General features: G+C 64.1%; 58 protein-coding genes (1 of these 58 only partly in view). 31 read left to right on the forward strand and 27 right to left on the reverse strand.

All coding sequences use genetic code 11. From position 1 onward, the window contains the following. Positions 1 to 763, forward strand: the 3' portion of a protein-coding gene (locus LY254_RS00305; RefSeq protein ID WP_247477896.1) for a Tab2/Atab2 family RNA-binding protein. The gene continues 137 nt to the left of window position 1, outside the view; only the last 763 of its 900 coding nucleotides appear in the window; the start codon falls outside the window, past its left edge; it ends in the stop codon at positions 761 to 763. 8 nt (positions 764 to 771) lie between these two features. Beyond that, entirely contained in the window at positions 772 to 1,596 is an 825-nt protein-coding gene (pgeF, locus tag LY254_RS00310) for a peptidoglycan editing factor PgeF (protein ID WP_247477897.1), read from the forward strand. Here the strand turns inward: pgeF and LY254_RS00315 are convergent. Then, positions 1,589 to 3,268 (reverse strand): FAD-binding domain-containing protein, encoded by a 1,680-nt coding sequence (locus tag LY254_RS00315; RefSeq protein ID WP_247477898.1) that lies wholly within the window; start codon positions 3,266 to 3,268, stop codon positions 1,589 to 1,591. The genes pgeF and LY254_RS00315 overlap by 8 nt on opposite strands. A 106-nt stretch (positions 3,269 to 3,374) precedes the next feature. On the opposite strand from LY254_RS00315, the gene LY254_RS00320 reads away from it, so the two are divergent. Continuing rightward, a complete protein-coding gene (locus LY254_RS00320) occupies positions 3,375 to 3,740 on the forward strand; it encodes an AbrB family transcriptional regulator (protein ID WP_010316617.1) in 366 nt (121 codons plus the stop codon). Here the strand turns inward: LY254_RS00320 and LY254_RS00325 are convergent. Further along, entirely contained in the window at positions 3,679 to 5,373 is a 1,695-nt protein-coding gene (locus LY254_RS00325; RefSeq protein WP_247477900.1) for an NAD(P)/FAD-dependent oxidoreductase, read from the reverse strand. The genes LY254_RS00320 and LY254_RS00325 overlap by 62 nt on opposite strands. A gap of 72 nt (positions 5,374 to 5,445) precedes the next feature. Here LY254_RS00325 and LY254_RS00330 point away from each other — a divergent pair, with 72 nt between their 5' ends. Continuing rightward, a complete protein-coding gene (locus LY254_RS00330; protein ID WP_247477901.1) occupies positions 5,446 to 6,189 on the forward strand; it encodes an MBL fold metallo-hydrolase in 744 nt (247 codons plus the stop codon). A gap of 28 nt (positions 6,190 to 6,217) precedes the next feature. Further along, positions 6,218 to 6,979, forward strand: a complete 762-nt coding sequence (locus LY254_RS00335; protein ID WP_247477903.1) for a Tic22 family protein — start codon at positions 6,218 to 6,220, stop codon at positions 6,977 to 6,979. A gap of 3 nt (positions 6,980 to 6,982) precedes the next feature. Here LY254_RS00335 and LY254_RS00340 read toward each other — a convergent pair whose 3' ends face one another. Genes LY254_RS00340 through hemH form a run of 5 tightly spaced genes read right to left on the reverse strand, consistent with a single transcriptional unit; the run spans position 6,983 to position 11,151 of the window. Next, positions 6,983 to 7,195 (reverse strand): GIVxVP protein, encoded by a 213-nt coding sequence (locus tag LY254_RS00340; protein WP_247477904.1) that lies wholly within the window; start codon positions 7,193 to 7,195, stop codon positions 6,983 to 6,985. A 6-nt stretch (positions 7,196 to 7,201) separates the two neighbouring features. Further along, entirely contained in the window at positions 7,202 to 7,570 is a 369-nt protein-coding gene (locus LY254_RS00345) for a nuclease (RefSeq protein WP_247477906.1), read from the reverse strand. After that, on the reverse strand, positions 7,567 to 9,420 hold the full coding sequence (ilvB, locus tag LY254_RS00350) for a biosynthetic-type acetolactate synthase large subunit (protein ID WP_371820476.1): 1,854 nt from the start codon (positions 9,418 to 9,420) through the stop codon (positions 7,567 to 7,569). Before ilvB ends, LY254_RS00345 begins: the two co-directional genes overlap by 4 nt. Before the next feature lie 35 nt (positions 9,421 to 9,455). Continuing rightward, complete coding sequence (locus tag LY254_RS00355; RefSeq protein ID WP_247477908.1) at positions 9,456 to 10,007, reverse strand: M23 family metallopeptidase; 552 nt, start codon at positions 10,005 to 10,007, stop codon at positions 9,456 to 9,458. After that, positions 9,976 to 11,151: a ferrochelatase gene (hemH, locus tag LY254_RS00360; RefSeq protein WP_247479932.1), complete on the reverse strand. Its 1,176-nt coding sequence runs from the start codon at positions 11,149 to 11,151 to the stop codon at positions 9,976 to 9,978. The genes LY254_RS00355 and hemH overlap by 32 nt, the downstream gene beginning before the upstream one ends. Before the next feature lie 107 nt (positions 11,152 to 11,258). On the opposite strand from hemH, the gene LY254_RS00365 reads away from it, so the two are divergent. Both LY254_RS00365 and cobO read left to right on the forward strand, forming a co-directional pair. Next, the gene (locus tag LY254_RS00365; RefSeq protein WP_247479934.1) at positions 11,259 to 12,446 is read left to right on the forward strand and encodes a site-specific integrase; all 1,188 of its coding nucleotides are present in this window, start codon (positions 11,259 to 11,261) and stop codon (positions 12,444 to 12,446) included. 80 nt (positions 12,447 to 12,526) lie between these two features. Then, positions 12,527 to 13,150, forward strand: coding sequence for a cob(I)yrinic acid a,c-diamide adenosyltransferase (cobO, locus tag LY254_RS00370; RefSeq protein WP_247479937.1), 624 nt, complete (start codon positions 12,527 to 12,529; stop codon positions 13,148 to 13,150). On the opposite strand, the gene LY254_RS00375 is transcribed toward cobO, so the two are convergent. Beyond that, complete coding sequence (locus tag LY254_RS00375) at positions 13,147 to 13,353, reverse strand: hypothetical protein (protein ID WP_010316644.1); 207 nt, start codon at positions 13,351 to 13,353, stop codon at positions 13,147 to 13,149. The two genes, cobO and LY254_RS00375, sit on opposite strands and share 4 nt — an antisense overlap. 100 nt (positions 13,354 to 13,453) lie before the next feature. Here LY254_RS00375 and pyrH point away from each other — a divergent pair, with 100 nt between their 5' ends. Genes pyrH through LY254_RS00390 form a run of 3 tightly spaced genes read left to right on the forward strand, consistent with a single transcriptional unit; the run spans position 13,454 to position 15,896 of the window. Beyond that, the gene (gene pyrH, locus LY254_RS00380) at positions 13,454 to 14,167 is read left to right on the forward strand and encodes a UMP kinase (RefSeq protein WP_247477910.1); all 714 of its coding nucleotides are present in this window, start codon (positions 13,454 to 13,456) and stop codon (positions 14,165 to 14,167) included. A 44-nt stretch (positions 14,168 to 14,211) separates the two neighbouring features. Beyond that, positions 14,212 to 14,751, forward strand: coding sequence for a ribosome recycling factor (frr, locus tag LY254_RS00385; protein WP_010316649.1), 540 nt, complete (start codon positions 14,212 to 14,214; stop codon positions 14,749 to 14,751). Next, positions 14,748 to 15,896, forward strand: coding sequence for an NAD(P)/FAD-dependent oxidoreductase (locus LY254_RS00390; RefSeq protein ID WP_247477911.1), 1,149 nt, complete (start codon positions 14,748 to 14,750; stop codon positions 15,894 to 15,896). The genes frr and LY254_RS00390 overlap by 4 nt, the downstream gene beginning before the upstream one ends. Before the next feature lie 4 nt (positions 15,897 to 15,900). On the opposite strand, the gene LY254_RS00395 is transcribed toward LY254_RS00390, so the two are convergent. The 5 genes from LY254_RS00395 to LY254_RS00415 all read right to left on the reverse strand — a co-directional run bounded on the left by LY254_RS00395 (position 15,901) and on the right by LY254_RS00415 (position 21,299). Continuing rightward, on the reverse strand, positions 15,901 to 16,281 hold the full coding sequence (locus tag LY254_RS00395; protein WP_247477913.1) for a Crp/Fnr family transcriptional regulator: 381 nt from the start codon (positions 16,279 to 16,281) through the stop codon (positions 15,901 to 15,903). Positions 16,282 to 16,313: 32 nt separating this feature from the next. Continuing rightward, entirely contained in the window at positions 16,314 to 17,483 is a 1,170-nt protein-coding gene (locus LY254_RS00400; protein WP_247477915.1) for a transaldolase, read from the reverse strand. A gap of 83 nt (positions 17,484 to 17,566) precedes the next feature. Then, the gene (locus tag LY254_RS00405; protein WP_247477917.1) at positions 17,567 to 19,384 is read right to left on the reverse strand and encodes a penicillin-binding protein 2; all 1,818 of its coding nucleotides are present in this window, start codon (positions 19,382 to 19,384) and stop codon (positions 17,567 to 17,569) included. Beyond that, entirely contained in the window at positions 19,384 to 19,836 is a 453-nt protein-coding gene (locus LY254_RS00410; protein WP_010316655.1) for a hypothetical protein, read from the reverse strand. Before LY254_RS00410 ends, LY254_RS00405 begins: the two co-directional genes overlap by 1 nt. A gap of 53 nt (positions 19,837 to 19,889) precedes the next feature. Further along, the gene (locus tag LY254_RS00415; protein WP_247477919.1) at positions 19,890 to 21,299 is read right to left on the reverse strand and encodes a CPBP family intramembrane glutamic endopeptidase; all 1,410 of its coding nucleotides are present in this window, start codon (positions 21,297 to 21,299) and stop codon (positions 19,890 to 19,892) included. Between the two features lie 96 nt (positions 21,300 to 21,395). Between LY254_RS00415 and LY254_RS00420 the strand changes: the two genes are divergently transcribed. Continuing rightward, positions 21,396 to 22,757: a histidine phosphatase family protein gene (locus LY254_RS00420; RefSeq protein ID WP_247477920.1), complete on the forward strand. Its 1,362-nt coding sequence runs from the start codon at positions 21,396 to 21,398 to the stop codon at positions 22,755 to 22,757. Between the two features lie 24 nt (positions 22,758 to 22,781). Beyond that, on the forward strand, positions 22,782 to 24,065 hold the full coding sequence (locus LY254_RS00425) for a dihydroorotase (protein ID WP_371820477.1): 1,284 nt from the start codon (positions 22,782 to 22,784) through the stop codon (positions 24,063 to 24,065). Here LY254_RS00425 and lepB read toward each other — a convergent pair. After that, positions 24,034 to 24,795: a signal peptidase I gene (lepB, locus tag LY254_RS00430; RefSeq protein WP_247477921.1), complete on the reverse strand. Its 762-nt coding sequence runs from the start codon at positions 24,793 to 24,795 to the stop codon at positions 24,034 to 24,036. The genes LY254_RS00425 and lepB overlap by 32 nt on opposite strands. A gap of 62 nt (positions 24,796 to 24,857) precedes the next feature. On the opposite strand from lepB, the gene LY254_RS00435 reads away from it, so the two are divergent. Beyond that, the gene (locus LY254_RS00435; RefSeq protein WP_247477922.1) at positions 24,858 to 26,351 is read left to right on the forward strand and encodes a hypothetical protein; all 1,494 of its coding nucleotides are present in this window, start codon (positions 24,858 to 24,860) and stop codon (positions 26,349 to 26,351) included. On the opposite strand, the gene LY254_RS00440 is transcribed toward LY254_RS00435, so the two are convergent. Together LY254_RS00440 and LY254_RS00445 are read right to left on the reverse strand one after the other, a co-directional pair. Further along, on the reverse strand, positions 26,317 to 26,691 hold the full coding sequence (locus tag LY254_RS00440) for a Spx/MgsR family RNA polymerase-binding regulatory protein (RefSeq protein ID WP_247477923.1): 375 nt from the start codon (positions 26,689 to 26,691) through the stop codon (positions 26,317 to 26,319). The genes LY254_RS00435 and LY254_RS00440 overlap by 35 nt on opposite strands. Next, positions 26,688 to 27,047 (reverse strand): 2Fe-2S iron-sulfur cluster-binding protein, encoded by a 360-nt coding sequence (locus LY254_RS00445; RefSeq protein ID WP_247479943.1) that lies wholly within the window; start codon positions 27,045 to 27,047, stop codon positions 26,688 to 26,690. The genes LY254_RS00440 and LY254_RS00445 overlap by 4 nt, the downstream gene beginning before the upstream one ends. A gap of 142 nt (positions 27,048 to 27,189) precedes the next feature. On the opposite strand from LY254_RS00445, the gene LY254_RS00450 reads away from it, so the two are divergent. Next, positions 27,190 to 27,858, forward strand: a complete 669-nt coding sequence (locus LY254_RS00450) for a class I SAM-dependent methyltransferase (protein WP_247477924.1) — start codon at positions 27,190 to 27,192, stop codon at positions 27,856 to 27,858. Here the strand turns inward: LY254_RS00450 and LY254_RS00455 are convergent. After that, complete coding sequence (locus LY254_RS00455) at positions 27,855 to 28,370, reverse strand: inorganic diphosphatase (protein WP_247477932.1); 516 nt, start codon at positions 28,368 to 28,370, stop codon at positions 27,855 to 27,857. The two genes, LY254_RS00450 and LY254_RS00455, sit on opposite strands and share 4 nt — an antisense overlap. A gap of 358 nt (positions 28,371 to 28,728) precedes the next feature. Further along, positions 28,729 to 29,175 carry a hypothetical protein gene (locus LY254_RS00460; RefSeq protein ID WP_010316672.1) on the reverse strand — a complete coding sequence of 149 codons (447 nt, stop codon included), beginning with the start codon at positions 29,173 to 29,175 and terminating at the stop codon, positions 28,729 to 28,731. Positions 29,176 to 29,415: 240 nt separating this feature from the next. Between LY254_RS00460 and LY254_RS00465 the strand changes: the two genes are divergently transcribed. The 4 genes from LY254_RS00465 (at position 29,416) to LY254_RS00480 (ending at position 34,144) form a co-directional block, all read left to right on the forward strand. After that, positions 29,416 to 31,242, forward strand: coding sequence for a proline--tRNA ligase (locus LY254_RS00465; protein ID WP_247477934.1), 1,827 nt, complete (start codon positions 29,416 to 29,418; stop codon positions 31,240 to 31,242). Positions 31,243 to 31,270: 28 nt separating this feature from the next. Further along, positions 31,271 to 31,681 (forward strand): photosystem II protein Psb27, encoded by a 411-nt coding sequence (gene psb27, locus LY254_RS00470; protein WP_010316676.1) that lies wholly within the window; start codon positions 31,271 to 31,273, stop codon positions 31,679 to 31,681. 148 nt (positions 31,682 to 31,829) lie between these two features. Then, positions 31,830 to 33,143 (forward strand): adenylosuccinate synthase, encoded by a 1,314-nt coding sequence (locus LY254_RS00475; protein WP_010316677.1) that lies wholly within the window; start codon positions 31,830 to 31,832, stop codon positions 33,141 to 33,143. Positions 33,144 to 33,148: 5 nt separating this feature from the next. Beyond that, entirely contained in the window at positions 33,149 to 34,144 is a 996-nt protein-coding gene (locus tag LY254_RS00480) for an adenosine kinase (protein ID WP_247477936.1), read from the forward strand. Here LY254_RS00480 and cutA read toward each other — a convergent pair. Continuing rightward, positions 34,137 to 34,457: a divalent-cation tolerance protein CutA gene (cutA, locus tag LY254_RS00485; protein ID WP_247477938.1), complete on the reverse strand. Its 321-nt coding sequence runs from the start codon at positions 34,455 to 34,457 to the stop codon at positions 34,137 to 34,139. The genes LY254_RS00480 and cutA overlap by 8 nt on opposite strands. Then, a complete protein-coding gene (locus tag LY254_RS00490) occupies positions 34,454 to 35,275 on the reverse strand; it encodes a precorrin-6A/cobalt-precorrin-6A reductase (RefSeq protein ID WP_247477942.1) in 822 nt (273 codons plus the stop codon). The genes cutA and LY254_RS00490 overlap by 4 nt, the downstream gene beginning before the upstream one ends. 32 nt (positions 35,276 to 35,307) lie before the next feature. Here LY254_RS00490 and LY254_RS00495 point away from each other — a divergent pair, with 32 nt between their 5' ends. Next, the gene (locus LY254_RS00495; RefSeq protein ID WP_247477945.1) at positions 35,308 to 35,784 is read left to right on the forward strand and encodes a single-stranded DNA-binding protein; all 477 of its coding nucleotides are present in this window, start codon (positions 35,308 to 35,310) and stop codon (positions 35,782 to 35,784) included. Positions 35,785 to 35,788: 4 nt separating this feature from the next. On the opposite strand, the gene LY254_RS00500 is transcribed toward LY254_RS00495, so the two are convergent. Further along, on the reverse strand, positions 35,789 to 36,010 hold the full coding sequence (locus LY254_RS00500; protein WP_247477948.1) for a hypothetical protein: 222 nt from the start codon (positions 36,008 to 36,010) through the stop codon (positions 35,789 to 35,791). On the opposite strand from LY254_RS00500, the gene LY254_RS00505 reads away from it, so the two are divergent. From LY254_RS00505 to LY254_RS00515, 3 genes are read left to right on the forward strand one after another with little or no spacing between them, the layout of a single operon-like run. After that, positions 36,009 to 36,551: a DUF2854 domain-containing protein gene (locus LY254_RS00505; protein ID WP_010316684.1), complete on the forward strand. Its 543-nt coding sequence runs from the start codon at positions 36,009 to 36,011 to the stop codon at positions 36,549 to 36,551. The genes LY254_RS00500 and LY254_RS00505 overlap by 2 nt on opposite strands. Positions 36,552 to 36,595: 44 nt before the next feature. Beyond that, positions 36,596 to 37,480 carry an acetylglutamate kinase gene (gene argB, locus LY254_RS00510; RefSeq protein WP_010316686.1) on the forward strand — a complete coding sequence of 295 codons (885 nt, stop codon included), beginning with the start codon at positions 36,596 to 36,598 and terminating at the stop codon, positions 37,478 to 37,480. 6 nt (positions 37,481 to 37,486) lie between these two features. Continuing rightward, complete coding sequence (locus tag LY254_RS00515) at positions 37,487 to 38,632, forward strand: DUF3153 domain-containing protein (protein ID WP_247477950.1); 1,146 nt, start codon at positions 37,487 to 37,489, stop codon at positions 38,630 to 38,632. Here the strand turns inward: LY254_RS00515 and priA are convergent. Continuing rightward, a complete protein-coding gene (gene priA / locus LY254_RS00520) occupies positions 38,629 to 40,884 on the reverse strand; it encodes a primosomal protein N' (protein ID WP_247477951.1) in 2,256 nt (751 codons plus the stop codon). The two genes, LY254_RS00515 and priA, sit on opposite strands and share 4 nt — an antisense overlap. Positions 40,885 to 41,292: 408 nt before the next feature. Between priA and rpoD the strand changes: the two genes are divergently transcribed. The 7 genes from rpoD (at position 41,293) to LY254_RS00555 (ending at position 49,735) form a co-directional block, all read left to right on the forward strand. Next, positions 41,293 to 42,705, forward strand: coding sequence for an RNA polymerase sigma factor RpoD (gene rpoD, locus LY254_RS00525; protein ID WP_247477953.1), 1,413 nt, complete (start codon positions 41,293 to 41,295; stop codon positions 42,703 to 42,705). Between the two features lie 80 nt (positions 42,706 to 42,785). Next, a complete protein-coding gene (locus LY254_RS00530) occupies positions 42,786 to 43,886 on the forward strand; it encodes a glycosyltransferase family 2 protein (protein WP_247477954.1) in 1,101 nt (366 codons plus the stop codon). Positions 43,887 to 43,888: 2 nt separating this feature from the next. Next, complete coding sequence (locus LY254_RS00535) at positions 43,889 to 45,655, forward strand: glycosyltransferase family 39 protein (RefSeq protein ID WP_247477956.1); 1,767 nt, start codon at positions 43,889 to 43,891, stop codon at positions 45,653 to 45,655. A 5-nt stretch (positions 45,656 to 45,660) separates the two neighbouring features. Continuing rightward, positions 45,661 to 46,329: a phosphatase PAP2 family protein gene (locus LY254_RS00540; protein ID WP_247477959.1), complete on the forward strand. Its 669-nt coding sequence runs from the start codon at positions 45,661 to 45,663 to the stop codon at positions 46,327 to 46,329. Then, positions 46,322 to 46,735, forward strand: a complete 414-nt coding sequence (locus LY254_RS00545; protein WP_247477962.1) for a DUF1824 family protein — start codon at positions 46,322 to 46,324, stop codon at positions 46,733 to 46,735. Before LY254_RS00540 ends, LY254_RS00545 begins: the two co-directional genes overlap by 8 nt. An 80-nt stretch (positions 46,736 to 46,815) precedes the next feature. After that, positions 46,816 to 47,769, forward strand: a complete 954-nt coding sequence (hemC, locus tag LY254_RS00550) for a hydroxymethylbilane synthase (RefSeq protein WP_247477966.1) — start codon at positions 46,816 to 46,818, stop codon at positions 47,767 to 47,769. A gap of 67 nt (positions 47,770 to 47,836) precedes the next feature. Next, positions 47,837 to 49,735: a chloride channel protein gene (locus tag LY254_RS00555; RefSeq protein WP_247477968.1), complete on the forward strand. Its 1,899-nt coding sequence runs from the start codon at positions 47,837 to 47,839 to the stop codon at positions 49,733 to 49,735. A 31-nt stretch (positions 49,736 to 49,766) separates the two neighbouring features. Here LY254_RS00555 and LY254_RS00560 read toward each other — a convergent pair whose 3' ends face one another. From LY254_RS00560 to LY254_RS00570, 3 genes are all read right to left on the reverse strand, one after another. Then, positions 49,767 to 50,354, reverse strand: coding sequence for an inorganic diphosphatase (locus LY254_RS00560; RefSeq protein WP_010316702.1), 588 nt, complete (start codon positions 50,352 to 50,354; stop codon positions 49,767 to 49,769). Positions 50,355 to 50,415: 61 nt separating this feature from the next. Next, positions 50,416 to 51,405, reverse strand: a complete 990-nt coding sequence (locus LY254_RS00565; RefSeq protein WP_247477970.1) for an LOG family protein — start codon at positions 51,403 to 51,405, stop codon at positions 50,416 to 50,418. 67 nt (positions 51,406 to 51,472) lie between these two features. Then, entirely contained in the window at positions 51,473 to 52,999 is a 1,527-nt protein-coding gene (locus LY254_RS00570; protein ID WP_247477971.1) for a carboxypeptidase M32, read from the reverse strand. A 120-nt stretch (positions 53,000 to 53,119) separates the two neighbouring features. On the opposite strand from LY254_RS00570, the gene LY254_RS00575 reads away from it, so the two are divergent. Continuing rightward, positions 53,120 to 53,749: an ecotin family protein gene (locus LY254_RS00575; RefSeq protein ID WP_247477972.1), complete on the forward strand. Its 630-nt coding sequence runs from the start codon at positions 53,120 to 53,122 to the stop codon at positions 53,747 to 53,749. On the opposite strand, the gene LY254_RS00580 is transcribed toward LY254_RS00575, so the two are convergent. Further along, complete coding sequence (locus LY254_RS00580) at positions 53,700 to 54,101, reverse strand: OsmC family protein (RefSeq protein ID WP_247477973.1); 402 nt, start codon at positions 54,099 to 54,101, stop codon at positions 53,700 to 53,702. The genes LY254_RS00575 and LY254_RS00580 overlap by 50 nt on opposite strands. Positions 54,102 to 54,153: 52 nt before the next feature. On the opposite strand from LY254_RS00580, the gene LY254_RS00585 reads away from it, so the two are divergent. Next, complete coding sequence (locus tag LY254_RS00585) at positions 54,154 to 54,594, forward strand: DUF2721 domain-containing protein (RefSeq protein WP_363159400.1); 441 nt, start codon at positions 54,154 to 54,156, stop codon at positions 54,592 to 54,594. On the opposite strand, the gene LY254_RS00590 is transcribed toward LY254_RS00585, so the two are convergent. Further along, positions 54,565 to 54,975, reverse strand: a complete 411-nt coding sequence (locus LY254_RS00590) for a thiol-disulfide oxidoreductase DCC family protein (protein WP_247477975.1) — start codon at positions 54,973 to 54,975, stop codon at positions 54,565 to 54,567. The two genes, LY254_RS00585 and LY254_RS00590, sit on opposite strands and share 30 nt — an antisense overlap. Between the last annotated feature and the right edge of the window lie 19 nt (positions 54,976 to 54,994).

A 54,994-nucleotide genomic window follows, 5' to 3' on the forward strand; every position in this document is an offset into this window, starting at 1 on the left:
CAATCCCGGTCGCGCCTTCCAGTGGGTCCTGAAGTGCCCGGCCTCCAGCGTCAACTCCCAGTGGCTGAAGTCCGCGTTGGAGCAGGCCTTGGAGCAGGCGGATGCTGAGGGGTTTGATCCCCCACGCAAGATCCGCTGCTGGCGTTCCTCGATGCGCACGATGGTGCAGCGGGCCTCCGAGCAGCTGGGCCTGGAACTGGTGCCGAGCCGCCGTTGCTATGCCCTGGTCGAGTGGCTCCAGGAGCGCGAGGCCACGGTTTATCCCGAGGAGGAGGGCTACATGGCTGGCCCCCTGGCTCCGCCGCCCCAGCCGATTCAGCCCGTGGCTGTTCCGCTGCCTGAGGCGGCCCGCGGCGACAGCTGGTCTTGGGCCTCCCTGCCGATCGGTGCCCTGCGGGAGGCGATGACCTGGGACACCAGCTTTGCTGGTCTGGTTCCCTTGCCGGAGTCGCTCGATGACGAGCTGATGGTGAGCGGTCTGCGCCTGTTCAGCGCGAGCCGCTCCTTGGCGATCGCTGGCTGGGTGTCGGGATTGGAGCCGGTGCGCCTCGAGGTCTGCGGTCAGCAACTGGTGCTGGAGGCGGGCCAAGAAGACCGATGGTTGCTGGGACAGTTGGAGTCAGACGAAGCTGAGGCTGCGGCCGCGGCATTCCTGGCCTCTCGCGGTCAAGCCGGTGGTGTGCAATTCCTGGCGATTCAATCCAGCCCGGATCAACCCGGTTTTGATGGCTTCTGGATCCTGCGGGACCTCCCCGATGCCTAGACGGTTGTATGGCTGAGGCCGTTGAGGCCCCCTTTGACCGCCCAGATGCAGGGTTTAACGCCCTAGAGGGTTGGACCTGGATCGGTTGCTACGGGGGCTATTACCTCCAGTCGAATCTGCTGGAGGCCTTTGAACATGGCTTCTTCACCCGCCAGTGGCAGGGCCGAGGCCCTGATGTGTTGGCCGGTTATGTCAGCGCTGGCATCAGCGTCCACCGTCCCCAGCAGGTCCACAGCGCGTTGGTTTTGTCGGCGAGTGAGGCCCTAGCGGAGCCCTGGCCCCAGGCCGATGGCTTGGTGTGCGATGCCGGTGGCCAGAGTCTCTGGGTCTGCGGCGCCGATTGCACTCCAGTGCTGCTGGCGGATCCGGAATCCGGACAGGTGGCGGCCTGCCATGCCGGCTGGCGTGGTGTGGCCGGGGGCATCGTTCAAGAGGCGATCCGGCAGCTGGAGCAGCGCGGCTGCCGCCGCCGTGACCTGCTGATTGCGTTGGGGCCAGCCATCAGCGGCCCCCAGTACCAGGTGGAACCGTCCGTGCCGGAAGCGATCGCTGAGCAGTTGCTGCAGGTGGATGCGTCCCTCACGCTCGAGGGGGCCCTCGCGTCCATGGAGGAGTGCGGTGCTCTGCTCGCCGATCCAGATCCGCTGCGGCAGCGCCTCGATCTGCGGCTCGCCACCCGTTTGCTGCTCGAGCGCTTCGGTGTGTCCCCAGAGCAGATCAGTGTCTGCCCCCTGTGCACGGCATCAGAGCCGCTGCTGTTTCACTCCTGGCGCCGCGATCAGGTCAAGGCGGTGCAGTGGAGCGGCATCGTCTCCCAACAGTTGCCTAGTTGAACTCCAGGCTGAGCTGGCCGTTGTCGGTTTGGCTGCGCTTGGGTTTGCGTCTCTTCGGGGGGCTCTCCCCGGCTTCACCGGTCTCAGCCGAGCGCCTGAGGCTGAACCAGCTGAGCAGGGCCAGCCATCCCTCCCGGTCCAGTCGATCGAGGTCCACCGCCTCCGGGAAGAGCTCCGGTGCCCGGGGTTGCGCCCAGAGCACCTGGCTGCCGGCGATTTGATCACTGCCAAAGGGCGTCAGGTCAGCGGGCAACCGTGCCAAGGCGGAGGGAATGTCTCCGATGCCGTGGCGTGTGTTGCTCAACGCCTCCATCCGCGCCTGGCGCGCTTCCTCGTAGTTGAGCATTGGGGCGGGGTAGTCCGCGAAGGCGGGGGGCTCTCCGAGCTGGTCATTGGTGAGGCGCTCGAGTTGCGGGAGCCAGCGCCGGATGAAGAGGCCATGGGGGTCGCAGCGATTCACGGCCACCTGGCCGGGGTGATAGATCCGCGTCCAGGCTTTGCGGCCCCGATAGGTCGCCCCGGCCTGCATGGCCCATTGGTAGTGATCGATCGGGCAGTCCCCATCGATCAGGTGCCGCATGAAATGCAGGGCGCCGTAGCGCCAATCAATTCCGCAGAGGTTGCTGAGAAAGCTGGCGTAGATCGCTCGGCTGCGGAAATTCAGCTCCAGCCATCCCCCGCCCCCACGCAGGCAGTGGGCTGCGGCATCGACGATCGGGAAACCCGTGCGGCCCTCTTTCCAGGCTTCGTAGAGCTCGAGCTGTTGGGCGGAGAGCGCGCTCTCTTGGTCGAAGGCGCTCCAGAGGGAGCGCAGCTCCAGCTGGGGCAGGTAGCGGAAGCGCTGGTGAATGGAGCAGCCCCAGCGCAGGCGGCTGAACAGTTGTTGGATGCTGCGCAGGCGGCTGCGATCGGCGTTTTCCTTTGCCCGTAGGCCCGCTGCGGTGAGCCGTTGTAGGCACTGCCTGGGGCTGACGACGCCGAACTTCAGGTACGGGCTGAGCCCTGAGGTGACCTTGGCGGAGGGATAGCTCAGCTCCCAGTAGTAGGTCCGCGAATCGGATCCCTCGAGAAACCGATCCAACCGCCCTAGGGCGGCATCAGTACCTGCTTTGGGAATCGGTTTGCCATCGCTGATCAGCCCCAGCTCCTTGAGGCTGGGGACCGGTGCATCCGGGCACTGCTTAGGTACTACGACCCGCTGAGGTTCCGGCACCAGCGGCGCGGCCATGGCGCCATGCCACTGGCGGTTCCAATCGCTGTAGGGCTGAAGCTCGCCGCTGGCACCGGCTGGTTCGATCCACTCCAGCTGGATGCCTTGCTCCTTCAGGTGGCGGTTGACGCGGGCATCACGGACCCGGCCGACCAGGCGCTCACTGTCGGTATGGGCGAGGACATGGCGCGCGCCGCTGCCTTGGGCGAGACGGGCGAGGACCACTTCGGGTTGGCCGCGCTGCACAAGTAATCGCCCCCCTAGACACCGCAATCGGGCATCGAGGGCCTGCAAACTATGTAGTAAAAACTCAACACGAGCGACGGCAGTCTCAGGATGAAACAGCAACGCGTCATCCAGTACGAACACCGGAATGACCGGTCCTCTTAAGCAGGCCTTCGCCAGCGGTTCGTGATCCTGCGTGCGCAAATCGCGGCGATACCAGACCAGCGTGGGGGGCATTGATTGAAAAAAAAACTCCTGGGAAATCCCGGCTTTTTGAAAAAGTCAGCCTTGCTGAATTGACCGTCGGGTGTGATGATGCAGAAGTTGCATAACTATCAATCTCATGCTCACCGGAGCTGATCTTCTCGCCAAAGTCAAAGAAATGGGCGACGTGAGCAAATCCGACGTTGTACGTGCATGCGGATATGTCTCCAACAAGAAAGACGGCAGCGAGCGGCTGAATTTCACGGCGTTCTACGAAGCGCTGCTCAATGCCAAGGGCGTTGATTTTGGCGGCTCGAGCGCCAAGGTTGGTAAAGGCGGCCGCAAGCTGAGCTTCACCACCAAGGTCCAGTTCAACGGCAACCTGATGGTGGGCAAGGCCTACACCGCCCTGCTGGACCTCAAGCCCGGCGATGAGTTCGAAATCAAGCTGGGTCGTAAGCAGATCCGTCTGGTGCCCCTGGGCGCTCCTGACGAAGAAGAGTGAGGCCAACGGCTTCCGCCACGCGGATGCCATCCATCGCAGCGGAGAGGATTCCGCCGGCGAAGCCGGCCCCCTCTCCCGCCGGATAAAGCCCTGGGGTGTTGACGCTCTCCAGGGCTTTTGTTCTGGGAATGCGCACGGGGGATGAGGTGCGGGTTTCAACGCCAGTCAGCAGCGCATCGTCCATGGCGTAGCCCGGAATGGACTGCTCGAACTGCGGCAGGGCCTCCCGCAGGGCTTCGATCACAAAGGCCGGTAAGGCCTGCCCCAGGTCTGCAGGGACTACACCGGGGCTGTAGGAGGGCTTGACCGTCCCCAGATCGGCGGGTGCCTGGCTGCCGCCGGCCAGGAAGTCCTTGAGCCGCTGACCGGGAGCGGCATAGCTCTTGCCACCGAGTTCAAAGGCTTTGGCCTCCCAGTGCCGCTGGAAGGCAATCCCCGCAAGGGGGTCGCCGGGGTAGGCGCCATAGCTTTCGACGTCGCCTGTCTCAATGTTCACGACGATGCCGCTGTTGGCGTTGCGCTCATTGCGCGAGTGCTGACTCATCCCGTTGGTGACGACCCGTCCCACCTCAGAGGTGGCCCCCACCACCAGGCCACCGGGGCACATGCAGAAGCTGTAGACGCAGCGCCCGTTGCTGACGTGTTTGACGAGCTTGTACTCCGCAGCCCCCAGACGGGGATGGCCGGCGCAGTTTCCCCAACGGGCCGCATCGATCAGGGGTTGCGGGTGCTCGATGCGAAAGCCCACCGAGAAGGGTTTGCGCTCCAGTGTCACGCCCTGCTCCTGAAGCATCGCGAAGGTGTCGCGCGCGCTGTGGCCGACCGCGAGGACCACCTGCTGCGCCGGGATGATCTCTCCGCTGGCTAGGGCAACGCCGCTAAGGCGCCGCTCTTCATCGCTCTGCTCGACGCAGAGCTGACTCACACGGCTTTCGAAGCGAATCTCTCCGCCGAGGGCCGTGATCTTGCTGCGCAGACCGCGAACCACCGTGGCCAACTTGAAGGTGCCGATGTGGGGGTGGTGCTTGACCAGGATCTCTGGATTGGCCCCCGCTGCGACCAGTTCCTCCAGGACCTTGCGCCCGAGGTGTTTGGGGTCTCTCACCTGGCTGTAGAGCTTCCCATCGGAGAAGGTGCCCGCACCCCCTTCCCCAAATTGCGCGTTGGATTCGGGGTTGAAGGGCGCACTTCCTTTCCAGAAGCCAAAGGTGTCCGCCGTGCGCTCCTTCACGGGTTTGCCGCGCTCGAGCAGCAGGGGTCTCAGCCCCATCTCCGCCAGGATCAGGGCACAGAAGTAGCCGCAGGGTCCGGCGCCAATAACCACCGGCCGCTGGGGTAGGGGATCCCCGGGGCTGGCCTGCGCCACGGCTTGGTAGTGGGTGTCGCTTGCGGGTTGCAGGTGGGGATCGCGCTTGAAGCGCTTCAGCAGTTGCTGCTCGAGCTGCGGCGGCAGTTCCAGCTCCAGGCTGTAGGCGATCTGGATGGCGGATTTCCGCCTGGCGTCGATGCTCTCTTTGATGACCCGATGCGCGAGCAGGGCCGCTGGATCGATCTTGAGGCGTTTGCAGATGGCTGGAGCGAGGTCCGCTTCCTCGTGATCCAGCGGCAGCTTCAACTCGCTCAGTCGCAGCACCACTTGTCCTGAGCCTCGTTCCTGTATTCCAGCACCGCGCTGCCTAGCCTCGCCGCCAGTTGCGTTGAAGCGGTGGAAGCGACCTATTTCGGGGCAAACGGCTGGTTACTGGACTGGTCGGGACTGCGGGTGCTGGTGGACCCCTGGTTCTGCGGTCCGTTGGTCTTTCCCCCCGGGCCCTGGTTTTTCCAGGGGCAGTTGTCCCGCTCCTTTGCGCTTCCTGCCGATCTCGATTTGCTGCTGCTCACCCAGGGACTGGATGACCACGCCCATCCCGAGACCCTGGCGTTGCTGCCCCGTTCCCTGCCCGTGGTGGGGTCCCTGACGGCGGCCAAGAAGGTTGAGCAGATGGGCTTTGAGCAGGTCACGGGCCTGCGCCCCGGTGAAACCACGGCCTTCGGCGAGCTCCGAATTGAAGCCACAGCCGGTGCACCGGTGCCCCAGGTTGAGAACGGCTACCTGCTGCGCCATCCCCAGGGGAGCCTTTACCTCGAGCCCCACGGCTACCTGCCCGCTGACCTCGCCCCAGAAGCACTCGATGCGGTGATTACGCCCGTGGTCGATTTGGGCTTGCCGGTCGCTGGCGCCTTTGTCCGCGGCCAGACCGTTTTGCCTGAGCTGTTGGAGCGCTTTTCTCCGCGCACGGTGCTGGCGAGCACGACCGGCGGGGATGTGGCCTTCAGCGGCTGGCTGAACCGCTGGCTCTGGCAAAAGGGGAACTTGGAGGAGGCCCAGCAGGCTGTGGCCTCAGCCGCCCGGCTGATTGATCCAGTCCCAGGAGAGCCCTACGCCCTGGGGGTCTTTCCTGGGTTCTGACTAGGGTTGACCTTTCTTGATCGGTCGCATGCTCTCGCGCTTTCCCGCTTGGTTGAAGCCGATGGGCCGTCAAGCGGCCTCATTGCTGGCCCCCGTCGCCGTCCTGGGCGCCATGTCTGCGGCTCCCGCCCTGGCGATCCCTGAAGCCGAGGCGATCAAGAAACTGCAGGTGATTCCGGTCTTCGTGATCACCGATGCCAATGGCATTCCCCTGCCGATCCCCCGGGACGAGGCGTTGGTCCTGCCCCTCTATCTCGAGAGTGATCGGGCGAACACCGAGCTCAAGGCGCTGCTGAAGTCGAACCCGAGCCTCAAGGCCACCGTCACCCCCGTTCCACTGAATGTGATGAACGAGAAGGTGGTGGAGCTCAATAAGCAGCTGAAGGACAAGAGCAAGCCACTGGTGGCCCCTGTGGTGATGAATGACGCCGACATCAAGCAGGCCTACACCCTGCTGAAGAAAGAAGGTCTGAGCGACGATGAGATCAAGAAGGGCCTGAACGTGGCGGTGTTCTTCACCCAGCCCTTCCTAACCCTCAACACCCCCGATGGCCCTCGGGGCGTGTTCTTCCTGAGCTACGACGAGTTGCAGAAGGCCCTTTCCAACGTGCCTGAGGCTGAGCGCAGCAAGCTGAAGCCCAGGGTTGCTGACCTCACCGCGGTGCTCTCTCAGATCAGCAAAGCCAAGGAGGACAGCTTTGTGATCTTCCCGACCAAGGAGTACTTCCGCCTGGTGGAAGAGGGCCGCACCAAAGCCCAATCCAGCCCTCAGACCAAGCCGGCGAAGTAACGCTCAGGATTCGTCTTCGGACCTGGCCTCGGGAGCTGACTCCGGCATCAGCTGGGCTAGCAAACCCGCTGCGATCAAGACTCCCCCTACCCCCAGGGCGAGGGACTTGTTGTCCGCGGCCGCCGCAGGTCCCCAGACCGCGGTGGCGATGAAGGCACTTCCCAACAGGAGTGTGGGCACCAGCACAATGCCCTTGGCTGCCCGATTGATGCTCAACGGCCGTTAGCAGGATCCTGAGGAGGACGCTAGGCCCGATGCAATCAGCTCCGCGCCCAGGTCGTGGTTGGCGTGCCCATCGAGGTGATTGATGCGGGCGATGAGGACCCCATCGGCACTGCCGGTCGGGCGCAGGTTCACCTTGCTGCGCCTGGGCAGTTGCTTACGAATCCAGTCCACGGCGGCAGCGTCATCGTCTGGGTCCACCACGACGCAGGCCAGTTGCACGCTGTAGGTGCGGTTGCGGTCACCGATCTGCAGCAGAGTGCCGCTCCGCACCTGCAGCACCTCGGCCGCCAAGACCTGTCCCGGCCAGAGCAGCAGGCAGGCAGCCGCTGCAGCACAGACCCAGCGGCGGATCAGCCCCAGCCTCACAGCTTGGCGCCGCAGTTGGGGCAGTACAGGCTGGAGCTGGAGGTGCTGTGGTGGCAGCTGTGGCACTCGCGATTGGTGTCGATCGCCAGTTCCGGATGGGAGGGGAGGCCCACCATCTGGGCGTTGCTGGCACCGGGGGGCACCATCGGATAGCAGTTCTCGTTGCGGCGCACCTTCACCTCAATGAAGGCCGGACCGGGGTGGGCCAGGGCTTCGGCGAGTTTGGTGCGCAGTTCCTCCCGTCCTTGGATCTGAACTCCTTTGACGCCGAAGGCTTCCGCTACAGCGGGGAAGTTCGGCATGCCGCCGGTCATCTCTGAGGCGCTGTAGCGCTCGCCGTAGAAGCTCTCCTGCCACTGGCGCACCATCCCCTGCCAGCCGTTGTTGAGCACCACCACCTTCACGGGGAGGTGGTACTGGCTGAGGGTCCCGAGCTCCTGGATGTTCATCAGGATGCTTGCATCGCCGGCCACGCAGATCACCGGTTCTTCGGGGAAGGCGCACTGAACGCCCATGGCCGCCGGCATGCCGAAACCCATGGTCCCGAGGCCCGCGGAGCTGATCCAACGGCGGGGGAGGGTGTGCAGGAACTGCGCAGCCCACATCTGGTGCTGGCCCACGTCAGTGGTGAAGAAGGCTTTGGGGGAGAGCTCCTGCAGCATCGACACCACCTCTTGGGGCGCGATGTCTCCCTCGGGTGCTGGAACCACCAAGGGGTAGTGCTGTTTCCACTGGGCGATGCGCTCGAGCCAGGCCTCGGTGCGGCCTCGGGAGTCCTCCTGGCTGGAGGCGGCCAGCAGGGCCTCGACCGCTTGCTTGACGTCGGCGACGACGGCCACATCCGGCAGACGGGTTTTGCCCATCTCTGCCGCATCAATATCGATGTGGATGACCTGGGCCCGGGGGGCGAAGCCATCGAGGCGGCCGGTGACACGGTCGTCAAAACGGGCACCGGCGGCGATCAGCAGGTCGCAATCGGTCACCGCGAAGTTGGCGTAGGCGGTCCCGTGCATGCCGAGCATCCCCACCGAGAGGGGATGGAGCTCATCAAAGGCACCCTTCCCCATCAAGGTGGTGGTCACCGGAAGCCGGAAGCGCTCCGCCAGGGCATGGATTTCGGCGTGGGCGCCGCTGCTGATCGCCCCACCACCGACATAGAGGAGGGGACGGCGGGCATTGCGGATGAGCTCCAGCGCAGCGGAGATGGCGCTGGGGACCGGCGCGGGGGGGAGTTTGAAACCAGGGGGAACGGCCGCGCCGGGTTCAACGGGGATGTAGTCGAACTCCTCGACTCCCACGTCCTTGGGCACGTCGATCAGAACGGGACCGGGTCGGCCGCTGGAGGCAATCAAGAATGCCTCCGAGACGATGCGGGCAATGTCCCGGGGATCGCGCACCACCCAGGAGTGCTTCACGATCGGCAGGGTGATGCCAAAGATGTCCGTCTCCTGGAAGGCGTCCGTCCCGATGGCCGCCCGGGGGACTTGGCCGGTGATGACCACCATGGGCACGGAGTCCATGTGGGCCGTGGCGATGCCCGTCACCAGGTTGGTGGCCCCTGGACCTGAGGTGCCAAAACAGACCCCGACCTTGCCGGTCGCGCGGGCGTAGGCGTCGGCTGCGTGGGTGCCGCCCTGTTCGTGGCGCACGAGCACGTGCTTCAGCCAGCCCCTGGATTCGGCCTTGTGCAGCTCGTCGTAGATGGGAAGGATCGCGCCGCCGGGATAGCCAAAGATCGTCTCCACGCCATGGCGACGGAGGGCATCCATGAGGGCGTAACCGCCACTCACCCGGGTCGGGGTGGAGTGATCAGCGGCGGTGGCCGCTTGTGAAACGGACGTCACGGTCACGGCGGCGGCGGACAGCGTTTTCAGATCCAGTCACCCTAAGGTCTGGCCTGAGAAATGGGCGTTTCCAAGCGCCTGGCGTCAGCCATTGCTCGCAGCAGCAGCACCGGGTCCAGCCAACGCTCGTTCAGCTTGACGCCCCAATGCAGGTGAGGTCCGCTGCTGCGGCCGCTCACCCCGATGGCGCCCAGGGGTTCCCCCGTCCGTAGCCAGGAGCCCTGGCGCAGGCTCGCGCCTCCGCTGTGCAGGGTGTCCTGTTCGATCGTTCCCTGCAGATGGCAGTAAAGGTGCTCGTAGGGGCCGGAGCGAATCGTCACGCCGATGCCGCAGCTCCCGTCGTTGATCAGCCGCTCCACCCGCCCGGCCCACCAGCTGAGCACCGGGGAGCCCAGGGGAGCGGCGATGTCCAGGCCCCGGTGGAGGCTGGAGCCGCCGGATGGGCTGCTTCTGAGCCCGTAATGGCTGGTGTAGCCGCTGAACTGGGGGACGGGGAAACGGGCCTGTTGCCAGGGGTTGGCCAGGGCGGGCCCCAGCAGCAGGGATGCTCCGAGAAGGGCCTTAGAGCAGGCCGATGGAATGCAGCGGGCCACGACCGCTCAGCAACTCCAGCAGGAAAGCGGAGAAGCCGAGCATTGCCAAGCGTCCGTTCCAGACCTCGGAGCTGTTGTTCCAGCCCCAGGCCCACTTGTCCTGGGGATAGAGCTTGACCTGGGTTGGCAGGGCCGCGGCTTGATCCAGGTTGACCTCTGGACCTTCCAAGGCGTGCTGGACCAGGTTGGCCAGGCCCTGAATAAAGGATGGGGTGGTGTCGAGGGCCGGAACGCGTCGGAAATTCGTGATGCCGGCTTCTGTGGCAATTTCGCGGTACTCGATATCGATCTCTTCGAGCGTTTCGATGTGCTCGCTGACGAAGCTGATGGGGACGACCACCAGGTCCTTCACCCCGGACTCCCCGAGTTCATTAAGGGCGTCATCGGTGTAGGGCTTGAGCCACTCCACCGGACCGACGCGGCTCTGGTAGGCAAGCGTGAAGGGGTTGGCGTGGCCGAGATCGGCGGCCAGCTTGTCCATGATCAGCTGGGCGCAGCCCTCGATCTCCTTTTGATAGGGGTCACCGGCTTCCTCGACGTAGCTCTTGGGGACGCCGTGGGCGGAGAAGAAGACGTGGGCCGTGGCCGGATCGGGGCAGGCCTGGATTTCCTTGCCGATCAACTCGGCCATGGCGCCGATGTAACCGGGGTCGTTGTAGTAGCTGCGAATGCAGCGGATCGGCAGCTTGGAGAAGGCGGGGTCGCCCTGGCGCAGGCGCTGCAGTTCACGGAAGCTTGAGCCGCTGGTGCTGATCGAGAAGTGGGGATAGAGGGGCAGGACCACCACCTCATCGATCCCATCGGCCTTGATGTCGGCCACGGCCGACTCGGTAAAGGGGTGCCAGTAGCGCATCGCCACGTAGCTGGTGGCCTCGATGCCGCGCTGGCGCAGGGTGCTTTGCAGCTCGCGGGCCTGCTGCTCGGTGATGCGCCGGAGGGGGGAGCCCCCACCGATGGAGCGGTAGGCGGCTTGGGACTTGCCGGCGCGCAGGCTGCTGATCAGCCAGGCCAGGGGTTTTTGTAGCGCCGGATTGGGCAGCCGGATGATTTCCGGGTCAGCGAAGAGGTTGTAGAGGAAGGGACCGACGTCCTGAATGCGCTCAGGGCCGCCCAGGTTCAGCAACACCACGCCGACCTTGGCCATGCCCCGCTTCATCGGACAACAACAGCGGCGAGCGTAACGCTGCCGGCTGGGGGCTGGTCGCTCCCGTTCAGGCTCGATAAGGTCGGCCGGCTCGCTTTGGTCTCAAGATCAGCCTCGAACGCCTCGATCTGGCCCTTCGGGAACACAACGCGCTGCTGGCCGCCAGCGGTGTTTCGCTGCGGCTGGAGCGCCGGGGCTCCCGGCTCGGCCTGAGGGGACCCTTGCCCTGCCGCAGCGGTGGGTCGGATCAGCGGGTGCAACGGATCAGCCTTGGTCTTGACGCTGACCCAGCCGGCCTCGAGCAGGCCCGCCACCAACTGAAGCTGGTCCTGCAGCAGCTTCAGCAGCAGCGCTTCTGCTGGGACGACTGGCTTCAAACCAAGGACGCTCCCACGGGGCCATTGCCCCCAGCGACGGCCTCTTCGCTTGCGGCGCGGCTGCAGCGCTTTGAGCAGGGGTTTTTCCAAGATCCGCGCCGCCGCCGCAATCCCTCCGGAGCCCGGACGACCTGGAGCAGCGCCTATCTGCCCTATGTCCGCCGCCTCGAGCGCTTGGCTGGGGATCAGGGGATGGCCTGGGGCCTGCCGCTTCTGGAGGCCGTTCTGGAGAGTTATCCCCTGGCCTCGCGGGGGCGACAGCAGTGCGGCACCACCCTCGCGGCCCTGGCTCGAGCCGAAGGGTTGGCGTTGCCCCCTGACTGGGGTGAGCGGGCGGGGGGCTATGGCCTGCATGCCGCCCAATTTCGCCAGCTCCCAAGCGACCTTCAGATCCTGGAGTGGCTTGAGCGCATTCCTAACCCCGGATGGCGCTTGGCCTACGGCCTGATGGCGACCTATGGCCTACGCAACCATGAGGTCTTCTTCACCGACCTCTCCGCCTTGGCACCCGGGGGCGATCGGGTGATCCGTGTGTTGCCCACGAGCAAGACCGGAGAGCACCAGGTTTGGCCCTTTCAACCGGAGTGGGTGGAGCGCTTCGGCTTGGAGCAACTAGGGGCTCAGCGTCAGCTTCTGCCGGCGGTCTGTACCGATCTCCGCCGCACCACCCTGCAGCAGGTCGGCCGCCGTGTTGCCGAGCAGTTCCGTCGCTACGACCTGCCCCTCACCCCCTATGACCTGCGCCATGCCTGGGCGGTTCGCACGATCCACATCGGTCTGCCCGACACGGTGGCGGCTCGGATGATGGGCCACTCCGTGGCGATCCACACCAGGACTTATCACCACTGGATCACCCGCCGGGATCAGCAGCAGGCTGTGGATACGGCCCTGGCCCGGCACCAGGCGAGCGCGGCTTAACCGCGCCAGATTGGAGGCACCCCTGACCTCAAGCTGTGGCCGATCCCAACGCCCTGGACCAGACAGCATCGGAGTTGGGGATGGGCGGAGACCTGGCCCCTGAGGCCACAGCCGATGCCTACCAGCGGCGCATGGCTCGCCGCAAGGAAGTGCAGCAGCAGCGGGTTGGGGAGCGCTCCCTGGAGAAGGGACTGGTGCTGGTTTTCACCGGTGATGGCAAGGGCAAGACCACGGCAGCCCTGGGGTTGGTGCTGCGGACCTTGGGCCACGGGGAGCAGGTGGCCGTTGTGCAGTTCATTAAGGGGGGCTGGCAACCCGGCGAGGCCAAGGCGCTGGAGCTGTTTGGTGAAGCGCTGCACTGGCATGCCCTTGGGGAGGGCTTTACCTGGGAAACCCAGGACCGCGAGCGTGACCGTGCCTTGGTGCAGCAGGCCTGGAAGCGCTCCTGCGAGTACCTCGCTGATCCCCAGCGCAAGTTGGTGGTCCTCGATGAAGTGAATGTGGCCCTCAAGTTGGGCTACCTCGATCTGGAGGATCTGTTGGAGGGATTGATGCTGCGGCCGCCCTTGACCCATGTGGCGCTCACCGGCCGCGGCGCTCCGGCGGCGTTAGTGGAGCGTGCTGATCTGGTGACGGAGATGAAGCTTGTGCGCCATCCCTTCCGGGAACAGGGGGTAAAAGCCCAGGCGGGTATTGAGTTCTAAGGACTGGTCTGGGTTTGCACCGTGGCCAGGGCGCTCATCAGCACCGAGAGCCCGCTGATCAACAGCGCCCGATGCACGACCGGTTCAGCCCAGGCGCGGGGGTCTTCGGTCAGTTGTTCCACGGCCGAGAGGGTGAGCCGTGCCATGAGGCCGCTGCGGCTGGAGCCGACCGGTGGAATGGGTTGGTCCTGATGCCTGTCCATCCAGCACTCCCATCTGCTGGCATCGAAGCGCTCCTGGCCAGCGTCGGCAAGGGATCTCACGCTTGCTACTGTTCGGCCAACGAAGCTGCAGCACGAAGGGATGGCCTATCAGCGCGTGTTGCTGAAGCTCAGCGGCGAAGCCCTGATGGGCGAGCAGGGCTACGGCATCGATCCTGCGGTGGTGGATGCCATCGCTAAGGATGTCGCCGCTGTGGTCTCCGACGGCAGCCAGCTGGCGATCGTGGTGGGCGGCGGCAACATCTTCCGCGGTCTTAAGGGGTCCGCCGCCGGCATGGACCGGGCCACCGCTGACTACGTCGGCATGTTGGCGACGGTGATGAATGCCATCACGCTCCAGGACGGATTGGAGCGGGCCGGCATTCCCACCCGCGTCCAGAGCGCCATCTCGATGCAGGAGGTTGCGGAGCCTTACATCCGTCGCAAGGCCATCCGCCACATGGAGAAGGGGCGCGTGGTGATCTTTGCCGCCGGTACGGGTAATCCCTTCTTCACCACGGACACCACCGCTGCGTTGCGGGCCGCTGAGATCGGAGCCGACGTGGTGTTCAAGGCCACCAAGGTCGACGGGGTCTACGACAAGGACCCCAACAAGCACGCCGACGCGGTGCGTTACGAGAGCCTCTCGTTCATGGATGTCCTCAGCAAAGAGCTAGAGGTCATGGACAGCACGGCCATCGCCCTCTGCAAGGACAACGCCATCCCAATCGTGGTGTTTGATCTGTTCGGTTCCGGCAACATTGGTCGGGCTGTGCGCGGTGAGCCCATCGGCACCAGCATCCTTCCTTCGGCCTGACGGGTCGGCCCCTTTCTTTCTTCAGCGACGCCCTTTTTCTCGCCATGGATCTCGAAGCCAGCATGCGCAAGTCGGTGGATTCCACCCAGCGCACCTTCAACACGATTCGCACCGGCCGGGCGAATGCGTCGCTGCTCGACAAGATCCAGGTGGAGTACTACGGCGCGGATACGCCGCTGAAGTCCCTGGCCACCATCAGCACCCCCGACTCCTCGACGATCCAACTGCAGCCCTTCGATGGCAGCTCCTTGGGGCTGATCGAGAAGGCCATTTCGATGAGTGACCTGGGGCTGACTTGCAACAACGACGGCAAGTTGATCCGTATCAACATCCCGCCCCTGACGGAGGACCGCCGCAAGGAGCTCTGCAAGTTGGCGGCGAAGTATGCCGAGGAGGGCAAGGTGGCCCTGCGCAACGTTCGCCGCGATGCGATCGACAAGGTGAAAAAGCAGGAGAAGGAGGGCGAGTTCTCCGAGGATCAAAGCCGCGATGAGCAGGACAAGGTCCAAAAGCTCACCGACAAGTTCATTGCTGAGATCGAGAAACTGCTGGCTGAGAAGGAAGCAGACATCCTCAAGGTGTGAGCGAACCGCACTGTTTTGATGTCGCCGTTGTCGGCGCCGGTGCTGCCGGCGGCGCAGCGGCCTTCCACCTGGCTGCGCGGGGACGTCGTGTTCTGCTGCTTGAGGCGCAGTCCCTTCCCAGGGCCAAACCCTGTGGCGGTGGCATGGCGGCCTCCGTGCAGCGTTGGTTTCCCTTTGATCTGCAGCCGGCCGTTGATCGCGTGATCACCCAGGTGAAATTCACCTGGTGCCTGGAGGATCCGGTGGTGGCGGTCCTTCCTGGCGACTCTCCGTTTTGGATCGTGCAGCGCTCCAAGCTGGACCACTATCTGGTTGAGCGGGCCGTTGCGGAGGGTGCGGAACTGCTGGATGGCTCCGAAGTGTCGTCAATCCACCGGGATGGCGATCGATGGATGTTGGAAGCCGGTGGCCATGGCTACCGCGCACGAGCCGTGATGATTGCCGATGGCTCCAACTCTCGTTTTGCCGCCCCCTTGGGCCTCGGTCCCAGTCAGCCGCGCTTTGCAGAAGCCCTGGCGGCTGAGGTTGATGCCGAGGTGTTGGAGGGGGACACGGCCCGATTCGAATTCGGTCTCGTGCGCCATGGCTTCTGCTGGGCCTTCCCCAGGCAAGGGGGCTACAGCATTGGAGTGGGCACCTTCATTGGCCGCGAAGCGGCGGATGCGGATGCGGTGTTAACCGAATTGCTTCCCTCCTTGGGCCTCGCGCCGGATGCCGGCCTGCGGCGCCGTTCTCCCCTCAGGGTTTGGGATGGTCACTACCCACTGCATGTCCCTGGCGCCGTGGTGGTCGGTGACGCGGCCTCCCTCTGTGATCCCTTTTTGGCGGAGGGGTTACGCCCGGCACTGATGAGTGGCGTGCGGGCCGCTGACGCGGTGGATCGCTATCTGGGCAGCTCCGCTGCCGATGAGCAACAGCAGGCCCTCGCTCAATACAGCGCCCAGATGCGCCAACACTGGGGCGACTCCATGGCCTGGGGCCGGCGCATTGCACAGGTGTTCTACCGGGTACCGAAAGTGGGCTACCAGCTGGGGATCAAGCGACCGACAGCGCCGCAACGGATCGCCCAAATTCTTTCGGGCGAGATGGGTTACGGCGATATCGCCCAACGCGTGATTAAACGCCTGCTGTTCCAGCGGGGCTGAGCGCTCAGCCGACCTTGGTGCAGTCCTTGAGTTGCCTCAGGCGGTGATCAATTGAGCCCAGCAGCTCGATGGCGAACATGGGGGATTCCTGAACGGCGAAGAGGAACTTCTCGCGGTTCATCTTCAGCAGCTTGCAGTCGCTGACGGCTTTGGCATTGCCGTACCGGCGATGCTCCGCCGTCACCAGGGCACCGGCACCAAAGACGTCGCCGGCCTGAATGACCTCATGGCCGACCTCGTCGTTCCAAGTGAGCTCAACGGTTCCTTCCAGAACCCCGAACATGCAGTCTCCGGTCTCCCCGGAGGAGAAGATCGCATCACCTGCCGTTGCCTGAATCACCTCTCCCTGGCTGGCCAGGGCACGCATGGTTTCGAGGGCGTTCACGCAACAGCCAACCAACTGGCCCAGAGCCTAAGTCAGTTGTTAATAGCGAGGGCCGCACCGAGTCCGCCACGGATGTCATTGGGCAAAAGACGTCCGTCGTGATCGGTGTCCAGGGCATCGAACACAGCATCGGTCCCCAGCCATTCCTCGCGAGTGATGCAGCCATCGCCATCGAGGTCGTTCAGCAGGAAGATTTCCTGGGCGGCATGTTGGAAGGCACTGGCTCCCTCCAGTTCGCCCAAACGGTGGGCCAATTGGGCTTCCAAGGTCTCGATTGCCTTGGTGAATCCCCGGATACCCTCATCCAGTTTTTCAGTGGCCATCTGATCCTCGGCCATCATCGCCTTGAAGCCTTGGGCATCCAGGTGGATCTGTTGCTCCGTCGTCGCTGGATCAAAGGGGTTCAGTTTCCGTTGCAGATCCCCTTGGGTGTTGCGCAGTTGATCCAGGAGTTTGGGCGAGATGGTGAGTAGGTCACATCCCGCCAATTCGACGATCTCGTCGATGTTGCGGAAGCTCGCTCCCATGACCTCGGTTTTGTAGCCGAAGGTCTTGAAGTAGTTGAAGATCTTGGTGACCGAGAGCACGCCCGGATCCTCATGGCCGGGATAGCTCTCGCGGCCGGTGCTCTTTATGAACCAGTCGAGGATGCGGCCGACAAAGGGGGAGATCAAGGTGACGCCAGCCTCAGCGGCGGCCACGGCCTGAGCGAAGCTGAAGAGGAGGGTGAGGTTGCAGTGGATGCCCTCTTTTTCGAGCACCTCCGCGGCCTTGATGCCTTCCCAGGTGGAGGCAATCTTGATCAGCACGCGATCACGGCTGATGCCCGCTTGGCGATAAAGGCCAATCAGCTTGCGGGCCTTGGTGATCGTCGCTTCGGTGTTGAAGCTCAGGCGCGCATCCACTTCGGTGGAGACCCGGCCGGGGACGATCTTGAGAATTTCCTTGCCGAAGGTGACGCAGATCTCGTCGAGGGCTTCGCGCACCACCTCTTCAGCCGGTGCCGAGGGGCCGCAGACCTCGCGGGACTCCCGCAGGGAGGTATCGATCAGGTTTTGGTAGGTCGGGATCTGGGCCGCCGCCAGGATCAACGAAGGGTTGGTGGTGGCATCCCGGGGGGTGAACTGCTGAATCGCATCGATGTCACCGGTATCGGCGACAACAACGGTCATCGCGGCCAGTTGGTCGAGGAGATTGGCCATGCCGGGCACCAAACGTATTTTCAAGCTAGCGATGCCAATCGGGGCGTGACTCCCGTTGTCATCAAGCGGTCACGCAGTGCGATCTACTGACGGGCCGTTGTGGGAACCGTGCGGCTGGGCGGGATTTTCTCAATCACCAATAAGGCCTCAATGATTTGCTTGGCGACGGGAACCGCCACCGTTGATCCGTAGGCGTTTTCGCCCTTCGGCTCATCGACAACGACCAACACGACATAGCGCGGTTGGTTGATCGGCAAATGGGCGATGAAGCTCGTGATCTTGGCTCCGGCCACGTAGACACCATTGCGTGCCTTTTGCGCCGTCCCTGTTTTGCCGCCAATCCGGTGGCCTGGGATTTGTACGCCACGGCCACTGCCTTTCTCCACCACCGTCTCCATCCAATTGAGGACGGTTTGGGCGATGGCGGGCCGGATCAGTTGCACCCCTGAGGCCGGCGGGGCGCTGGCCAGGTCATCACCGGAGCGCAGGCCGCGGGTGATGTGGGGACTGACCAGCCTGCCGCCGTTCGCCAACATCGCGTGCAGCTGGATCAATTTCAGGGGCGTCAGGTTGAAGCCTTGACCGAAGGCGGCCGTTGCGGGCTCGATCGGTTGGGTTTTAAAGGTCTCGAGGGATTTGAGCTGACCGGCTACGGCGCCGGGCAGGTCGGTATCCGGAGTGTTGTCGATTCCCAGGGTGTGGAGCCAATGCCAGAAGCGTGCCGGTTGAACCCGCCGCATCGCTTCCACCATTGCCACGTTGCTGGAGACCTGCAGGACCGTTGGGAAGTCGATCAAGCCATTGCCTTTGCGGTCGTGGTTAAAGATCGGCCAGCCGCCAACGGTCAGTTGGCCGGAGTCATTCACCTTTCCTGACGGGTCAATGGCGTTTTCCTGAAGGGCGATCGCCAGGTTGATCGGCTTGAAGGTTGACCCCGGTTCATAGAGATCTTGGACGGACCACTCACGGAACAATCCCGGCTGGAACTTCCAGAACTGGTTGGGGTTGTAGGTCGGGGTGGAGGCCAGGGTCAGCAGCTCACCGTTGCGGACATCCATGACCAACGCGGCCCCGCGCTTGGCCTTCCACTGCTGGACCTGTTTGGCCAGTGCCATCTGGGCGACTTGCTGCAGGCGGGCATCGAGGGTGAGCTGCAGCTTGAGGTCGTCGCCGTAGAGCACCCCTGGTTTCAGACCATCGGGCAGGGGCGTGCCATCGGCTCCACGCCGGAGACTTTTGGAGGCTTCTTGGCGACGCAGGTCGCGGTCACGGCTCTGCTCGAGACCCGCCTGGGGGACCCGCTCGAGATTGAGGAAGCCAACGACATTGGCGAAAAGTCCCCCTTGGGGGTAGACCCGCTGGGGATAGGCCTCAAGGTCGACACCGCTGATGCCCAGCTCGCGCACCCGTTGTGCGGTTTCTGGGTCGAGCTCGCTGGCCAGCTTCACCCCTGACTTACGGCCATCCATGGCCTTGAGCAACTCGCCCATGGGCTTGGCCAGGACGGGGGAGAGTTTGCGCGCCACATCCAGGGGGCTGCGCAGCCTTCCGATGTCGTCTCCAGGGAAGGAGAAGTAGCGGGGGTGGGCCCAGAGGGTGAAGCGCTCTTCATCCAGGGCAACCAGCCGACCCTGGCGATCAACGATTGTCCGCCTGCGGCCAAGGGGCGTGATCGTTTGGGTCTGAATCGCTCGGGCCCGGTTCAACAATTCGTTGCCCTGGATCACCTGAACCCAGGCCAGCCGCAGCGCTAAACCACTGAGTCCAGCCGCCAGAAGGCCGTAGACGAGCCAAAGCCGGCGCGGGGGCACCGGCTGCAAATCCACGACCCGGTTGCGTCTTGGACCACGTCCTTCCCGTGGTGCAGGGGCGCGCCGACCCTGCAGCCCCTGCTGCGCCATCAGTAGCCCGGAAGAATTTGACCGGGATTGACTTGGGCCAAGAGGGCTTCGAAGTCTGGCCCTGCTGAGACGGCCGGCGGAGCGACGTACACGAGCTTTTCACTGCTGGTGGGCTCCAGCAGGGCCGGCTTGCGGGTCATCGAGAGGTGATGCTGCTCGAGCACCGCCGCTGATTCCTGCAGGCGGTGCTCCAGCCGCTGGGTCGCTTCAAGGGATTGGAAGCTGCTGGTCCAGCGGCCCTGCCAGTGGAGCGTCAGGGCGCTGAGACCGACAACGGCAACTCCCAGGCCGACGAGACTTCCATCGGCAATGCGATGCAAATTGCCAAGCCACGGCGCTTGGCGATCCAGCTTGCGGGCAAGCAGCGTGCCTTGAATCAGCTCGAGGGAACGGCTGGAGCGGCTGCCCGGCGCTCTGTTGCTCTTCTGGAGCGGAACGGCAACCACAAACATCAACGCGTGCTGCGCAAGTCAACCACGCGAGAGCGCTTCCAGCAAGGGGGTTTTCACCAACCCAGAACAACGAGATTGGCGAAGGTCAGGCTGTTCCAGAGGGCGTGCATCAGCACGCAACTGCCGAGCCGTCCACTGCGCCAGCGCAGCCAGCCCAAGCCGAGCCCCAGCACCATCAGCGGTGGAAATTCTCCGAGGCTGGAATGGGCCACGGCGAAGACAGCGGCGCTGACCACAATTCCCCAGCCCGATCCCCAGTAGCGCGCGGCAACGGGCAGCAGCGCACCGCGAAAGATCGTCTCCTCAAACAAGGGGGCAAGGACGATGGCGGTGATTCCAAAACAAGCCAGAGCGGGGATGTTGTGTCCGTTGAGGACCAATTCCAGGAGGGGATTGCTGCCGCCCGGATCGCCAAAGAGTTGTCCCTGAAGCCAGCCCACCAGGCTCACCAGGGGCAGCACCATCAAGAATCCTTTGAGGGCTTGGCCAAAGCAAAGCGGCAGGGGGGACCAGCGGAATTGCAACCATCCCCCCTGGGGCCCTGGCCCGAGGGGCTTCAGCAGCAGCCGCAGGATCAGCAGTGGCCCTGTCATCAAGGCGCCGTAGAGGACCACGACACTGATCCCCTGTTTGAGCACAGCCTCGATCGGCCAGTCCTGCAGCAGCCGCGTCAGCAGCGGTGCCACCAGCAGGGGAGTGATGAGCTCACCGACGACCACAAAACCGCCGGCCACCAGCAGAACTGTGTCAATGCCGGAGAGGGCTGGGCCGAGCCATGGGGGCGCCGCTGGAGTCTTTCCGCGCCAGCGCCTCCAGAGCTCGCGAATCAGCAGGGCGATGCCGCCGAGCAGTCCCAGGCCGGGCACCAGGGTGACCGCCAGCAGCTGCACGCTGGCCTGCCTGGCGACCTGATCCCCCTGGCAGGCCTCAGGGCCCAGCAGTGCTTCGCAGCTCCACTGGCGTACAAGCGTTGATCCCTTGAGCTCGGCAAGAAGTTGCTCGCGCGACTGGCGGCCGTGCTGTTCGGGGTTCAGCAGCACGGTGGCGATCGCCTGCTGGGCTCCCCCTTCTTGGCGGAGCTGCTTCAGCAGGGACTGCGCTTGGCTCAGGTCCCCTGTGCGTTGCAGCAGCAGGGCTTGCTCAAGCAGCAGTCCTGGGGGTGGATTGCGCCCCTCCTCCTCGCTGTCGTTGATCGCGTTCTGGAGGCTCTCCTGGAGGGTTCGCAGGGGATCACCCGAGCTCAGCAGCGGACGGATGGGCTCGCTCAAGTTCCCCTGGGCCAGCACGCTCAGCTCCAGCTGGCGTCGGCTGAGGTCATCGCCAACGGAGGGGCGTTGCAGGCTGCTGACGAGTCCGTTGAGCCAGAGCAACAGGCTGAGGGCCAGGCTGACCAGCGCCAGGGCCGATTTCCAGTTGGGTGTGTCTGACCTGCGTGGACTGTTGGACTCCTTTTCCGTGCTCACCCCACCGCCCCGTGCATCTCACTGGGCTGCATTCTGCGGCCCAGTGAGGGGCCATAGAGCCCTCAAATACGATGCCGTTTCGTTAAGGAAGTGCCCGTGTCCCTCCGGATCCTGCTGGTTCGCCACGGCCTGAGCAGCTTCAACCTCGAGCACCGGATCCAGGGCCGAGATGACCTCTCGAGCTTGACCGATGTGGGCGCTAAGCAGGCGCTGGCCACCGGTGAAGCCCTGCGGGCTCTGACGATTGATGCGGCTTACAGCTCTCCGCTGCGGCGCGCCCACGACACGGCCAAGGCCCTGCTGGCGGCGCAGGGATCCAGCGTGGATCTGCAGTTGAGCGATGACCTGCTCGAGGTGGACCTGGCCCCTTGGAGTGGCCTGCTGAGCAGTGAGGTCCAGACGCAGTTTCCCCAGGACTACGCCACATGGAAACGGAGCCCTGAGCAGCTCCAGCTGCGGCGCGCCGATGGATCCGAGTACGCCCCGATCCCAGAGTTGATGGCGCAGGCCCAGCGCTTTCTCGATGGTCTGCTGGCGGCCCATGAGCCAGGGGGAAGCCCCAAGACCGTTCTGGTGGTCGGTCACAACGCGATCCTGCGTTGCCTCGTGCTGGCCCTCCTTGGCTTGGAGGCTTCCGGCTTCCGTCGCCTTCGCTTAGAGAACGCCTCCTTGTCGGTGTTCAACGTCAGTCCTGCGCCAGCCGGTTCGGCCTCCAAGCCCGTCGCGGTTCAAATCGAATCGCTGAACGGCACGACCCACCTGCAGCCCGAGGTCTGCGGAAGCAGCCTGCCCAGCAAAGGTCCAGGCCCCCGGATGCTGCTGGTGCGCCATGGCGAAACCGACTGGAACCGCCAAGGGCGCTTCCAGGGGCAAATCGATATCCCCTTGAACGAGAACGGCCGAGCCCAAGCCGCCGCCGCCGGCGAGTTCCTGCGCAAGGTGAGCTTTGATCGGGCCTATTCCAGTTCCATGTCTCGCCCCCGTCAGACGGCGGAGGGGATCTTGAAGCACCACGCGGGGGTGCCCCTCACCAGCGTCTCTGATCTGGTGGAAATCGGCCACGGTGAATGGGAGGGCCGCCTGGAGGAGGAGATCTCTGCGGGCTGGGCGGAGCTCCTGGCCGACTGGAAACGTGCCCCCGAAACCGTGCAGATGCCTGGTGGGGAGACCATTCACGACGTCTGGGATCGCTCCTTGCGGGGCTGGAACACCATTGCTGCGAGCTTGGCCGCAGAAGAGACCGCCCTGGTGGTGGCCCACGATGCCGTGAATAAGACGATCCTCTGCGCGTTGCTGGGCCTGACTCCGGCAGATATCTGGGCCGTCAAGCAGGGCAACGGCGGCGTCACCGTGATCGACTACCCCAACGGAGCCGATCAAGCCCCAGTGGTGGTGTGTTTGAACCAAACGGCGCATCTTGGGGGGGTGATCGATCGAACCGCTGCCGGTGCGCTCTGATCGCCCCAGTCCCCCGCGTTGACCATGTCCATGTCTCTCCCCCAAGCCCTGGTGCTGCGCCAGGTTCAGCTGTTGGAGGGACCAGGCCAGGCGCTTCGCCGCACTGACGTGCGTCTGGAGCAGGGCCGGATCGTCTCCTGGGGTGAGGGTTGCCTGGATCAAGGCACCCCAGAGATCGAGGCCTCGGGGCTCCTGTTGGCCCCTGCCCTGGTCGATCCCCATTCCTGCCTGGACGATCCCCAGAACGGGGTGGCTGAAACCAGGGCCTCCCTCGAGCGTTCCGCGATTGCCGCGGGGTACGGCACCGTCGCTGTTCTGCCGGACTCCTGCCAGTGGCGCGACTCCCCTGAACGACTACAGGCTTTGGCTCCGGTGTCCTCAGGGAGCTTCGAGCTTCTGCGCTGGGGCAGCTTCAGCCTGGCGGGGGATGGCCAGGAGCTGGCCCCCCACGGCGATCAATTGGCCAGTGGAGCCCTGGGGCTGGCGGATGGCGCCCAACTCCCCTCTCTGCCGCTGCTTGAGCGTGGCCTCAGCCTGGCGGAAATGGACAACGCTCCCGTCCTCCTCTCTCCCCGTGATCGCCGCCTGGCCCAAGAGGGGTTTGTCCGAGAGGGTGTCGCGGCCCTGCGGGCGGGATGGCCCATGGATCCCTCCACCAGTGAAAGCCTGCCCCTGCGCAGCCTGTTGGCGCTGGCCGAGCGCTATCCCTCGCGACGCCTGCAGCTGATGAATCTCTCCACCGCCGAGGCGGTGAACCTGCTCGAGGCCGTGGCCCCAGACCAGCGCCCGCCCGCCACGGTCTGTTGGTGGCATCTGCTGGTGGACTCCGCCAGCTTGGATCCAATCGCGGAGGGGTGGCGTGTGGAGCCGCCCCTGGGATCCGCCCTGGATCGCCAGCGGCTGAAGCATGGGCTGCGCCAGGGGCTGATCAGCGCCGTGGCGGTTAACCATCAAGCGCTGGATCCTGAAGAGCAGCTGCTTCCGGTGGATCAGCGCCGCCCTGGTGTCGCCGGCCATCGCTTCGTTCTGCCGGCCCTCTGGCAGGAGCTGGTGCAGGTGGATGGCTGGAGTGCCGAGGAGCTCTGGCAGGTGCTCTGTTTTGGCCCCGCCTCACTGCTGGGTCTCGCTCCTCCCCAGCTGTCTCTCGGCACGGATCGCTGGTTGCTCTTTGATCCCCAGCAGGTCTGGTCGGCCCAGCAGGATTCCTACGCTCCGCTGGCTGCCAACCAGCCCCTGGCGAAGGCAACCCTCAAGGGGCAGGTGCTGGCGACGGGGCTCAACCCCCAGCTTTGGCGCCGGAGTCCTTAAGCGGATCGCTGCTCGCTAACGCACCGGATGTGGGGAGGGGCCAGAAGCGCCAGAAGGCCCGTCCAATGATTTCCTGCTCAGGAAGGAAGGCGCCACCGGGCCAGAAACGACCATCCCAGCTATTCGCCCGGTTGTCCCCCAGCACCAGGACATGGCCCGGAGGGACAACGGCATTCAGGGTCCGGCATTGCCCCATGCCCAGGGCATCGACGGGGCAGTAGTTCTGCACGTAGGGCTCCTTGAGCCAGCTGCCGTTGATGTTGACCTGCCCTCGCGGGTTGACGACGACCCGATCACCGGAGACGGCGACGACGCGTTTGATGTAGGCATCACAGGCAGGATCGGCGACCCCTGGAATGCTGTTCAGAATGGGCAGCTGGGCCAGGACGCAACTGAAGGGTCCGACCTTGCGATCAGCGCTCAGAACGGGATCGAAGTGGTGGGGTGCATGGAAGACCACGATCTCCCCTCGTTTGGGTGAGCGGCTGCGCAGGGAGAGTTTCTCCACCAGCAGCCGGTCCTGCAGCTGTAGTCCAGGCAGCATCGAACCCGAGGGGATGTAGCGGGCCTCCAGGACGTAATGGCGCACGCCCAGGGCCACTCCGAGGGTGATCAGCACCCCCCTCCAGAACACCCAGGGACTCTCCTGGGGGGGCTGTTGAGGGGTGCGTTCGGGGTCTGAACCTCCGCTGTTGCTGCTGGCGGCTTGTGTTGGATCGTGCGAGGACAAGGACGGGGCTGCCAGCTGGGGGTTCGGCTAGGGAAGATTAGGTCCGTCCCCTCGCTTGATCGATGGTTCGTCCGCGTTGGTTGTCCGTTCAGCGAACCGGCGCGGCGCGCAGCTGGTTGATCTGGGATCGGACCATTGCCCTTTGGGCCACGGTCAATTTGGTCTGGGTGGTCTTTGACATCACCTATGTCCCATTCCGCACCTTCTGGTTGCAACGGAATCTGACCCCGATTCCCCAGGTGCCGCTGGTGGTTCCGCTGACGGTTCTGCCCAACATCACCCCGCTCTACGACCCGGTGAAGGGCATTGAGCCCCATCGGGAGACCCAGGGCTATCTGCAGCAGTTCGATCAACTGGATGGGGCCCTGCTCAAACCCGCTCCATTGAGCAATTCGCTTCAGCTGCGCCGTCAACAGGTGGCACTGACCGAGGCGATGATCAACGAGAACCCCTTTGCCGCCTCAGGTAACAGCGGCACCCTCGAGAAAATCAAGAATCGCCTGCGTCAGCGAGCTGGCTTGGACTCCGCTAAGGAGTCCGCGCAGCGCCTGCTCTCGGACGGCTGGCTACAGCAACACTCCTGGGAGGAGGAGCGGCGTTTCTGGCAGCAGCAGATCCTGCCGCTGGTGGCCACGAGCTATTGGCGCTCCATTGATGAGAACGGCCGCCCCACGGATCACTTCTGGCGCTACGACCTTCTGCTCTTTCAAAGCGTCTTCGCCTTCGACATCCTGCTGCGGATGCTGCGTTTGCGGCGGCGCTTCCCAGGCCTGAGTTGGCGGGATGCCCTGCTGCGGCGTTGGATCGATCTGCCGCTGTTGCTGCCCTTTTGGCGCTGGATGCGCCTGGCGCCGGTGGTGGAGCGCTTGAGTCAGACGGGAATGATCAATGTCGAGCCGCTGCGGGCCGTGATTAGTCGCGGTGTCGTCTCACTCTTGGCATTGGAGCTCTTTGAGGTTTTGGCTCTGCAATTGGTGGATGGCACCCAATCGCTGATTCGATCGCCCCAGTGGCCGCGCATGATTCGGAGCCTGCGTAGCCACCAGAGTGTCAGCGCGCTACCCCCCCAGCTCGAGCAGCCCCTGCTGGGTTTGCTGCAGTTGTGGGGACCGATGGTGCTCGGCCAGGTCACCCCCAGGCTGACCCCAGAGCTGCAGTCCCTGCTCAGCCATGCCCTCGAGCAAAGTCTCCGAGAGGTGCCAGGGGGGGCGGTGGTTCCCTCTGCCCTGGCCCGTCAGCTCACCGCCAGCATGGTGGAGACCGTCGTTGAGCTCTCCCGGACAACTGCGGATCGCTTGGCACAGAGCGATGACCGGCAGGCGGAACTGCTGCAGCGCTTCGGCGATCGCTTCTGGGAGGAGTTGGCGGCGGCTCTGGAGCGCGGGGACACCCTGGAGCGCAGTCAGGAGCTGCTCTGCGGCTTGCTCCAGCAGGTGAAGTTGAACTACTTGGCCCAGGTCAACCGCGCCGGCATCGGCGCCTTGATGGAGGAACTCGATGAACTGACAGCGCCTGTGCCGCTTAGCCCAGAGCCGCCTGCCACTCCTCAGGCTTGAATCCCACCAGGGCCGTGCCGGCTTCGGTGATCGCGAAGGGACGTTTGATCAGCTTCCCGTCAGCAGCCAAGGCAGCAAGGGCCTCGTCATCGCTGAGTGCAGCCACGGCTGCGGCACCAAGGGCTCGATAGCTCTGGCCACTGGTGTTGAACAGCCGCTTTCGCCCCAGGCTGTTGAAGGCCAGGCGCAGGTCGTCCGGGCCCGGGGGATTGAGGGTGATATCGATCAGCTCGAGATTCCCATTCCCAACAGAAAAGCCCTGCTGGTCAAGCCATTGCAGGGCTTTGCGGCAGGTGCCGCACTTGGGATAACTGAAGAGCCGAAGACGGCTGCTGCTCACTTGCCCAGCAGGCTCTTGATGGCGCCCACGAGGCTGTTGGAGCCGCTTCCGGTGCCGCCTTGGGGCCGGGTGCGAACGGTCACATCACCGTTGACGCTGGTGCGGCAGCTCAGGCGGTAGTTAGCGGGACGGTCAGCCAGGTAGACCTGCTCGACGTCACTACGGGGGGAGAGGTTCTGCATGCCCTCAACCACCTCGACGACGCAGGTGCCGCACTGGCCGACGCCACCACAGTTATTGAGGTTGTTCAGACCGCCGTAGGGATTGACGCCTGCATCCACGGCAGCCTTGCGAAGGTTGGCCCCTTCAATGCATCCGACCTGCTGGCCTTCCTGTTCAAAACGGATGGTGGGCACGGTCGGGCGGGGATCTTCGGCGCCGACAAACCTACCTGGCCGCAGACGTTCTTTGACGTTGTTTGCTGCGGCTGACACCAAATGCAGCGTCCTGCCGTGTCGCATTGGGCTGCTTAGCATTGGCCTTTCTTTGGCCGAAACGGTGCATCCAGCGGGTTACGACCGTCTCCAGAGCCAAGTCATTCCCGGCTACGGAAGTCTGGCTCGCCTGGCCGTGGCCCTGCTCAGCAGCTCACCTCAGGCTCAGATCGAGGGATCATCCGTCCTGGTGGCGGGCTGCGGCACCGGTGCGGAGCTTCTGGAAGCGGTTGCGCAGCGTCCGGATTGGCGGCTGACGGCCTTGGATCCCAGCGACGAGATGCTCCAGGCCTCGCGCGATCGCCTGGGTGAAGGGGTTCCCATTCGTTGGCATCAAGACACGGTCGAGGGGTTTGTCGCCGCTGACGCCGAAGCCGGTGGCTACGCCGGCGCCCTCTCGGTGCTGGTGCTTCAGTCCCTTCCTGATGACGGCAGCAAACTGGCCTATCTGAGCGCCCTAGCCCAGTGCCTTCAGCTCGGGGCTCAGCTGGTCTTAGTTGACTTGATGCGCAGCTCCCTGACGTCGTTGGAGCCCCAGCTCGATGCGGCCTGGGATCGCTTCCAGCGCGCAAGTGGCCTCGATCTCACCCGCGATCAGTTGGCCTCGGAGGGTTTGCATCCCATCGGTCTGGCCCGTCTCACCAGCCTGGTCAACGCCGCTGGTTTTGGTGATCCGGCCCGGGTGTTTCAGGCCCTGGGTTTTGAAGGCTTTTTGCTCCAGAAGCGGGGTTAAGGCTGTTGCGCTGCGGCGCTGCAGGCTTCGATCAGCGCAGGGACGGCGTCCGCATCGAGCCACCCCAGGATGTCGACGACCCGGCCCTCCATGCTCTTGTAGGTCCGGAAGAATTCGGCCACCTCTTCGAGCTGCACCGGAGCGATCTGTCGAATGCTGTTGATGCCCCGTTGGTTGGGATCGGCCGCAGGAACGCAGAGGAGCTTGCCGTCATGGGCCCCCTCGTCGAGCATGTCGAGGATGCCGATGGGACGGGCCTGGATCAGGCATCCGGCAAAGGTGGGTTCGTGCATGATCACCATCGCGTCCAGAGGAGCGCCGTCCTCTGCGAGGGTGTTGGGGATAAAGCCGTAGTCGAAGGGGTAGCGCACGGAGGAGTGCAGCACCCGATCGAGGGCCATCACTCCAGCCTCTTGGTTGAACTCGTATTTATTGCGGCTTCCAGCTGGAATCTCCACCACGAGGTTCACTAGCCCTGGCCGCGGGGAGGCCTGCAGACTGCGCAAATCCATGGCTGGGTTGCTCGATCACGCCAGAGGGGGGAGCCGCTACCTGAGCGGGACCCGATCGACTGCCCAGCACGCTGGCGATCGGAATCACCATGGTGCAGACGGCAACGACAAAGCCCAGAAGGGGAGCGGCGGAGTCGTAAATAGGGCTGGAACTAAAGGGTTCCTCGCTCGATTCGCTCAACACGGGGGTGGATCTGCTGCTTGCGGCTTGCGTGGTGGCCGGAGCCTGAGCCGCAGGAGCGGATCCGCTGGTTCGGGGAGGGGGATCTGAGTCCATCGACGGGGTTAATGAAAACCCTCAGTACAGATTAGATATGTGCATCCTGACATCCGGCGATGGGACTGTCAGGTGCAGCGTCTATGCCGCGGGGCGTTCTTGCTCGTGCTGATCCCGCCGGCTATCGAGGGTGGTTGGGCTGAGATTGCTCGAGTCCAGAAGCTCTCGAATCGTGCGCAGTTCTTCGAGGATCGAACCCAGGAGTTGCTGGGTTGCCGTTGAAGGGGAGTTCAGTACCTCAACGGTCACTTCCTTGATGCGCAGGACGTCCCGGGCGAAGCGAGCCACCTCATTGGGGTGGAACATCAAGGGTTCTTTCTGATCGCTGCGGTACTCGGGGTTGAGTTTGCGGGGATTGAAAGGCGGGTTGAGGTTGCGCGGATCGGTGTTGGTGTAGCGGTAGACCGAGGCCCGTGAGCGGTTCAACGAACGCTGAACTTCGTCGATGCCAATCAGGTTCTCGGATTGTTCGGAGCTATTGGCTGCGCCTTCTGCACTGGCTTCAATCGCAGCGGCTGCACTGGCCATCCCTTGCCCCATTCCTGAAGTGAACGAATGGGGGTTCATGAGACGTGCGTGCGACGGGTTGGAATCAAGCGGAAACTAGCAGGCTTTCCTCTCTGCAACTGAAATTTCGTCTTGATTTCCGCTTCACTTGTGGCGCTTTTTTAAGCGGGTGGGACGGAACGGTTCGTGGGGCTGCAAATGCTGGCTCCAGGGCTGCTCGAGCAGGTGATAGCTTCCGGCCTCTTTCCTTGCTCGGATCTCATGCGCGTCTCCCGCCTGATGCTGGTGACGCTGCGGGATGACCCCGCCGAGGCTGAGATTGCCTCCCACAAGCTGTTGCTGCGAGCCGGCTATATCCGCAGGATTGGCAGCGGCATCTACGCCTATCTCCCCCTCCTCTGGCGCGTCCTTCAGAAGGTCTCAGCCGTTGTCCGCGAGGAACTCAACGCGGCGGGTGCCCTGGAGACGCTCCTGCCCCAGCTCCAGCCGTCTGAGCTCTGGCAGCGCAGCGGGCGCTGGGCCGGGTACACCGACGGCGAGGGGATCATGTTTCACCTTGAGGACCGTCAAGGTCGCGAGCTCGGTCTCGGCCCGACCCACGAGGAGGTCATCACGGCACTCGCCGCTGATCTGCTTCGTTCCTACCGGCAACTCCCGGTCAACCTGTATCAGGTGCAGACCAAGTTTCGCGATGAGATTCGTCCCCGCTTCGGTCTGATGCGTGGGCGCGAATTCATCATGAAGGACGCCTATTCGTTCCACGCCAATGAGGACTGCCTGAAGCAGACCTACGGCCTGATGGACCAGGCTTACCGCAGGATCTTTCAGCGTTGTGGCCTGCGGGCCGTCGCCGTCGAGGCCGACAGTGGTGCCATCGGCGGTTCGGCCAGCCAGGAATTCATGGTCACGGCTGAATCCGGTGAGGATTTGATCTTGGCCGCCGGCGATGGCCGCTACGCGGCGAACCAAGAGCGGGCGGTTTCCCTACCACCCGAGCCCCAGCCGCTTCCGCCCGGCTCGGCTGTGGAGCGGATCGAGACCCCTGGTCAAAGCACCATTGAGGCCCTGAGCCAGGCCCAGGGTTGGCACCCCACGCAGGTGGTCAAGGTGCTCCTATTGCTGGCTCGCTTTGAAGACGGCCTGCAGCAGCCGTTGCTCGTCTCCCTGCGGGGCGACCAGCAGCTCAATGAGGTCAAGTTGAGCAATGCCGTCAGTCACCGGCTCTCGGCTAAGCACGGCACCCTTTTGGACCTGCAAGCACTGCAGCCCGATGAGGCGGCCAAGCAAGGCCTGACGGGGATTCCCTTTGGTTACATCGGGCCGGATTTGAGCGATTCGATGCTCTCCGGTGCCAAGTCTTGGGCCCCCCGCTTTGAGCGCTTTGCCGATGGCACCGCCACGGCCTTGGAGGTCTTCATTTGCGGCGCGAATGAGCGTGATGACCATCGGCTGGGCGTGAGCTGGGCTGCGCTCGGGGGTGCTCCTGATTCAGGCGATCTGCGCTCCGCGCAGCCCGGGGATCGCTGCGTCCATGACCCCAGTCAAACCCTCGAAGCCAGCCGTGGAATCGAGGTTGGGCACATCTTCCAGCTCGGCAGGAAGTACTCCACGGCCCTGGACGCCACCTTTACCAATGAGTCCGGCCAGGAGGAGCCCCTGTGGATGGGCTGCTACGGCATCGGTGTATCGAGGCTGGCCCAGGCCGCCGTCGAGCAACACCACGACGCCAACGGAATCTGTTGGCCCACCGCAATCGCTCCCTATGAGGTGATTGTCGTGATCGCCAACGTCAAAGAAACGGAGCAGGTGGACTTGGCGGAACGTCTCTACGACCAGTTGCAGGCGGCCGGCGTTGATGTGTTGCTCGACGACCGCTCTGAACGGGCTGGCGTCAAGTTCAAGGACTCAGAGCTGCTCGGAATTCCCTGGCGGGTCGTGGTCGGTCGCGGCGCGGCTGAGGGGCAGGTGGAGTTGGTTCAGCGCTCCACTGGTGCCAAACAGGACCTCGCGGCCGACCAGCTGGAAGCCACCTTGCTGCCCCAGCTCCTGCTGGAGCGTCAAGGACTTCTGGCCGCCGAGGCCCCCTAGGATCCCGCTCAAGTTGATCCCGAGTCCGATGGCAGCTGGTTGGCGTCGAATCAAAGCAGCCCTGCTGGCTGTCTGCCTGGGCCTGACCCTGCTGGTGACGGCTTGCTCTGGCAGCTCGGGTCCCCTGACCGGTAACTACGCGGAGGACACGGTTGTCGTCGCGGATCAGCTGATGGCCACCATTGCCATTGCGGCTGATGATCCTGGCCGCAGTGAGGCGGAGACCTCGGCACGGGCCCTGATCAATGACTACATGGCCCGCTACCGCCCCCAGGCCAAATTCAACGGCTTGGCCTCCTTCACCACCATGCAGACGGCCCTGAACTCCCTGGCGGGCCACTACGCGAACTACCCAAATCGCCCCGTCCCCGATGCCCTGAAGGAGCGCCTGAATAAGGAGCTCAAAAAAGCTGAGACCGGTGTCGTGCGCGGCGCCTGATCGTCTCCGCCTTCGTTGTTTGAACCCAAAGCGGTCCGGATGGGCCGCTTTTTTAATCCAAACAATTCCGTGATTGTTTTGACGGAGGGTCACCTCATCTGAGATCCTTGATCCTTGTGCTTAGAAGCGGCTGCGGGCCGCTGTGTCCTTGGCCAACGTTGTCGTCATCGGTGCTCAATGGGGTGACGAGGGGAAGGGCAAGATCACCGATCTCCTGAGTCGTTCGGCCGATGTGGTCGTCCGTTATCAGGGCGGTGTGAATGCCGGCCACACGATTGTTGTGGATGACAAGGTGCTGAAGCTGCACCTGATTCCCTCCGGCATTCTTTACCCAGGAACCGTCTGCCTGATTGGCTCCGGCACCGTTGTGGACCCCAAGGTCATGATCGGTGAGCTGGACATGCTCGCTGAGAACGGCATCCCGGTCGACGACCTGCGTTTGGCCGCGACGGCCCACGTGACGATGCCCTACCACCGCCTGTTGGATCAGGCGATGGAGCAGCGCCGCGGGGATCAGCGCATTGGCACCACCGGCCGTGGCATTGGCCCGACCTACGCCGATAAGTCCCAGCGCAACGGGATCCGGGTGATCGACATCCTGGATGAATCGCGCCTTCGGGAACGTTTGGCCGGTCCGCTGGCGGAGAAGAACGAGATCCTGCAAAAGATCTACGGCATCGAGCCCCTGGATTTCGACGCCGTCGTTGCTGAGTACGTGGCCTACGGCCAGCGCTTGGCTCCCCACGTCGTCGATTGCACCCGCACCATTCACCAGGCGGCCAAGGCCAAAAAGAACATCCTGTTTGAGGGTGCCCAGGGCACCCTGCTGGATCTCGATCACGGCACCTACCCCTACGTCACCTCCTCGAATCCAGTCAGTGGTGGTGCCTGCATTGGTGCTGGCGTCGGTCCGACCCTGATTGACCGCGTGATCGGTGTGGCCAAGGCCTACACCACCCGCGTCGGTGAAGGTCCCTTCCCTACGGAATTGGAGGGCAGCCTGAATGACCACCTCTGCGATCGAGGTGGTGAATTTGGAACTACCACCGGACGTCGCCGCCGCTGCGGTTGGTTTGACGGGGTGATCGGCCGCTATGCCGTTGAGGTCAACGGTCTCGATTGCCTGGCCATCACCAAGCTCGATGTTCTCGATGAACTCGACGAGATCCAGGTCTGTGTGGCCTATGAACTCGATGGCCAGCGCATCGAGCACTTCCCCGGCTCCGCTGAGGATTTCGCCCGCTGTCAGCCCATCTTTGAGACCCTGCCGGGTTGGCAGACCTCCACGGCTGATTGCCGCCGCCTTGAGGATCTTCCCCCGACGGCCATGAGCTATCTCCGCTTCCTTGCTGAGCTCATGGAAGTGCCGATTGCGATCGTTTCCTTGGGTGCTGATCGCGACCAAACCATCGTGGTCGAAGACCCCATTCACGGTCCCAAGCGGGCCCTGCTGAGCCGCTGATTCCCATGCCTGAAGTGAAGACCTTGGATGTTGTCGGGATCGGCAACGCGATCGTTGACGTGCTTGTTCAGGCCGACGATGCCGTCATTGAGGGCTTTGGTCTGACCAAGGGCACGATGGCCCTGATTGATCAGGACCAAGCCGAGTCGCTCTACTCCAAGCTCGGCCCTGGCTTGGAAACCTCTGGGGGATCCGCGGCTAACACCCTGGCTGGCATTGCCCAGCTTGGCGGGCGTGCTGGCTTTATTGGTCGGGTGCGGGATGACCAATTGGGCACGATCTTTGCCCATGACATCCGTGCTGTGGGGACCCGTTATGAGACCCCCGCAGCAACGACCGGGGCCTCGACCGCACGCTGCTTGATCCTGGTGTCACCGGATGCGCAGCGCACCATGTGCACCTACTTGGGTGCCTCGGTTGGCCTCGATCCCAGCGATCTGAATCTCGAGATGGTGGCCCAGGCGAAGGTGCTCTACCTCGAGGGCTATCTCTGGGATAGCGACGACGCCAAGGCTGCTTTTCTTGCGGCCGCCAAGGTGGCGAAAGAGAACGGTGCCGAAGTGGCGCTGAGCCTCTCCGATGCGTTCTGCGTCGAACGCCATCGCGACAGCTTCCTTGAGCTGGTCGACGGCCATGTCGACATTCTCTTTGCCAATGAGATGGAGATCACCTCCCTCTACAAGGCCAATAGCTTTGATGAGGCCGCCCAGGCTGTCCGCGGCCGCTGCCGTATCGCCGCCCTGACTCGCAGCGAGCAGGGTTCTGTGATTCTCAGCGGCGATTCATCGATCGCCATCAAGCCCTTCAACCTGGGCCCGCTTGTGGACACCACGGGCGCCGGTGACCTTTATGCCGGTGGTTTCCTGCATGCCTATACCCAGGGCGAATTGCTGGAGCGCTGTGGTCAGCTCGCCTCGCTCTGCGCTGGTCAGGTGGTGACCCAGCTGGGTCCCCGCTCCCAGGTCGATCTGAAGGCCCTCGCCCAGACGCACCTCAACTAGGGCTGCAGGCCGCCTGAGCCCAGGCTCCATAGCCAGGGCTGGCCTCTGCACTCCAGACGATCCATTCGGGTGTCTCGTAGCTGTGGTGCTCATGGACGGCGGCCTCCAGGGCCTGCTGCTGCTCTCGAGTGGTTTTGATCAGCAGCTCGACCTCCGCGCTGTCCTCGATCTGTCCCTGCCACCAGTAGAGGGCCCGTTGCGGTCGCAGGGCGACGCAGGCCGCCAGACGCCTCTCCAGAAGAACGCGGGCGAGGGCCTCGGCGGTCTCTGGGTTTGCCTCGGTGGTGAGGGCCAGGATCAATGATGGGCTCATGACCGCGCTTGCGCTGCCCCAACTTGACGCAGGATTCCTTCCGGTGTCAGGCCTACTGGCAGCTGTTCTGCGGGGGGGCGGATCTGGATCAACTGCAGGCCCAGCTCCTGGCTGAGGTTCTGCCAGATCTGCTGGGTGAGTCCCCCGGATTGCCTGCAGAGCACGGCGCTGATCCCCCAGCGCCGGCAGAGGGCGCGTTCGATGGAGCCCTCGGGCAAAGCCCCGGGCCGCACGCAGGCCAGCTGCTGCGGTTCAAAGCCTGCCGCTAGGGCAAGACGCAGGCTCTCCGGGTTGTCGAGGATCCGCGCGAAGTGCTGCGAAGCGGAGCTCTGGCGCAGGGCCGCTTGGAGGTGTCTCGAGCCAATGGCCAGGAGCAGTCGCTCTCCCCGCAGCGCGATGGAACGCAGATCCTCGAACTGTTGGATCCCATGGATCCGGGTTCCTTCAGGCAGGCGAGGGGTCTCCCGTTGCAGTCGCAGCAGGGGTTGGTTCATGGCCTGGCAGCGCCGTTGCAGCCTGCCGCTGATCACTGCGGCGAAGGGATGGGAGGCATCGAGCACCCAGCGGGGTCTGAGCGTCCTCAGCAGTTGATCAACGGCCTCATCCTCCTGGAGCTTCCCCACCTGAAAGCGCAGATTGGGGTGGGACCGATAGGCCCGTGTGGCGAAGGCGCTGACCACGCTGACCAGGACGTTCCAGCCCTGCTGCAGCAAGGCCTGGGCCAGGGGCGGACCATCCCCGGTGCCTGAGACCAACCAGATCGTCTCGGCAGGGGCAGAGGTCGAGGAATCCCCCTGGTGAAATTCCAGGCCTTGCATCAGGATGTGGCCCCGTGCCATTGACCGGTCCTGTGAACCATTGCTTGCTGGAGGTGGAGGTGCTGGAGGCGCCTCAGGTTCGATACACCCAGGACAACCAAACTCCAGTGGCGGAGATGGCCGTTCAGTTCGATGGGCTGCGTCCTGATGATCCGGCGGGTCAGCTCAAGGTTGTCGGCTGGGGAAGTCTTGCTCAGGACCTGCAGAACCGTGTGCAGGTTGGCCAGCGGCTAATGGTCGAGGGTCGTCTGCGGATGAACACTGTGAGCCGCCAGGACGGGACCAAGGAGAAGCGCGCTGAATTCACGCTCTCCCGCCTGCATCCCCTCGTTAGCAGTGGCGGTGGCAGTGCCGCCCCTCGTCCCGCCGCTGCTGCACCGGCTGCTGCACCGGCTTCGGCTCCTGCCCCTGTCCGCAGTGCCGCCCCCGCACAGCAGCAGCCTCCCACCTGGAACACCGCACCCCTGGTTCCTGACCTTCCCGAAGGCGAGGACGAGATTCCGTTCTGATCGCTTAGCTGCTGGGGCTGAGTCGTTCTTGGGCCTGCTCCAGCAGCTGACCCAGTTCACGCTCCAGGGCGGCCAGGTCTAGGCGCAGTTCTGGCCAACGTCCCTGGTCCAGCTGCTGCAACAACCAGAGCCGGTCCCGTTGCAGCTGTTCAACCAGCTCCGCCGTGCTGGGGGCATCCTGCGCGGGGTTGGGCTCCTGCCCCCCGTTGACCGAAGATGCCTGCATGCTCGCAATCGCTTCCCCCGGCAGCCTAGTCACCTTGGCTGGTGCGGCCCTCTCGGTCATTGGCTGGATTGGCTACGCCACCTCCAATCCGAACCTCAGCCTGCCGACGATTTTTTACGGCATCCCGATCCTCTTGGGTGGGTTGGCTCTCAAGTCCTCCGAACTGCCCCCCGCAGAGCTCCTGGAGGCAGAGCCAGATGCGGTTGCCCTGCGTGAGCAGGCCGCCAGTAAGACCCTCCGCAAGCTGGTGAAAGACGTCACCCGTTGGCGCTATGGCCAGAAGGCTCACCTCGAGAGCTCCCTCGAGGCCCTCAAACTTTGGGATGAGGATGAGCCCCCTCAGTTGATCAGCGTGCTTGAGCGCGCCGTCGACGGTCGCTATGCCGTTGTGATGCGGTTTCGCTGTGAAGCGGTTCCCTTCGAGCGTTGGCAGGAGAAACAGGACCGACTGGGCCGATTCTTCGATCGCGGCCTGCGGGCAGAGCTGAGTGAGCCCTCCAAAGGTGAGGTGCTCCTTGAGTTGTTGCCTGCTGCTGGCTAAACCTGAGCACATCTAGGCCCCTCTTCTCGAGACAAGTCCCTCCCTTGAGCGAACGTCCTGCTGATCGCACTGACGCCCTGCGGGTGTCGGTGCTGAGTGAAGCCCTCCCCTACATCCAACGTTTTTCCGGCCGCCGCGTCGTCGTGAAATACGGCGGTGCCGCCATGGTTCGCGAAGACCTGCGCGATGCGGTCTATCGCGACTTGGTGCTGCTTGCTTCGGTCGGCGTGAAGCCGGTGGTCGTGCACGGCGGCGGGCCCGAGATCAATGAGTGGTTGGGGCGCCTGAATATCGAGCCCCAATTCCGCAATGGCCTGCGGGTGACCTGCCCGGACACCATGGATGTGGTGGAGATGGTTCTGGTGGGCCGGGTCAACAAGCAGATCGTCAACGGCTTGAATCGTCTGGGCGCTAGGGCCGTGGGCCTCTCCGGTAGCGATGGCCCGCTGGTGCGGGCTCGCACCTATGGCGATGGGACCAATGGCCTGGTGGGGGATGTGGCTGCGGTGGACCCGTCTGTTCTCTTCCCCTTGCTGGATGCCGGCTACATCCCCGTCATCTCCTCGGTGGCAGCCGACGCTGAGGGCCAAGCCCACAACATCAATGCCGACACGGTCGCTGGGGAGTTGGCTGCAGCCCTGGAAGCGGAGAAATTGATTCTCTTGACCGATACCCCGGGGATCCTGCGGGACCGGGAAGACCCCAGTTCGTTGATTCGCTCCGTGAGTCTCTCCGGCGCCCGCGAGCTGATCAGCAGCGGTGTCGTGGCCGGCGGGATGACGCCGAAAACCGAATGCTGCATTCGCGCCTTGGCCCAGGGGGTCGCCGCCGCCCACATCGTCGATGGCCGAACACCCCATGCGCTCTTGCTGGAGGTGTTCACCGACGCGGGCATCGGCACGATGGTCACCGGCCGAACCAACCTCTAGGTGCCGGTGGAGGAGTCCAACGCGGCCCAGCCCGCGGAGGCGTTTGATCCAGCGACGCTTCTCCCGGCCCGATCAGCCCTGGAGAGGGGCGACTACGGCACCTGTGAACGCTTGCTGGAGCCGCTGCTGCAAGCCCACGGTGCGATGACCCGGGCTGGGGGAGAGGTCCGGCTTCTGCTGGCCACGGCCCAGTTGGGGCGTGGGGATCACAAGGCCGCCGCTGCGACCTGCCGCAGCCTTCGGGCCTGCCGCGACACCACCCTGCGCGCCCAGGCCAAGGACCTCCAGGAGATCCTTGACGCGCCGGCCTTGGTGAGGCCCAGGGAGTGGTCGATGACCCTTCCGAGCCTGGGGGAGATGAAGCCCCTGGAGGGCGAGCTCAAGGCGATGGCCCGTCAACGCCGCCGCCGCCGCGGCCCCCCAGAACCACCACCACCGCCCACTGGACCCACCCAGGCTCCCTTGGGTTTCGCTGTCGTGGCGATCGTTCTTTTACTGCTGACGGCTTTGCTCGGTGGGTGCGTTGACCTCGAGACCCAGCTGCGCTTCCCCGGCCCTGGACGCCTGCAGTTTGAGCAGCGCAGTCAATCCCAGACGGATCAGCCCCTTCCTTGGCAGAGCCAATGGCGGCAAGGACTGCGCGGCCGCTCCCTGCGCGTGGATCAAGACCATGGCCGCCTGACGCTGGCCTCGCCGGTGCTGCCTGCTGCTCAGGCTTTGGAGCTGCTCCAGGACAGTCTTGAGCAGGGTGCTGCATTGGCCAACCTGGATCTACCCGCACCTGAACTGGACTTCCAGGAGCGCAACTGGTTGATCGGCGTGCGTCAGCGGCTGGCCATCCAGCTGGATCTGGAGACGCTCCAGCCCCTGCCTGGATTGCAGTTGAGCGTTGCCCTCGAACCACTTCCGCTGCGTGCGATTCAGGCCTCTGGGCCCATCCCCGCCCGCGCCATGCGCCGGGGCAAGGGCGAGCCTGAGGTTGTCCGTTGGCGCCTTGAGCCCGGGGCGGTGAATACGCTTCAGCTCTCCTGCTGGCGCTGGAGCAAGCTTGGCCTGGGTACCCTGGCCATCAGCCTGCTCCTGCTGCTGGTGGCACTGCTTCAGCGGCTGCGCATCGCCGCTGGTTTTGGCTTGCCCCAGCTGCCGGCCTAGAGCTCCAGCGGATCTGGGTCGATCGCCAGACTGACGTCATTGGGGAGCAGGGCCCGCAGCTCTGTCTCCATGGGCAGTGGAAGCTCAGAGTCGGCTGGTCCGTGCAGCAGGAGCTGCCAGCGGCTGTTCCCCGCCACCCTGGCCACCGGTGCTGGAGCTGGTCCGATCAGCAGCCACCCCTGCTGCATCAGCGCCGCACGCAGGTGTTCCGCCAGGCTTGAGGCGGCCGTCGCGGTTCGACTGGCGGATGGTCCCGCGAGGCGCAGCAGGCATGCCCGGCTAAAGGGAACCAGGGATGCGGCCTGCCGTTGTTGGAGTTCCTCCTTCAAAAAGGCTTCATAGCGGCCATCCACCAGATGGCGAATCACGGGATGTTCGGGGCTGTAGGTCTGCACTAGGACCTCCCCAGGACGGTCCCCTCTCCCCGCACGGCCGGCCAATTGCAGCAGCAGCTGCAGGCTTTCCTCTGCGGCCCGCAGATCGGGTCGATGCAGGAGCCCATCGGCGGCCAGCACGGCAGCCAGGGTCACCCGCGGCAGATCCATCCCCTTGGCGAGCATCTGGGTTCCGATCAAGACATCGGCTTCCCCGCGGGCAAACCGCTCAAGGAGTTGCCGATGGCCATCGCGCCCGCGGGTGGTGTCCCTGTCGAAGCGCAGCAGCCGCAGCTCCTCCAGTTCGCCCGAGAGGTGCTCCAGCACCTGTTGCGTTCCGGCCCCAAAGGGCTTGAAGGCCGTGGAGCCGCAATGGCCGCAGCGGCGCTCCACCTCTGCACGGTGGTCGCACCAGTGGCAGCGCAGCCAGGAGCGCTCCCGTTGCCGGTGCACCGTGAGGGCCACGTCGCAGTGGGGACACTGCACCACTTCGCCGCAGCTGCGGCAACTTAAAAAACTGCTGTAGCCCCGCCTGGGAACCAGCACGACCGCCTGCTCCCCCCGTTCTTTCAGGGTCTGGAGCCGGTCCATCAGCGGCCGACTCACCAGACGCCGGTGGCCCTCCGCCAGTTCCTGCCGCATGTCCACCACCAGGACCGGTGGCAGGACACTGCTGCCAATGCGCTTGGGGAGTCGCACCAACTGACACTGCGCCTGGGGGCCTTGGCAGGCGCGCCAGGTCTCCAGGCTTGGGGTGGCACTGCCGAGGATCAACTTGGCCCCGCTGGCCTGAACCCGCAGTTGGGCCACATCTCGGGCGTGATAACAGGGCATCGGGCTGTCCTGTTTGTAGGAGCGATCGTGCTCCTCATCGAGCACCACCAAGCCCAGCTGCTTGAGCGGTAGAAAGATCGCCGAACGGGTGCCCACCACCAGCAGCGGAGAGGGGCTATCGAGGCAGTGGCGCCAGGTTCGAATGCGCGCGCCATCACTGCAACCCGAGTGGTATTCCGCCACCGCCGCACCAAAGCGGGCTCGGCTGCGATCCAGCAGCTGGGGAATGAGTCCAATCTCTGGGGTCAGCAGCAACACGGACCGTCCTGCCTGAAGCTCGCGTGCGGCGGCCTGGAGATAGACCTCCGTCTTGCCAGCCCCCGTCACCCCCCAGAGCAGGAGCTGGCTTCCTGGTTGAGCTCCCTCAATGGCGGCTAGCGCTTGGGCTTGATCCTCAGTGAGCTGCTGGGGGATGCTGCTGTCGCCCCCTTGGCGCATCACCTCCTCGGCCTGAAAGGGGCGCCGCTCTCGCCGAAGGATTCCCCGGCGCTGCAGGGTGTCACTGACCGAGCGGCTGACCTGGGCGGCCTCGAGGGCCTGGGTTTGCCAGCACTGGCCGCCGTGGGCCTCCAGCACCTGGAGCAGACGGTTTTGGGCGTCGCTCCAGCTGCTCCGTTCCGTTTCCGTGGGGGGCTGAATCAGCTCGAGCCAGAGCTGCTCCCGCGGCCGCTGAGCCGCTGCGGCCGGGCGCTGCCCAAGCCAGCCAGGGGGCAGGACCGCTTTGAGCGTTCGGAAGGAGGTGGTTCGGCACTGTTGCGCAACCGTCTCAATCAGGCTTTGCCAGTCGGGCTCAACAGCGGCCTGTTGATGGACGGTTTCGATCGGTTGCAGGGCTTTGCCGGCTAAGGCCGCGGGCCGTTCATCCAGCAGCTCCAGCACCAGCCCGATGTGGCGCCGTCCCCGGAGTCGAATTTGCACCAGATCCCCTCTGGCGCAGGGGAGTTGCTTGGGGTTGCTGTAGGTGAACACCTGCCCCTCACGGCCCGCCTCAAGCCAGACCTGGACCCAGGAACCCTGGCCATCTGCTGGGGTGGGGCCGGTCACTCTTGCAAAGCTCTTGGGAGTTTCTTAAGATGAGTCTGTTGAGCAGTCCATAGGGCTGCAGTCGGAACCCGGCAAAGTTCCGTCCAGCGGGAAGATCTTGAGGACAGCCAGCACTGCTGCGCGCCCGATCTGCGACCACCCCTGACAGCCTTGCTGGGCTTCTGGCCCTGTTCCCATTCCTTTCTATTCCCCTCAGCATGCCGCCAAGTCCCTTGGCAAGTCTGCTGGGTTCGTTGACGCCCCACCCATTCATCGTTCCCATGGGTCATTGAGCCTTGACCGGCTCTGTAGCCCGATCGATGCGGCCTTTCGCCGATTCCGGTCGATTGATGATTGGCACCTCGCCCTTGGCTTGGTCGGGTCTGCGTCTGACGTGTCAACCGCCTCAACATCATCTAGCCGAACGCGATGAGTCCTGCTGCTGCGACAAAGAAGTCAGCGACCACCAAGACGACCACGAAGGCAGCTGCGACGGCCAAAAAGCCCGCTGCTGAAATTCTCGCCGTGGCCAATTCTTCGGGTGAGACCGTCAAGGTGACCAAGGCCAAGGCCGCCAGCAAGACCAAGAAGGACGCCGAGGCCGCGAACAAGGTCAGCCCAACCAAGGCCAAGGCCACGAAGGCTGCATCGACGAAAGCGGCCTCCACTAAGGCCGCCAGCAGCAAGAAACCTGCATCGACCAAGGCTGCTTCCACAAAGGCTGCGGCATCGAAAGCCACCAGCAAGAAGGCCGCGGCCGCCGACCTCGACAAGGCGGCTGATCAGCTGCTTGCAGAGGCGGGCAAGGCTCCGGCTGCCGATGCCAAGGCCACGGAGAAGGATGCAGCGAAAACCGCCAAAGCCCTGGCGAGCATCAAGATCGGGCCGAAGGGTGTCTACACCGAAGACTCCATCCGGGTTTATCTCCAAGAGATCGGCCGGATTCGACTGCTGCGTCCTGACGAGGAGATTGAGCTGGCCCGCAAAATTGCGGACCTGCTGCAGCTCGAGGAGCTAGCGAACCAGTTCGAGGCAGACAACGGCCACTACCCCGACACCAAGGAGTGGGCGGCCCTCGTCGAGATGCCCCTCGTCAAGTTCCGCCGGCGCCTGATGTTGGGTCGCCGCGCCAAGGAAAAGATGGTCCAGTCGAACCTCCGTTTGGTGGTGTCGATTGCCAAGAAGTACATGAATCGGGGCCTGAGCTTCCAGGATTTGATTCAGGAGGGCTCCCTCGGCCTGATCCGCGCCGCCGAGAAGTTCGATCACGAGAAGGGCTACAAGTTCTCGACCTATGCCACCTGGTGGATTCGTCAGGCGATCACCCGCGCGATTGCGGATCAGTCCCGCACGATCCGTCTGCCGGTCCACTTGTACGAGACCATTTCTCGGATCAAGAAGACCACCAAGACCCTCTCTCAAGAGTTTGGCCGCAAGCCCACTGAAGAGGAGATTGCTGAATCGATGGAGATGACCATCGAGAAGCTCCGCTTCATTGCCAAGAGTGCTCAGCTGCCGATTTCGCTGGAGACACCGATTGGCAAGGAGGAAGACTCCCGCCTGGGTGACTTCATTGAGGCTGATATCGAGAATCCTGAGCAGGACGTCGCCAAGAACCTGCTCCGGGAAGATCTCGAAGGCGTTCTGGCGACCCTGAGCCCCCGTGAGCGCGATGTGCTGCGCCTGCGCTACGGCCTGGACGATGGTCGGATGAAGACCCTCGAGGAGATCGGCCAGATCTTTGATGTGACCCGCGAGCGCATCCGCCAGATCGAGGCCAAGGCCCTGCGCAAACTGCGGCACCCCAACCGCAATGGCGTGCTCAAGGAGTACATCAAGTAACCAACTCTTTGACTGCGCCCCAAGCGGTTTAAGGTTCACCCGCCGGCGGGATTTCCCGCCGGCTTTGTCTTGAGAATTCGATGGGCTTGCGGGTCTCGATTGTTCTGCCCACCTACAACGAGCGGGGCAACATCGAGCCGCTTCTGGCACAGCTGCTTCCCCTGGGTGAGCAGTGGGATTTGGAAATCCTTGTGGTGGATGACGACTCGGCGGATGGGACAGCAGAGCTGGTTCGTCAGCTCGCCCATGACGAACCGCGGCTTCGTCTGATCCGCCGGGTCGGGCGCTCCGGTTTGGCCAGCGCCATCAAAGAAGGTCTGCTGGATGCCACGGGCGACTTTGTCCTGGTGATGGACAGTGACGGCCAGCATGAGCCTGGCTCTGTCCGCCGCGCGATCGAGACCCTGGAAGCCGGTGGTGCGGACCTGGTCATCGGCAGCCGCTTCCATCCCGAGGCCCAGATCCTGGGGCTGAGCGATCGGCGGGAAACCGGATCGACGTGGGCCAATGCCAGTGCCCGCTTCAGCCTGCCCAAGCGCTATGCCCATCTCACGGACTACATGAGTGGCTTCTTTGCCCTGCGCCTAGAGCCGCTGCTGCCCTTGATCCGTGGCGTGGATGTCAACGGGTTCAAGTTCCTCTACGAACTGCTGGCGGTGAGTCGTGGGCGCTTGAGCACCGCCGAGGTGCCCCTGACCTTCCAGCCCCGCACCTATGGCAGCTCCAAGCTGGATCTGGCCATCTTCTGGGATTTCCTGATCTCAATCCTCCACACCCTGAGCTTCCGCCTGCTGCCCAGGCGAGCCATCAGTTTTGGTTTGGTCGGTCTCAGTGGCGTTGCGGTGCAGCTGCTGATCACGCAGCTGTTCATGGCTCTCTGGGGTCTTGGCTTTGAGCAGGCGCTCCCGATCGGTGTGATCTCGGCAGCCAGCTCGAACTACCTGATCAACAACGCCCTGACCTTCCGTTTCGCTCGCTTGAAGGGCATCCTGCTGCTGCGCGGACTGTTCAAGTTCCTGTTGGTGGCCTCCTTACCGGTGATGGCCAATGTGGGCTTGGCTTCGGCCTACTACAGCCTGATCGCACCGAATGTCTTCTGGGCCCAGTTGGCCGGGATCATTGTGGTGTTCGTCTGGAACTACGCCGCCAGCAGCCGTTTCGTCTGGAACACCCCCAACTAGTGATGCAGAGGCTCAAAACCTGGCTGGATGCCAATCCCACCCGGGCGCTCATCACGGCGATCGCAGCCCTGTTGGGCCTCTGTGTTCTGGCTTTCTTTAACCAGTTGGGAAGCCTGGGCCTACTGGATAAAACCGAGGGGTTGTTCGTTGAGGTCCCCCACCAGATGCTTCTCAGCGGTGACTGGGTCACCCCCCGCTGGAACGGTGAAACCTTTTTCGATTACCCCGTTTGGGGGTACTGGATGGTGGGCCTCAGCTTCCAGCTATTCGGTGTCAGTGAATGGGCAGCCCGCTTCCCTGCGGCCCTCGCCGCCAGCGCGGTTGTCTTCGCCGTTTTTGGTCTGCTTCTAGCCCTGGCGCCATCGACGGAGTCCGTCAGTCAACGGCTGGGGCGCGCGACCCTCTGCAGCGGGCTGTTGGCCTTGAGTCCCGGCTGGGTGGGCTGGGGCCGCTCCTCTGTCACCGACATGTTTCTGGCCAGTGGCATCAGCCTGGCCCTGTTGGGCTTTGCCCTGGCCTACTGGCGCAGGGATCAAGAGGTCCTGAGGCGCCTAGGCCATGTGATGTTGGCGCTCTTCTGCGGGATTGCGGTGCTGGCGAAAGGTCCCGTTGGCCTGCTCCTACCGGGCCTGGTGATCATTGGTTTTCTGCTGCTGCGGCGTGATCTCTGGCCGGAGGTTCGTCAGACCCCATGGCTGGCGCTGCTGTCCCTGTTTTTGGGTGTGACCCTGCCTTGGTATGTGGCAGCGACCCAGGCCAACGGGTTCACCTTCCTCGCGCGCTTCATTGGCTTCAGCAACCTGGAGCGCTTCACCTCGGTGATCTACGCCCACCCAGGTCCCCCTTGGTTTTATTTGCCCTGGTTGCTGCTACTGGCACTGCCCTGGTCGCTGTATCTCCCGGCGGCAATCCTCAAGCTGCAGGTCTGGGCTCCCCAGCGCTGGCATCGCAGTGATGCGGGCGAGGCCCTCGCCCAATTCGGCTTGATTTGGCTTGTGGTGGTGGTGGCTTTCTTCTCCGCCGCGGCGACCAAATTGCCCGGCTACATCCTTCCGGCCGTTCCGGGTGCAGTCCTTCTGGTGGGCCTCTTGTTTGCGCCCCTTTCCCCGAGCACGGGCCATCCCCCTTGGCTGGATCGTCTGCAGCGGGGCAGCGGTTGGTTCAATGCCGTTCTCCTTGGGCTGATGGCCTTGGCCGCCGTCCTTGCCCCTCGCTTGATTGAGGTGGATCCGGCCTACCCCGGTTTCGCGGATGCCATCGCCCAGTCCGGCTTGCCCTGGCTGCTGGCACTCCCCTTGGCAGGTGCCTGCGGCGCGTTGATCTGGTTGCTTCGTGCGCGGGATGGCGTCGCCCTGCGTTGGCTTTGGCTCCCCAATGCCGCTGGGTTTGCGGCGGTTTTGGCCTTGGTCATTCCCGTCTTGGCGCCCCTGATGGATCGTGAGCGCCTGCTGCCGATCCGGGTGCTGGCCCGTCAGGCCGCTGCCTCAGCTCTGCCTGGCGAACCGCTGCTGGTGGCCGGCTACAAGCGCTACAGCGTGGTGTTCTACAGCGGTCGTCCGGTGCTCTTCGTTCACGACGCCCGTTCGGCCATCGATCAGCTGGAGGCCCAGGCTCTACCCGCTGATTCCGTCTTGGTCCTGGGGTCTGATCGTGAATTGCTGGACCTGGGCGTGGGACCCGGTGATGCGGAGCTGCTGGGCCGCCTGGATGCCCACCGCCTGATCAGACTGGACCGCACCACCCTCGATCAGTTGAGCCAGAGACGGTGATCGCCATGCCTCCTCTTCTGCGTGAGTGGTTGAACGCCCTTGGACGGCGCCGATTGCTGTTGACCCTGGCCATTGCGGTTGTCTTGCTGGTGGTGAGTCCAACCCTCAAGGCCAATGCCTCGGACTCCTTCGATCGCGTCCTGCTCGATGGGCTGCATCAGCGCATCCCCGCCTGGCTTGGACAGCTCCTGCTGGTTGTCTATCAAGCCAGTGGCATTCATGTGACCGCGGTGTTGGTCCTGGCTGTTCTGGGTTTCCTGGCCTTCAAGCGCTTCTGGCCTGATTTGGTCTGCGTCGTGGCCGGAACCGGCGGCATTTTGGTGATCGTTGATCGCTTGCTGAAGCCCTGGTTTGATCGACCCCGCCCCGACGCCAGCCTGCTGGAGCTGAGTGGCCGCAGTTTTCCCAGCGGCCATGCAGCCGGTTCGGTGGTCTTCTATTTCATGAGCTGCACCCTGCTGGCGGCCCACTACCCCAGGTTGCGCCGGCCATTGTTTCTCCTCTCGAGTCTTTGGGTCGCCTTGGTTTGGCTGAGCACCCTCTATTGCCGCGCCCATTGGCCAACGGACATCCTGGCTGGGGCGGCCGTCGGTTATGTGTGGCTCAGCTTCTGCCTGGCCGGTTTCACCGTCTGGGAACGGCACCACCCCACTTCTTCCTCCATCCATGGCTGACGGGCCCTCGCTGCTGGGATCACTAAAGGGACTGCGCACGGCCCCTGAGCTCTCCTCAGCTGAGCAGGGGCAACTGCTGGAGGAACTGACCCAGGCCATGGCGACCTGCGAGTGGTTCACCGTGGGTGTGATGGCCCCCTCCGCAGCCCTTGCGGTCGCGACCCTGCGGGCGCTTGAGCAGCGCTTCTCCTGGGAAACCCTGGAGCTGGATCCAGCCGGTGAGGAGCTGGCGACGATCGAGGGTCCCGTCTTCCTGAAGGCGAATCAGAACAACGGTCGTTTTTTGGTGCGCCGTGAGAGTGGCCTGGGCCAAGGTCTGTTGATCACTGGACACAACCCCGTGGATCCCAGCACCGAGGACACCTGGGGCCCCATTCCCCTGGCCCTCTTCGCAAACGACGACTGATCAAGACTTTGCGGCCTTTGGCCGCGATGGGCACACCACTCCCTAGGCTTGGCGGCTGTTTGCTGCCTTGATGCATTCCGATGGCTGGTTCCCAACTGCGCATTGCCTCTCGCCGCAGCCAGCTGGCCATGGTCCAGACCCATTGGGTGCGTGACGAGCTAGCCAAGGCCCATGACGGTCTCGAGATCACCATCGAGGCGATGGCCACCCAGGGCGACAAGATCCTCGATGTGGCCCTGGCCAAGATTGGGGACAAGGGTCTGTTCACCAAGGAGCTCGAGGCTCAGATGCTGGTGGACCGTGCCGACATCGCCGTCCACAGCCTGAAGGACCTGCCCACCAACCTGCCTGAGGGGCTGATGTTGGGCTGCATCACCGAGCGGGAGGATCCCGCCGATGCCTTGGTGGTGCACGAGAAGCACAAGGACAAGACCCTCGCGACCCTTCCTGACGGGGCCGTGGTGGGCACCAGCTCCCTGCGTCGTCTGGCCCAGCTGCGTCACCACTACCCGCACCTCACCTTTAAGGATGTGCGCGGCAACGTCATCACCCGCCTGGAGAAGCTCGATTCCGGCGAATTCGATTGCTTGATCCTGGCCGCCGCCGGTCTCGGTCGCCTGGGCTTGGGCGATCGCATCCACGAGCTGATCGATCCCTCCATCTCCCTCCATGCCGTGGGTCAAGGGGCCCTGGGGATTGAGTGCCGCGATGGCGACGCCGAGGTGCTGGAGCAGATCAAAGTGCTGGAGCACGTTCCCACCGCCCGTCGCTGCCTGGCTGAGCGCGCCTTCCTGCGCGAACTGGAGGGCGGCTGTCAGGTCCCCATCGGTGTGAACACCCGTTTTGAAGGGGACGAGCTCGTGCTCACCGGCATGGTCGCCAGCCTGGATGGCAAGCGTCTGATCCGCGATCAGGTGCAGGGGGATCAAACCAACCCTGAAGCCCTGGGGATTGACTTGGCCCACAAACTGAAGGCCCAGGGAGCAGGAGAGATCCTGGAGGAGATCTTTGCAACCGTTCGGCCCGAGGCCTGACACCCTTCCGGACGGGGCCCCGCCTGAGCTCGATGAGGCTCGGCCCCTTCCGTTTCAATGGAGCCTGTTGGCCTGGGCATCCCTCGTTGGCGGTCTGACGGGATTGGCCGTGGTCGGCTTCCACGAGCTGCTCGGCCTGATCAATAACGGTCTGTTTGGCCCGGCCGTGTCCTGGGCCCTGGCCTTGGTGGGACAGACCCAGCCCGAGCCGCCCGTTCTGCCGGTGGATCCCTTGCCGGTCGACAGCGGCACACCGCTGCGGGCCTTGCTTCAGATCGGCCTGGGGGGCGTGGGCTTTTTGCCGGATCCCACGCCGCTTCCTCCGGATCCCACACCAGCGATCACGGGCAGTCTCCCCCTGTGGTTGGCCTCCTGGCCGGTTGTGCTGATGCCCGTGCTCGGTGGATTGGGGGTCGGTCTGCTGCGGCTGTGGTCCAGGGACCTGGGTCCAGGACTGCCCAGCTTGATGGCCATGGCTGACGGCGCGGTTCAGGCCAAGCCCAAGCTGCCCTTTCAGCGCTTGCTGGGCGCTTCGCTGAGCCTGGGCAGCGGCGCGTCCCTTGGCCCTGAGGGGCCCAGCGTTGAGAGCGGCGGCAACATTGGCCTGTGGCTTGGGATGCGCGGCGGACTGCCCCCCGAGTCCCAGAAGGCCTTGGTGGCGGCAGGTGTTGCGGCTGGACTGGCGGCCGGTTTTAAGGCCCCGATCGCCGGTGTCTTTTTTGCCTTTGAGGGCAGCTACAGCACCATCCCCGGCCGTCCCAGTATCCGCGCAGTGCTGGTGGCTGCGGTGGCCTCCGCCCTTGTCACGCAGCTCTGTTTGGGCAGTGACCCGATCTTTCGCCTGCCGGCCTACGAGGTGCGCTCGCCCCTGGAATTGCCCCTTTATCTGGGCTTGGGGCTCTTGGCGAGCGGAGTGTCCTTGGCGCTCCTGCGCCTGCTGGCGGCTGGCAGGAGTCCACGGGTCCAGCGCCTGCTGGGACGCCTGCCATCTTGGTCCCTGCCTGCCCTGGGGGGCTTGGCCATTGGCTTGATGGCCCTGGGCTTTCCCCAGGTGCTTGGGGTGGGCTACGACACGATCGAGGCGCTGCTCGGCAGTGGGGGCGGCATCGCCCTATTCACCCTGGTGGGTCTGCTGCTGGTGAAGCTGCTGGCTACGGCCTTGAGCAGTGCCACAGGCTTTGTGGGCGGTGGTTTTGCGCCGTCGCTGTTTGCCGGCGCGGTGCTGGGCAACGTCTATGGCCAACTGCTGGGGGACAGCGGTTTTGGCCTGCCGGTCGCGGAACCCCCCGCCTACGCCATGGTCGGGATGGCTGCGGTTCTGGCCGGCAGTGCCCGCGCCCCTTTGACCGCCCTCTTGCTGCTGTTTGAGCTCACGCGTGACATCCGCATCGTCCTGCCGCTGATGGCGGCCGCGGGTCTGAGTGCAGCCTTGGTGGAGCGCTGGCAGGGCCTGGCTGACCCCGGTCTGCTGGGGCCTGATCTGATTGAGGACCAGCGCCGTCATGCCTTGGCGTCCCTGCCCGTGCTCGATGCCTTTGAACCCGAGGCACCGCTGGTTCTCAATGCTGCGGAGTCGGCCCAGTCAGCGCTGCAGCAACTGCTCTCGGCCCATGGTCACTGCCTGATGGTCGAGCAGGACAACTGGGTGGTGGGCCTGGTCACCCTGGCTGACCTGCAGCGGGCCCTCACCGGCTTGGGGCCGGCTGTCACCTTGGCGGACTGCCGGCGCTCGGAGCTGCTCTGGCTGCCGGCTTCCGCGAACCTCGCCCAGTTGGAAGATCAGTTGCGTCCCAACGGCCTGCGTCAACTGCCGGTCTTTGAACTCGCCCTGCCGGACCTGCCCCATCTCCCCAGCGCCCTCCCTGCCACGGGCCTTCCCGTGAAGGCCCTGCAGGGATTGGCCAGCCGCGACGGCATGGCGCGGGCCGTAGCTCGAGCCCAAACGTCCGCAGACTCCAAGCCATGAAAAAAGCCCCCGGTTGGGGGCTTGGCTGCGATCAGTTGACCAGCTTGGGCGCGATCACTTCCATGTAGCGGGCCTCGCACTCCTTGACGATCTTCACGGCTTCTGCGGAGTCGAAGAAACCATTGACGCGGCAGGTGCCGGGCTTCTTGAGGTCCTTGTAGTGCTCCCAGTAGTACTGGGTTTCCTTCAGCCAGTGCTCACCAAGTTGGGTGTAGCTGGTGATGTGGTCCATGCGCTTGTCATCGGCCAGCACGGCAATGACCTTGTCGTCGACTTCGCCGCCGTCGTCGAATTTCATGATGCCGATGATGCGGGCTTCCACCAGGGAGCCGGGCACCAGGGGCTCGGTCACACCGACGATCTCGATGTCGAGCGGGTCGCCGTCCTCATCCCAGGTGCGGGGGATGGTGCCGTAGGCGAAGGGGTAGGCCAGGGAGGAGTAGCCGACGCGATCGAGCTTGAGGTGACCGGTTTCGGTGATCAGCTCGTACTTGTTGATCGTGTTGCTGTTCAGCTCAACGATGGTGTTCAGCCGCAGTTCCGCTTCATCGGCAAAGGCCGGCAGCACGTGCAGCAGGTTGAGCATCGTGCGGCTTGGGGCGTGGTCGATGTTCGCCATCAGGGCAGCGGGCCTTAAGGATGGGCGGCATCCTACGGAGTTCCCGGAACCGGCCTTTGGCCTAGGCCGCGAGCGCCTCGGAGCTCAGATCTTCGTGATCCTGCTGGGCTTCGCAGGCCTGGATCCAGGACCAGGCTTCTTGCGCTGAGTCGGTGAACCTGACGAGCTCCAGGTGCTCCTCGCGGATCAGCCCGCAGTCCGCCAGGTAATCAAAATCGATCAGCCGTTGCCAAAACTCCGTTCCAAAGAGGATGACGGGCATCTGACCCTTGATCGCGGTCTGGCGGAGTGTCAGGACTTCAAACAGCTCATCAAGGGTGCCGAAGCCGCCGGGGAAGAGGACTGCAGCGGCCGAGCGTTTGACGAAGTGGAACTTGCGTAGGGCGAAGTAATTGAACTGAAAGCAGAGCTCGGGACTGATGTAGGGGTTGGGCTCGGGTTCCCCCGGGAGCTTGATGCTCAGACCGATCGAGCGTCCACCGGCATCAAAGGCACCGCGGTTTGCCGCTTCCATGATTCCGGGGCCGCCACCGGTGACGATCACATGGTTGTGATGACCTGCCTGTTGGTCCGCCGAGACCAGCCGGCTGAACTCACGGGCCGCGTCGTAGTACCGCGAGAACTCCAACTGGGTCTGGCTGCGTCTCAACTGCCGTTGCAGTGGGCCGCTGTTGGGGTTACGGGCGAGTTCGGCTTCTGCGGCGGCCAGTCGCCCCTCGGCAGCGGAGCGCTCAATGATGTTCACCCCACCAAAAATGATGATGGTGGACTCAACGCCCTCGGCTTCAAGGACCTGCTGTGGCTTGGTGATTTCCAGCAACATGCGGACGCCGCGCATCTCGGCGCTGGAGAGCAGTTCCTCATCGGCGTGGGCCAGCTGATAGCTGGAGGACTGCAAGATCCGGCTTAGGTTTTCATTGACCAAGCGCTCGTCTTCACTGCGCCTGGTTGCTTTCGCTCCTGCAGAGTTGGTGGCTTGGCTGTTAACGCTCTGCCCATGCTGCTGGGGCGAGAGATCGAAACTGGCCTTGCGGGGGAATTGATTTGCCATCTCTTTCCTTTCGCGCAGGCCCATCAGAGCGCAACGGTCAGCGTTTGCACACCTTTGTTCCGTTTCTTCACGCGGCGAGTCGTTCGAGCTTCTGCTGCAGGTAGCGCAGGAACGGACGATGGCTCAAGGGGGAGCCTGAGATCTGCTCGACGAGCTCCATGGCGTTGACACTGCGCCCCAGGGGATACACCCGCTGTTTGAGCCAGTGGCCCAGGGCTGCGTCATCGCCCGCTTCTAGTAGCGATTCGATCGGACCGAGCTGCCCTTCGATCGTCTCGCTGATCTGGGCGCTGATCAGGTGTCCCAGGGCATAGGAGGGGAAGTAGCCAAAGAGTCCTTCACTCCAGTGCACGTCCTGCAGGCAGCCCTCTCGGTCGTTGCTCGGCTCGATGCCGAGGAGCTCCTTCATGGCCCGGTTCCAGGCACTGGGCAACTCCTCAACGGGCATCCCCCCCTCCAGCAGTGCGAGCTCGAGCTCGTAGCGCAGCAGCACGTGCAGGCCGTAGCTGACCTCATCGGCCTCCACCCGGGTCAATCCCGGAGCGATCGGATTGAGATCGCGCCAGAACCCCTGGCTGCTCCCCCAGACATCCTGGCCAAGGGCCTGGGCGAAACGCGGATGCCAGCGGCAGGCCATGGTCTGGCTGCGGGCCAATCGGTTTTCGTAGAAGAGGCTCTGGCTTTCGTGAACGGCCATGGAGGTGGCTTCCCCCAGGGGCCAGGGGAACCAGTGATCCCCCGTGCGCGGCAGTCCCTGTTCATAGAGGCTGTGCCCCCATTCATGGGCGGTGGCCAGGAAGGCCGAGAAGGGTTGTCCCTCGACGACGCGGGTGGTGATCCGGAAGTCATCCGGCCCCAGGGTGCTGGAGAACGGGTGGGGTGAGCGGGCCCGGCAGCAGCGCTGAGGGTTGTACCCCCACTCCTGCAGCAATTGATCGCAGAGGCTCTCCTGGGATTGGTCGCTGAGATCCCACCGCTCAGTGCTGCCCTTGGGGAGCGCCTGGGCTCGCTCAAGCAGCGGCGGCAGCTCGTTGCGCAGGGGAAGCAGCCAGCGGCTGAGCGCCTCTTTGCTGACGTCCGGTTCAAAGGGTTGGGCCAGGATTTCCCAGGGGCTTCGCTCCTGGCCCGAGGCATCCCGTTCGGCCGGAGCCAGTTGACGTGCCTGCTCGAGCCTTAGATCAATCAGGGATTGGATGGCCGGGGCAAAGCGGGCGAAGGCGTTGTCGCGCTTGGCCTCTTGCCAAAGGGCGTAGCCCTGGGCCTGGGCCTGGGCCAGTTGCCCCACCAGGGCAGGATCCAGGCGGGACTGCCGCTCCCATTGCTGGCGCAACAGTTGGAGGTTGCGGTGCTGCTCGTGACTGGCCTGGGCTCCTGCTTCGGCCTCGGCATTGGCCAGCAGATCGGCGTATTCCGTTGAGGTCTGCCGCTCGTGCAATTGCAGCGCCAGCAGGGCCAGCTGCTCGCCGCGCCAGTGGGCCGATCCCGGCGGCATGGCGGTGTTCTGGTCGAAGTAGAGCGTGCTCTGAATCCCTCCGAGCAGTTGGGTGGTGTGCAGGTGATCGCGAAGCTGTGCGTATGCCTGTCCTGCGCTCAAGGGAATGCCCGGCTCTGGGCGCGACCCTAGGTGTGTGACTGGGATCACGGCCGGGCTTGATTTCGCTCATGCCCGTTGCTTGGCGCAGCCCCGAGGCTGAAGGGAGCTTCAGCCCGAGCCATGTCAGCTACATACGTGCTTCGCAACGCCCTGGCCGCAGGCCTCTGTCTGTCTTCCGCCCTGCTCTGCTCGGCCGCCAAGGCTGTTGAAACAGCCCCTTTTCCGCGGCCGCGCCCAAGCGGCTCAGACCTGGGAAAATTTGCCTCGCTTCTGATCTCGGGCAGCCTCGACAGGCTGCACCCTCTTGAAAAAGGTCAGCAGCGGTTTTTGATTGATACCCGCTGGGATGAAGGCAAAAAGGTCGCCCCCGGTTCGATCGAGGTTCGGGTTGGTCAGACGGTTCTGTCTGACTGCAATGGAGTGGCGTTTGCTGGCTCCTTCAAAGCGGTGAGCTCTGTTCGCTCGGAGCGCTATCAGTTTTGGAGTTTCGAGAGCGGTGGCCTGATGAGCACCTTGAAGCTCTGTCCGGATTCCGCGCGCCATGAGCGGCTGGTGTGGATGTCCGGAAAGCCCGCTCAGATTCCTTGGAGAGGTCGCGCCACGGTGATCGATCTGCCCGAAGGCTGGACGCTGCAGTGGCGACGCCAGGGCGGGGCCAGCCCTGGGCCCTGGATCAATGCCCGTTCACTGCAATCGCGTTTCAGCTCCAGTGGAGCTGCATCGCCACAGCCCCTTCAAGACTCAATTTGACCGGGCAGTTTTCAGCGGCTTTGCGCAGGATCTTGCGGGCCTTCTCATCGAGGTGGGCCGGTAGTTCGATCCAGACCTCGAGCTGGGCGATCTTGCGCGGGGCTTCGCTGGTCATGACCTTCTCCACCCGGGCCGTGCATCCCTTGAGATCCCAGTCGTGGCGTTCGGCGACGATGCCCATGATCGTCAGGATGCAGGTGCTCAGAGCTGTCGCCACCAGGTCGGTTGGTGAGAAGCGCTCGCCCTTGCCTTGGTTGTCGGTTGGGGCATCGGTTTCCAGGGCGGAGCCCGATGGCCCGTGCAGCGAGGCACAACGCAGGTCCCCGCTGTAGCTGCTGTTGATTTGGGTCACGGGGCGGTGAGTGGTTGCCGCCAGGTTGGCAGTTTTGTCTCGCCTCGCTTAGGTGGACCTGTCGATGTGGCTGACGATGGATCCCGGAGCTGGCTCACCGATGCTCGGCTTGGCCAAGGCGATTCAGCTCTCAGTGGCCCCAGTGTTTCTGCTGACGGCCATCGCGGGCCTATTGAGTGTGATCAGTAACCGCCTGGCCCGTGTGCTGGACCGGGCCCAGCGGTTGCAGAGCATCCGGGACGAAGCCATGGATCTGGCGTTGTTGAAGCGGCGGATGACCCTGCTGACCCGAGCCAGCGAAGCGGTCACCACAACCGGCGTACTGGTGGCAGCCGTGGTGGCGGTCACCTTCATCAGTGCGATCGCCGTGATTGACCTGACGGCGATCGTGGTGCCGCTGTTCGTTGTGGCGATGCTCTCGCTGATGGTGGGGCTATTGACCCTGCTGTTGGATACCCGCGTCTCAGCGCGTCTGATCCGCCGTCGCTTCTAAGCGGCAGTTGCAGAGTTGATCCAGGTTCGGGCGTCCCGTGAGGGCGAGGCGCCACTGGGCCCAGAGGCCATAGACCCAGTCCGCCAACGGTCCGATGACGGGCCAGGCCGTCGGGGCGTACAACCAGCCCAGGCCGATCAGGCGATAGGCCTCGCGGAAGACCGCGACATCCTTCAGAACGGTCCCATTCCCCTGGATGGCATGGATGCGCCCCATGGCCTGCCGGTAGCTGATTCCCTGGTGCTGCTCCGGGCTGTAATCGCTGGCGTTGATGTCGACAAAGCCGATCCGCGAGTGCTGATCTCTTTTTCGCAGGAAATTCACCTCCCGCAGACAGAGCGGGCAGCCACCGTCGTAGAGGAGTGTGAGTTCTGTCGTCATCGGCCCAGCCTGAACGATG

The organism is Synechococcus sp. NB0720_010 (assembly GCF_023078835.1).
In the GTDB taxonomy this organism is placed as follows: Bacteria; Cyanobacteriota; Cyanobacteriia; order PCC-6307; family Cyanobiaceae; genus Vulcanococcus.

Coding starts and splice junctions, on each gene's coding strand:
- pgeF (WP_247477897.1), top strand. CDS start 772: ATGGCTGAGGCCGTTGAGGCCCCCTTTGACCGCCCAGATGCAGGGTTT.
- LY254_RS00315 (WP_247477898.1), bottom strand. CDS start 3,268: ATGCCCCCCACGCTGGTCTGGTATCGCCGCGATTTGCGCACGCAGGAT.
- LY254_RS00320 (WP_010316617.1), top strand. CDS start 3,375: ATGCTCACCGGAGCTGATCTTCTCGCCAAAGTCAAAGAAATGGGCGAC.
- LY254_RS00335 (WP_247477903.1), top strand. CDS start 6,218: ATGCTCTCGCGCTTTCCCGCTTGGTTGAAGCCGATGGGCCGTCAAGCG.
- hemH (WP_247479932.1), bottom strand. CDS start 11,151: ATGGCCAAGGTCGGCGTGGTGTTGCTGAACCTGGGCGGCCCTGAGCGC.
- cobO (WP_247479937.1), top strand. CDS start 12,527: ATGGGCGGAGACCTGGCCCCTGAGGCCACAGCCGATGCCTACCAGCGG.
- LY254_RS00375 (WP_010316644.1), bottom strand. CDS start 13,353: ATGGACAGGCATCAGGACCAACCCATTCCACCGGTCGGCTCCAGCCGC.
- pyrH (WP_247477910.1), top strand. CDS start 13,454: ATGGCCTATCAGCGCGTGTTGCTGAAGCTCAGCGGCGAAGCCCTGATG.
- frr (WP_010316649.1), top strand. CDS start 14,212: ATGGATCTCGAAGCCAGCATGCGCAAGTCGGTGGATTCCACCCAGCGC.
- LY254_RS00400 (WP_247477915.1), bottom strand. CDS start 17,483: ATGGCCAATCTCCTCGACCAACTGGCCGCGATGACCGTTGTTGTCGCC.
- LY254_RS00405 (WP_247477917.1), bottom strand. CDS start 19,384: ATGGCGCAGCAGGGGCTGCAGGGTCGGCGCGCCCCTGCACCACGGGAA.
- LY254_RS00410 (WP_010316655.1), bottom strand. CDS start 19,836: ATGTTTGTGGTTGCCGTTCCGCTCCAGAAGAGCAACAGAGCGCCGGGC.
- LY254_RS00425 (WP_371820477.1), top strand. CDS start 22,782: ATGTCCATGTCTCTCCCCCAAGCCCTGGTGCTGCGCCAGGTTCAGCTG.
- LY254_RS00435 (WP_247477922.1), top strand. CDS start 24,858: ATGGTTCGTCCGCGTTGGTTGTCCGTTCAGCGAACCGGCGCGGCGCGC.
- LY254_RS00455 (WP_247477932.1), bottom strand. CDS start 28,370: ATGGATTTGCGCAGTCTGCAGGCCTCCCCGCGGCCAGGGCTAGTGAAC.
- LY254_RS00460 (WP_010316672.1), bottom strand. CDS start 29,175: ATGGCCAGTGCAGCCGCTGCGATTGAAGCCAGTGCAGAAGGCGCAGCC.
- LY254_RS00465 (WP_247477934.1), top strand. CDS start 29,416: ATGCGCGTCTCCCGCCTGATGCTGGTGACGCTGCGGGATGACCCCGCC.
- psb27 (WP_010316676.1), top strand. CDS start 31,271: ATGGCAGCTGGTTGGCGTCGAATCAAAGCAGCCCTGCTGGCTGTCTGC.
- LY254_RS00480 (WP_247477936.1), top strand. CDS start 33,149: ATGCCTGAAGTGAAGACCTTGGATGTTGTCGGGATCGGCAACGCGATC.
- cutA (WP_247477938.1), bottom strand. CDS start 34,457: ATGAGCCCATCATTGATCCTGGCCCTCACCACCGAGGCAAACCCAGAG.
- LY254_RS00490 (WP_247477942.1), bottom strand. CDS start 35,275: ATGCAAGGCCTGGAATTTCACCAGGGGGATTCCTCGACCTCTGCCCCT.
- LY254_RS00505 (WP_010316684.1), top strand. CDS start 36,009: ATGCTCGCAATCGCTTCCCCCGGCAGCCTAGTCACCTTGGCTGGTGCG.
- LY254_RS00500 (WP_247477948.1), bottom strand. CDS start 36,010: ATGCAGGCATCTTCGGTCAACGGGGGGCAGGAGCCCAACCCCGCGCAG.
- rpoD (WP_247477953.1), top strand. CDS start 41,293: ATGAGTCCTGCTGCTGCGACAAAGAAGTCAGCGACCACCAAGACGACC.
- LY254_RS00530 (WP_247477954.1), top strand. CDS start 42,786: ATGGGCTTGCGGGTCTCGATTGTTCTGCCCACCTACAACGAGCGGGGC.
- LY254_RS00535 (WP_247477956.1), top strand. CDS start 43,889: ATGCAGAGGCTCAAAACCTGGCTGGATGCCAATCCCACCCGGGCGCTC.
- LY254_RS00540 (WP_247477959.1), top strand. CDS start 45,661: ATGCCTCCTCTTCTGCGTGAGTGGTTGAACGCCCTTGGACGGCGCCGA.
- LY254_RS00545 (WP_247477962.1), top strand. CDS start 46,322: ATGGCTGACGGGCCCTCGCTGCTGGGATCACTAAAGGGACTGCGCACG.
- hemC (WP_247477966.1), top strand. CDS start 46,816: ATGGCTGGTTCCCAACTGCGCATTGCCTCTCGCCGCAGCCAGCTGGCC.
- LY254_RS00560 (WP_010316702.1), bottom strand. CDS start 50,354: ATGGCGAACATCGACCACGCCCCAAGCCGCACGATGCTCAACCTGCTG.
- LY254_RS00565 (WP_247477970.1), bottom strand. CDS start 51,405: ATGGCAAATCAATTCCCCCGCAAGGCCAGTTTCGATCTCTCGCCCCAG.
- LY254_RS00575 (WP_247477972.1), top strand. CDS start 53,120: ATGTCAGCTACATACGTGCTTCGCAACGCCCTGGCCGCAGGCCTCTGT.
- LY254_RS00590 (WP_247477975.1), bottom strand. CDS start 54,975: ATGACGACAGAACTCACACTCCTCTACGACGGTGGCTGCCCGCTCTGT.